Raw genomic sequence first — 57671 nt, 5'->3', positions numbered from 1 at the left:
ACGAATTCATGCTCAATGAACAGGGCACGATCCCCGCGCCGCTGAATTATCAGCCGCCCGGCTATCCGCCGTACCCGAAAGCTACCTGCATCTCGGTCAACGACGTGATCTGCCATGGCATTCCGGGCGAGAAGGTGCTGAAGAACGGCGACGCGCTGAACATCGACATCACCGTGATCAAGAACGGCTATTTCGGCGACACCAGCCGGATGTTCATCGTCGGCGAGGGTTCGATCCTCGCGAAGCGCCTCGTGCAGACCACCTACGAATGCATGTGGCTGGGCATCGACCAGGTCAAGCCCGGCGCGCACCTCGGCGACATCGGCTACGCGATCCAGAAGCACGCGGAAGCGCAGGGCTACAGCGTCGTGCGCGAATACTGCGGCCACGGCATCGGCACGGTGTTCCACGAGGATCCGCAGGTCGTCCACTACGGCCGCCCGGGCACCGGCATCGAGCTGAAGGCCGGGATGATCTTCACGATCGAGCCGATGATCAACGCCGGCAAGCGCGACATCCGCACGATGCCCGACCAGTGGACGGTCAAGACGCGCGACCGCAGCCTGTCCGCGCAGTGGGAGCACACGGTGCTCGTCACCGACACCGGCTACGAAGTGCTGACCGTGTCGGCCGGCACGCCGGCGCGCCCCGTGTTCGCGCAACCGGCCGCCGCCGTCTGAGCGCCGTCGCGCCCGCCCCACTCCCGCACCCGAACGGCCGCCCATGAGCGCTCACGCTGCCCCCTCGCCCGAAGCGCTGTCGCGGCGCGCCGAATTCAAGGCCGCCAAGACGGAGATGCTCGAGCGCTTTCGCCGCGCGGCGAACGTCGCGTCGCTGATGCACGCGCTGTCGAAACTCACGGACGACGCATTGAAGCGCGTGTGGGACGAATGCGCGCTGCCCGCGACGCTCGCGCTCGTCGCCGTCGGCGGCTACGGGCGCGGCGAGCTCGCACCCTATTCCGACGTCGACATCCTCGTGCTGCTGCCCGATGCGCACGACCCGGCGCTCGACGCGCGCATCGAGCGCTTCATCGGGATGGCGTGGGATCTCGGCCTCGAGATCGGCAGCAGCGTACGGACGGTCGCGCAGTGCATCGAGGAGGCGTCGCAGGACGTCACGGTGCAGACCTCGCTGCTGGAAGCGCGCCGCATCGTCGGCAGCACCGCGCTGTTCGAGCGCTTCACCGTGCGCTATCACGAAGCGCTCGACGCTCGCGCGTTCTTCACCGCGAAGGTGCTCGAGATGCGTCAGCGCCACGCGAAGTTCCAGGACACGCCGTACAGCCTCGAACCGAACGTGAAGGAAAGCCCCGGCGGGCTGCGCGACCTGCAGACCATCCTGTGGATCGCGCGCGCGGCCGGCTTCGGCAGCAGCTGGCGCGAGCTCGACACGCGCGGCCTCATCACCGACCGCGAAGCGCGCGAGCTGCGCCGCAACGAAGGCTTCCTGAAGACGCTGCGCGCGCGGCTGCACGTGATCGCCGGGCGCCGTCAGGACATGCTCGTGTTCGACCTGCAGACGCAAGCCGCCGAAAGCTTCGGCTACCAGCCGACGCAGGCCAAGCGCGCGAGCGAGCAGCTGATGCGCCGCTATTACTGGTCCGCGAAAGCGGTCACGCAGCTCGCGACGATCCTGATCCAGAACATCGAGGCGCAGCTCTTTCCCGCGACGAGCGGCATCACGCGTGTGCTGTCGGCCGATCGCTTCGTCGAGAAACAGGGGATGCTCGAGATCGTCGACGACGGCGTGTTCGAACGCCATCCCGACGCGATCCTCGAAGCGTTCCTGCTGTACGAAACGACGCGCGGCGTGAAGGGCCTGTCCGCCCGCACGCTGCGTGCGCTGTACAACTCGCGCGAAATCATGAACAACGCGTGGCGCCGCGATCCGCGGAACCGCGACACGTTCATGCGGATCCTGCAGCAACCCGAAGGGATCACGCACGCGTTCCGACTGATGAACCAGACGAGCGTGCTCGGCCGCTACCTGCTGAATTTCCGCCGCATCGTCGGGCAGATGCAGCACGACCTGTACCACGTGTACACGGTCGACCAGCACATCCTGATGGTGCTGCGCAACATCCGCCGCTTCGCGGTGGCCGAGCACGCGCACGAATATCCGTTCTGCAGCCAGCTGATCGGCAACTTCGAGCGCCCGTGGGTGCTGTATGTCGCGGCGCTGTTCCACGACATCGCGAAGGGCCGCGGCGGCGATCACTCGACGCTCGGCATGGCCGACGCGCGGCGCTTCTGCCGCGAGCACGGCATCGCCGGCGACGATGCCGCGCTGATCGTGTGGCTCGTCCAGCATCACCTGACGATGAGCCAGGTCGCGCAAAAGCAGGACACGAGCGACCCCGACGTCATCAAGCGCTTCGCCGAGGTCGTCGGCAACGAACGGTATCTCACCGCGCTCTACCTGCTGACCGTCGCCGATATCCGCGGCACGAGCCCGAAGGTGTGGAACACGTGGAAGGGCAAGCTGCTCGAGGATCTCTACCGCATCACGCTCGCGGTACTCGGCGGCGCGAACCCCGACGCGCATTCGGAGCTGAAGTCGCGGCAGGAGCAGGCACTCGCGCTGCTGCGCCTGGAAACCGTGCCCGACGATGCGCACCGCGCCTTGTGGGATCAGCTCGACGTCGGTTTCTTCCTGCGTCACGACGCGGCCGACATCGCATGGCAGACGCGCGTGCTGTACCGGCATGTGAACGCCGAAACCGCGATCGTCCGCGCGCGGCCGTCGCCGATCGGCGACGCGCTGCAGGTGCTCGTGTACGTGAAGGACCGCCCCGACCTGTTCGCGGGCATTTGCGCGTATTTCGACCGCAACGGGCTGTCGGTGCTCGATGCGCGCGTCAGCACGACGCGGCACGGCTATGCGCTCGACAACTTCATCGTCACACAGACCGAACGCGACGTGCGCTACCGCGACATCGCGAATCTCGTCGAACAGCAGCTCGCGACGCGGCTCGCCGAAACCGCACCGCTGCCGGAGCCGTCGAAGGGCCGCCTGTCGAGACTGTCCCGGACGTTTCCGATCACGCCGCGCGTCGACCTGCGGGCCGATGAGCGCGGTCAGTACTACATCCTGTCCGTGTCGGCCAACGACCGGCCGGGCCTTCTCTATTCGATCGCGCGCGTACTCGCCGAACATCGGATCGGCGTCCATGCGGCGCGGATCAATACGCTCGGCGAGCGCGTCGAAGACATCTTCCTGCTCGCGGGCGCCGGCCTGTCCGACAATCGCCTGCAGATCCAGCTCGAAACCGAATTGCTGCGCGCGATCGCAGTCTGAATGAATCCCAGCGTTTATGCGCACCAAATTAACCGTCAAGAATCCGAAGCCGGCGTCGCCGACTCGCGCCCCTGTCCGCTCCGGCAGCCTCGTCGCCCGCAAGGCGGTGCGCCCCGCTGCGCCGCCCGCCGCAGACAAGCCGGCCCACCCGAAGAAGGCGTCTGCGGCAGCCGCCGGCGAACGCCCGTTCAAGCCGCGCGGCGCCGCAGGCGTCGAGCGCGCGGGTGCGGATCGCGCACCGGCCCAGCGTGCGCCGCGTGACGGCGGTGCCGAACGCGGCCCGCGTGCCCCGTATCGCGACAACGCGACCGGCGAAGGCGCGAAGCGCAGCTATGGCGATCGCCGCACATCGTCGGATCGCCCACCGCGCCGCAGCGACGACGATGCGCGCCCGCGTCGTGCTGCCGACGAAGGCAAGCGCCCGTCCTACCGCGACAACGCAGCCGGCGAAGGCGCGAAGCGCAGCTTCGGTGATCGCCGCACGTCGTCCGATCGCCCGCCGCGCCGCAGCGACGACGATGCACGGCCGCGTCGTGCGGGTGCCGACGAAGGCAAGCGCCCGTCCTATCGCGACAAGACAGCCGGCGAAGGCACGAAGCGCAGCTATGGCGATCGCCGCACGTCGTCCGATCGCCCGCCGCGTCGCAGCGACGACGATGCGCGTCCCCGCCGCACAGCAGGTACTGACGACAGCAAGCGCCCGTCCTATCGCGACAAGACAGCCGGCGAAGGCGCGAAGCGCAGCTTCGGCGACCGCCCGACCCGCCCCGCGCGCGACGGCGAGCGCCGTTCGTTCGGCGCGGTGAAGACCGCGCAACCCGTCAAGCGCGCGGCGGCCGACGTCGGCTACGGCGACGAAACGGGCCTGATGCGCCTGTCGAAGCGGATGTCCGAACTCGGCATGTGCTCGCGCCGCGAAGCCGACGAATGGATCGAAAAGGGCTGGGTGCTCGTCGACGGCGAACGCATCGACACGCTCGGCACCAAGGTGCGCGCCGACCAGAAGATCGAGATCGACGAGCGCGCGAGCGCGGCACAGGCCGCGCAAGTGACGATCCTGCTGCACAAGCCGGTCGGCTACGTGTCGGGCCAGGCGGAAGACGGCTACGAGCCGGCCGCCGTGCTGATCACGCGCGCGAACCGCTGGAGCGGCGATCATTCGCCAGTGCGGTTCTCGCCGCAGCACCTGCATGCGCTCGCACCGGCCGGCCGTCTCGACATCGACTCCACCGGCCTGCTCGTGCTGACGCAGAACGGCGTGATCGCGAAGCAGCTGATCGGCGAGCAGTCGGACATCGACAAGGAATACCTGGTGCGCGTGCGCTTCGGCGAACGACTGATCGACATCGACCAGCACTTCCCCGCGGAATCGCTCGCGAAGCTGCGCCACGGCCTCGAGCTCGACGGCGTGGCGCTGAAGCCCGCGCTGGTGAGCTGGCAGAACGGCGAGCAGTTGCGGTTCGTGCTGCGCGAAGGCAAGAAGCGCCAGATTCGCCGCATGTGCGAACTGGTCGGCCTCGACGTGATCGGCCTGAAGCGTGTGCGGATGGGCCGCGTGATGCTCGGCGCACTGCCGCAAGGCCAATGGCGCTACCTGTCCGCCGACGAGACGTTCTGAGCTCGCGCACGTAACGTGCGCCCGCCATGAAAAAAACCCGCGCAAGCGGGTTTTTTCTTTTCCGCGGGAGCGCGGCCGATCAGTCGTCGTCGGCCGGATCGAGCCCCGGGAACAACACCTCGGTAAAGCCGAAGCGCGTGAAGTCGGTAATCCGCATCGGATACAGCTTGCCGATCAGGTGATCGTATTCGTGCTGGACCACGCGCGCGTGGAACCCTTCGGCGACACGATCGATCTTCTCGCCGAACTGGTCGAAGCCGCTGTAGCGCACCTTCGCGTAGCGACTGACGACGCCGCGCATGCCCGGCACCGACAGGCAGCCTTCCCAGCCCTCTTCCATGTCCGGCGGCATGTACTCGATCTTCGGGTTGATCAGCACGGTCTCGGGCACCGGCGGCGCATCCGGGTAGCGGTTGTTGTTGCCGAAGCCAAAGATGATGATCTGCAGCCCGATGCCGATCTGCGGCGCGGCCAACCCGGCGCCGTTCGCATGGTGCATCGTCTCGAACATGTCCGCGACGATCTCGTGCAGCTCGGCCGTATCGAACCGCTCGACCGGCTGGGCGATTTCGAGCAGGCGCGGATCGCCCATCTTCAGGATCTCGCGAATCATGGCGTATTGCCCTCCAGGAGTTGGTGCAGACCGTCTTCGTCCAGCACGGGGATGCCGAGTTCCTCGGCCTTCGCGAGCTTGCTGCCGGCTTCGGCGCCCGCGACCACGTAGTCCGTCTTCTTCGATACCGAACCGGCCACCTTGGCGCCCGCCGCTTCGAGCATCTCCTTCGCCGCATCGCGCGTGAGATTCGGCAGCGTGCCCGTCAGCACGACGGTCTTGCCGGCGAGCACGCCCTGCGGCGCCTTCGGCGCGGGCGGCCCTTCCGGCCACGTGACCTTGCCCGGTGCGCGCAACTGCTCGATCACGGTCCGGTTGTGCTCCTCCGCGAAGAACTGGTGGAGCGACTCGGCGACGATCGGCCCGACGTCGTTGACTTCGAGCAGTTCCTCGATCGAGGCGTCCATGATCGGCGTCAGCGAGCCGAAATGCTTCGCGAGATCCTTCGCGGTCGATTCGCCGACATGGCGGATGCCGAGCCCGTAGATGAAGCGCGCGAGCGTCGTATGCTTCGCCTTCTCGAGCGAGTCGAGCAGATTCTGCGCGGACTTCTCCGCGAACCGGTCGAGTTCGGCCAGCGTCGCGAAGCCGAGATTGAACAGGTCTGCCGGCGTACGTACCAGATTCAGCTCGACGAGCTGGTCGATGATCTTCTCGCCGAGGCCGTCGATATCGAGCGCGCGGCGCTGCGCGAAATGCCACAGCGCCTGCTTGCGCTGCGCCGGGCAGAACAGCCCGCCCGTGCAGCGCGCGATCGCCTCGTCCGGCAGGCGCTCGATCTTCGAGCCGCACACCGGGCATTCGGTCGGCATCACGAATTCGGCCGCATCCGCCGGGCGCCGGTCGAGCAGCGCGCCGACGACTTCCGGAATCACGTCGCCCGCGCGGCGCACGATCACAGTGTCGCCGATCCGGATGTCCTTGCGGCGCACTTCGTCCTCGTTGTGCAGCGTCGCGTTGGTCACGGTCGCGCCGCCGACGAACACCGGCTCGAGACGCGCGACCGGCGTGATCGCGCCGGTACGGCCGACCTGCACGTCGATCGCGACGAGCTTCGTCAGCGCTTCCTGCGCGGGAAACTTGTGCGCGAGCGCGAAGCGCGGCGCACGCGACACGAAGCCGAGCCGCTCCTGCTCGTCGCGCCGGTTGACCTTGTAGACGACGCCGTCGATGTCGTACGGCAGCGCATCGCGCTTCTCGCCGACCTTGCGGAAGAACCCGAGCAGGCCGTCGGCGCCGTGCACGACCGCGCGCTCGCGGTTCACCGGCAGGCCGAACGCCTCGTACCAGTCGAGCAGCGCGCTGTGCGTGTCGGGCATCGGCATGCCGTCGAGCACGCCGATCCCGTATGCGAAGAACGACAGCGGACGCTGCGCGGTGATCTTCGGGTCGAGCTGGCGCAGGCTGCCCGCCGCCGCGTTGCGCGGGTTCGCGAATTCGCGCTGCCCGGCCGCGCGTTGACGTTCGTTCAGGCGTGCGAAATCGCGCTTGAACATCAGCACCTCGCCGCGCACGTCGAGCACGGCCGGCACGTGCTTGCCCTTCAGTTTCAGCGGAATCGAGCGGATCGTGCGCACGTTCTCGGTCACGTCCTCGCCCGTCGTCCCGTCGCCGCGCGTCGATGCCTGCACGAACACGCCGCGCTCGTAGCGCAGCGAAATCGCGAGGCCGTCGAACTTCAGTTCGCACGCGTATTCGACGGGGTCCGTCACCGAACCGGCGAGATCGGTCGTCTTGGCCAGCGCGTCGGCGACGCGCTTGTCGAACGCGACGATGTCCTCGTCGGCGAAGCCGTTGTTCAGCGACAGCATCGGCGCATCGTGGACGACCGGCGTGAAGCCGCCGGCCGCTTCGCCGCCGACGCGCTGCGTCGGCGAATCGGGCGTCACGAGTTCGGGATGGTCGGTTTCGAGCTGCTGCAGCTCACGGAACAGCCGATCGTATTCGGCGTCCGGCAGATCCGGCTGGTCGAGCACGTAATAGGCGTAGTTCGCCCGCTCGAGTTGGTCGCGCAGCCACGCGGCGCGCGCGTCGGGCTGGCTGGCTGGCGGTTCGGCTTGGGTTCGGGCCATGCTGGCGGCAGATTCGTTCTGAAAAAATCGGATACCCGATTATCTCAGTTTGACGCCGCGGCGGGGCGCGCAATGCGGGCCTGATGACGTGCTGCGGCGCACACGAAACGGTGTGCGCCGCAGCGGCGAACGACGGCGCCGCCGACCGCCGTCCGCGCCGTCGCGTTACTGGCTGAAGAGGCGCCGCGTGACCGGCGAACCGGCCGGGATGCCGGCTTCCTCGAGCTTCGCGTACAGCTTCATCAGTTGCTGCTCGATCGCGAGCAGCGTCGACTCCGGCAGCGGCCGGCGCGAATCGTCGACGACGCGTGCGCCGATCCGCTCGGACAGCGATTTCGCGTAATCGCACATCAGCCGGAACGGCAGGATGTCCTCTTCGGCCACCGGCACGTCGAGCACCAGCGTGATCATGTTGCCGCCCTTGTACGTCAGGTCGTCGCGCAGGAAGTTCGTATCGCCGAACTGCAGCATGAACACCGGGTTCTGCTTCGCGTCGAGCTTCACGAAGCGCGTGCCGTCGCGCGACAGCAGCAGCCCGTCCTGGGAAGCGACCGCCTGCACGTAGTTCGCGGACCACGGCGCGCCGTCCGACATCACGTTGATCGACAGCTGGGCATCGCATTGCGCGGCAAACGCGTCGAGCTCGCGCGCCATCGCGACCGTTTCCATCATGTCCGGGAATTCCGGCGCGCCGTCGATCGCGTCGGCGAACTGCTGGACGCCCGTCACGAATTCGGAGAATTCGAGCTCGTTCAGCGCGCCGCTGCGGTTCGCGAGCTGCGCGGCCGCGCGCAGCTCTTCATAGCGCACGCCGTTCTGCAACAGCTCCCACTGGCCGCCTTCCGGCTTGCCTTCGATATGCACGGGCTTGCTGCCCGCACGGCGCAGCCGCTGCGCGGCCGGCAGGATCTTGTCGCCCGGCAGCGGACCGGTGAGGCGGATCGGTACGATGCAGTCGATCCGGCGGTCGACGATCGCGGGCGGCGCCGACGAGACCGTCGTCGCGGCCGGCATCACCGGTTCGGTCGGCTCGGCCGATTCGGCCGCCGCTTCGCGTGCGGCGGCGGGCACGGCTTCTTCACCGGCAGCCGGTTCGGTCGATTCGGACGACGTGTCGACGCCCGTCGCCTCGGCCTGCAGGTCGGCCGGCATATCGGCCGGCGCCGCACCGCCGGCGGCCCCACCGAACGTCGGCTCGACGCGCGCGGCGTCGGCCGCAGTCGCCGTCGCGGTCGGTGTCGCGGGCTCGCGGCGCACCGGCTGACGCACCGGCTCGATGAACGGCAACTCTTCGTCGCGCTCCGGGCGGTTCATCGCCTCGGTCGCTTCCTCCGGCATCGGACGCGGCATCCTGCGCCGCACCTTCGCGCCCTGCCATGCGTTGTAGACCACGACGCCGCCCACCACGACGGCGCCCGCGCCGATCAAACCGAGTGTCAACTCGTCCATGCACGCTCCATCAGCAATTCTTTTTCGTCGGGACCGCGAACGGGCGCCCATGCGCCGCGCGAACGCGGTCCGGTTTCGTCAAACGTCAATTCTGGGCAAAACCCGCGGCGGTTTCCATGTCCACCGCAACGATCCGCGACACGCCCTGCTCCTGCATCGTCACGCCGATCAGTTGCTGCGCCATTTCCATCGCGATCTTGTTGTGCGAGATGAACAGGAACTGCGTCTTGTCGGACATCGCGCGCACGAGATTCGCGAAACGCTCGGTGTTCGCGTCGTCCAGCGGCGCGTCGACCTCGTCGAGCAGACAGAACGGCGCAGGGTTCAGCTGGAACATCGCGAACACCAGCGCGGTCGCGGTCAACGCCTTCTCGCCGCCCGACAACAGGTGAATCGTCGCGTTCTTCTTGCCGGGCGGCTGCGCCATCACCTGCACGCCGGCATCGAGAATTTCGTCGCCCGTCATGATCAGCTTCGCCTGGCCGCCGCCGAACAGGCGCGGGAACAGGTCGCTGAAATGACGGTTGACCTCGTCGAAGGTGCCCTGCAGCAGCGTGCGGGTTTCCTGGTCGATCTTGTGGATCGCGTCCTCGAGCGTCGTGATCGCGTCGATCAGGTCGGCCGATTGCGCATCGAGGAACACCTTGCGCTCGCTCGCGGCCTTCAGCTCGTCGAGCGCGGCCATGTTGACCGGGCCGAGCGCATTGATCGCGTTGTTCAGGCGCGTGACTTCGCCCTGCAGGTACGACGGCTTCAGATCCGGCGTCAGCTTCGCGGCCAGCGCGGCCTCGTCGACCTCGGCGGCCGCGAGCTGCTCGGCGAATTGCTCGACGGACAGGCGCGCGGCCTGCTCCTTCAGCTGCAGCTCGGTGATGCGGTCGCGCAGCGGCTGCAGCGAACGCTCGGCGACGAGCCGCTGCTCGTCCGACGCGCGCAGCTTCGCGGTCAGGTCGTCGAGCTCGATCCGCGCGGCCTGCAGCGCCTCTTCCTTCACCGCGCGAATCTCGAGCGCGTCCTGCAGGCCGGTGTGCGCGGTCTGCTCGTTGATCGTCTCGAGTTCGGCGCGCGCGTCTTCCAGCGACGCGGCGACGCGCTCGCTCTGCTCGTGCGCCACCTGGATCGTGCGCTTGAGCTCGTCGATCCGCGTCACCGCGTTGCGTGCGGCGAAGCGCGCGTCGTTGGCGCCGCGCTCCAGGTCGCGCGCTTCCTGACGCGCCTGCGTCAGCGATTCGTCGAGCGACTCGAACGCGAGCTGATTGTCCTCGAAGCGGGCCTGCAGTTCCGCGAGCTCGCCGTCGAAGCGCTCGAAATTCGCTTCCGACTCCGCGCGCAGCGCACGCTGCTCCTCGATCTGCGCGCCGATTTCCTCGAGTTCCTCGCGGATCTGCGTGCTGCGCTGCGTATAGCGTTCGTGCGCCTGTGCGAGCTTCAGCACATCCATCTGCAGCGCATGCACGCGCTGCGTCGCGCGTTCGGCCTGCGCGCGCACGTCGCCGAGCGCCTGCGTGGCCTGGGTGTGCGCGGCTTCCGCACGCACGGCAGCCGTGCGCGCCTCGTCGGCGAGCAGCGCCTGCGCACGCACCTGGCGCGCCAGGTTTTCGATTTCCTGCTGGCGGGCCAGCATCCCGGCCTGCTCCGAATCGGCGGCGTACAACTGCACGCCGACGCGCGTGACGATATGGCCGGCCTTGACGACGAACGCGCCGCCTGCCGGCAGCTGCGTGCGCGTCGCGAGCGCCTGCGCGACGTCGTCGGCGACATAGACGTTGCCGAGCCAGTCGTTCAGCACCGCGCGGATGCCCGCGTCGTCGATGCGCACGAGCGACAGCACCGGCCGCAGCCCGGCCACCGCGGCGGGCGGCTCGCCGGCCGCGGGCGGCGCGTAGAACGCGAGCTTCGCGGGCGGCGCATCGGTCGCGAACGCCTTCACCCAGTCGAGATTCGATACTTCGAGCGCGGCGAGACGCTCGCGCAGCACGGCCTCGAGCGCCGCTTCCCAGCCGGCCTCGACGTGCAGCTTCTTCCACAGACGCGGCAGCGCGCCGAGCTCGTGCTTGTCGAGCCACGGCTGGATCTTGCCTTCGGTCTGCACGTTCTCCTGCAGCTGCTTGAGTGCGGCGAGCCGCGCCTCGAGCTGGTGGATCTGCGCGCTTTCGGCCTGCACGCGCTCCTGCGCGGCACGGCGTTCGCCGTCGAGGCGCGGCAGCGCCTCCTGCGCATCGCTCAGACGTGCCTGCGCTTGCGCGAGGGTCTCTTCCTGCTCGGCGAGCTGCATGCGCAACTCCTCGAGCTGCGCTTCATCGGGCGCATCCAGCCCGCCCGCCTCCGCCTTCAGGCGCTCGTGGCGCTGCTGAAGCTGCTGGAGCTGCTGGTCGGCGTTGCGCTGGTGCGCGGCTTCGAGCTTCAGCGACTGCTCGGTCTGCGCGATCCGCGCGCGCTCGTCGTTGAGCTGCGCCTGCGCGTCGCGCCACTTCGCTTCGAGCGCCGGCAGCGCATCGTGCTTCGCGGCCGCGTTGTCTTCGGCGAGCGCGGCCTTCTCGTCGGCCATCGCGCGCGCCTCTTCGGCTTCCTCGAGCTCGTCCTGCGACTTCTCGGCCTGCGCACGCCACTGTTCGCGCTGCGCATTCAGCGCAGCGATCTGCGCCTGCACGCGATTGCGCGATTCGACGATGAACTTGATCTCGGCTTCGAGGCGGCTCACCTCGGCGTTCGCCTCGTAGAGCGCGCCCTGCGCGCCCTGCATCGCGTCGCTCGCCGAGTAGTGCGCGACGCGCAGCGTCTCGAGCTGCGCCTCGACTTCGCGCAGCTTCGCCGTCTGCGCTTCGAGGTCGATCTGCGCCTGCTCGATCGCACGCTGCTGCTTCTGCTGCTCGCCGGCGGCCTCGTTCTTGCGCAGCAGCCACAGCAGGCGCTGCTTCTCCTCGCCGTCGGCGACGAGTTCCTTGTACTTGGTCGCGACCACAGCCTGCGCCTCGAGCTTCTCGAGGTTCGCGCCGAGTTCGCGCACGATGTCCTCGACGCGCGTCAGGTTCTCGCGCGTGTCGTGCAGACGGTTCTCGGTTTCGCGGCGGCGTTCCTTGTACTTCGACACGCCGGCGGCTTCCTCGAGGAACACGCGCAGCTCTTCCGGCTTCGCCTCGATGATCCGCGCGATCATGCCCTGCCCGATGATCGCGTACGCACGCGGCCCGAGGCCGGTGCCGAGGAAGATGTCCTGGATGTCGCGGCGGCGCGCCGGCAGGTTGTTGATGTAGTAGCTCGACGTGCCGTCGCGCGTCAGCACGCGCTTGACGGCGATCTCGCCGTACTGGCCCCACTGCCCGGCCGCGCGGCCGTCGGAGTTGTCGAAGATCAGTTCGACGCTGGCCCGGCTGCCGGGCTTGCGGGCGGTCGAACCGTTGAAGATCACGTCCTGCATCGATTCGCCGCGCAGCTCGGACGCGCGCGACTCGCCGAGCACCCAGCGCACGGCATCGATGATGTTGGATTTGCCGCATCCGTTCGGGCCGACCACGCCGACGAGCTGGCCCGGAACCTGGAAATGCGTGGGATCGACGAAGGATTTGAAGCCAGCGAGTTTGATCGAGCTCAGACGCACGGCGGTATCGGATGTGAAGAAGGTGTGAAACGGACGGGGACGCACGGCGCGGGGCCGGAGAGCCCCTGCGCGCCACGCGCCCCGGAATTCAAAAACGGGGCCGCGCGCATCCAGCGTTGGGCCCCGCAAACGGCTTCCATCATACCATCGCGCGTGCGCCGTCCCGACCGTCGCCGGGTTTGTCCGGTGCCGGCGCGGCACGATGGACCCGGCTCGACAGCAGCGTCGCCAGCACGATGCACACGCCGCCCGCCCACTCGCGCGCGCTCGGCAGCTCGTTCGCGAACACCCACGCCGACAGCGCGGTGATCACGATCTCGAACAGCATGATGATCGACGCACGGTTCGCCGGCACGCGCGCGAGGCCGTACTGGACGAGCAGGTTGTTCGACGCCATCGTCACGCCGATCGCCGCGACGATCAGCGCGGCGACGCCCAACTGACCGCTCGCCGGCGCGGCCGGCAACCCTTCGAACAGCGACGCGATCGCGCCGAACACGGCCGCGCCGCCGAACAGCGTCGCGGTGCGCATTTCGGCGCGCATGTCGGGCAGCTCGCGGCTCGCCTTGATCACCAGCACGTTGCTCATCGCGAAGCTCAGCCCGGCCGCGAGGCCCGCCCATTCGGCCGGGTTGGCCGGCAGCGGCAAGCCGAGCGCCGGCGACCACAGCATCAGCATCGCACCGCCGATCGACAGCGCGGCCAGCCCCGCGCCCGCCCAGGTCAGCCGCTCGCGCAGCAGGAAGTGCGCGTAGATCGCGGTCCAGGCCGGCGTCAGGTAGAACAGCAGCATCACGCGCAGCACCTCGCCGTGGATCGTGCCCCATACGAACCCGAGGTTCGTCACGCCGGCCGTCACCGCGATGCCCGGCAGCACCCAGTGCCAGCGCAGCGTCGCGATCGTGCGGTGCCGCGCGACGATCACGAACAGGAACGCGACGAGGCTCGTCAGCGCGCTCGCGAGCGTGCCCGTCACGCCGAGCGATGCGAGGATCCGCAGCGGATACCAGATCAGGCCCCATACCGACGCGCCGATCAGGATGGCCAGCGTCGGCAGGCTGCCGCGTACCGCGTTGTTCATTTGGTTCGATACCCTTTATTCGACCGGCACGGCCGCCGCGCCGGCAGGCCGTGACCGCATTTCGTCACGTTATAATCGTCCGCTGCGACCCGCGCGCCCGCCGCGCCCGTTCGCAGCCGCGCGGCGCGCCCGCCGCTTCTTTCGCTCCAACCGGCCGCGATGGCCGCTTCGCCCGTGAACCCTCGACTCGACTCGCTTCAGCCCTATCCCTTCGAAAAGCTGCGCGCCCTGTTCAAGGACGTGACGCCTTCCGGCGACCTCAAACCGATCAGCTTCGGCATCGGCGAGCCCAAACACGCGACGCCGGCGCTGATCCGCGACGCCGTGGTGGCCGCGCTCGACGGCCTCGCGTCGTACCCGGCCACGGCCGGCTCCGACGCGCTGCGCACGTCGATCGCGCACTGGCTCGAGCGCCGCTACGGGCTGCCGGCGATCGATCCGGCCACGCAGGTGCTGCCGGTGTCGGGCTCGCGCGAGGCGCTGTTCTCGCTCGCGCAGACCGTGATCGACGCACGGCCGTCCGCGCACGGCGAGAAGGCGATCGTACTCTGTCCGAATCCCTTCTATCAAATTTACGAAGGCGCGGCCCTCCTGGCCGGTGCCGAACCCTATTTCGCGAACAGCGACCCGGCGCGCAACTTCGCGTGCGACTATGCGGCCGTGCCCGACGAAGTGTGGGCGCGTACGCAGCTCCTGTATGTGTGCTCGCCCGGCAACCCGACGGGCGCCGTGCTGACGCTCGACGACTGGCGCGAGCTGTTCGCGCTGTCGGACCGCCACGGTTTCGTGATCGCGTCCGACGAGTGCTATTCGGAAATCTATTTCGACGAAGCGGCGCCGCCGCTCGGCGGCCTCGAGGCCGCGCACCGACTCGGCCGCGGCTTCGAGCGGCTCGTGATGCTGTCGAGCCTGTCGAAGCGCTCGAACGTGCCGGGCATGCGCTCGGGCTTCGTCGCAGGCGACGCCGCGCTGCTGAAGAAATTCCTGCTGTACCGCACGTACCACGGCGCCGCGCTGTCGCCGGTCTGGCAGCACGCGAGCATCGCCGCGTGGAACGACGAGGCGCACGTGCGCGAGAATCGCGCGATGTACGTGCAGAAGTTCGATACGGTCACGCCGATGCTCGCCGACGTGATCGACGTGAAACTGCCCGACGCCGCGTTCTACCTGTGGGCCGACGTGTCGCGCACAGGCCTGTCGGACACCGAGTTCGCCCGCCGCCTGTACGCCGACTATAATGTGACGGTTCTGCCCGGCTCGTACCTGGCGCGCGATGCGCACGGCACCAACCCGGGCCGCGATTTCATCCGGATCGCGCTCGTCGCGGGCACCCCCGAATGCGTCGAGGGCGCGCAACGCATCGTCGATTTCTGCCGCGCTCTCGCGCGGTAATCGTCCATCCCGATCAATTCCATCCATCTCCTGCGAAAACGAACATGTCGCAACAACTTCAGCAAATCATCGATACCGCCTGGGAAAACCGCGCCGAGCTGTCGCCGAAGGCCGCGCCCGCCGACGTCCGCGAAGCCGTCGCTCACGCGATCGAGCAGCTCGACCGCGGCGCACTGCGCGTCGCCGAGAAAATCGACGGCAACTGGACCGTGCACCAGTGGCTGAAGAAGGCCGTGCTGCTGTCGTTCCGCCTGGAGGACAACGCGCCGATGCCGGCCGGCGGCTACTCGCAGTTCTACGACAAGGTGCCGTCGAAGTTCGCGAACTACACGGCCGAAGACTTCGCCGCGGGCGGCTTCCGCGTCGTCCCGCCGGCCATCGCGCGCCGCGGCTCGTTCATCGCGAAGAACGTCGTGCTGATGCCGTCGTACACCAACATCGGCGCATACGTCGACGAAGGCACGATGGTCGACACGTGGGCGACGGTCGGTTCGTGCGCGCAGATCGGCAAGAACGTGCACCTGTCGGGCGGCGTCGGCATCGGCGGCGTGCTCGAGCCGCTGCAGGCGAACCCGGTCATCATCGAAGACAACTGCTTCATCGGCGCGCGCTCGGAAGTCGTCGAAGGCGTGATCGTCGAGGAAAACTCGGTGATCTCGATGGGCGTGTACCTCGGCCAGAGCACGAAGATCTACGACCGCGAGACGGGCGAAGTGAGCTACGGCCGCATCCCGGCCGGCTCGGTCGTCGTCGCAGGCAACCTGCCGTCGAAGGACGGCTCGCACAGCCTGTACTGCGCGGTGATCGTGAAGAAGGTCGACGCGAAGACGCGTGCGAAGGTCGGCCTGAACGAGCTGCTGCGAGGCGACTGATGGCGAAGCCGCACACCGTGGTCGTCTACGGCATCCCGAACTGCGACACCGTGAAGAAGGCCCGTGTGTGGCTCGACGATCACGGCGTCGAATTCGAGTTCCACGATTTCAAGAAGCTCGGCGTCAGCGCGCCGCTGATCGAAGACTGGCTGAAGGACGTGTCGCTCGACGCGCTCGTGAACAAGCGCGGCACCACGTGGCGCGGCCTGGACGACGCGATGAAGGCCGCCGCCGAAACGAAGACCGGCGCGGTCGCGCTGATGATCCACAAGCCGTCGGTCATCAAACGCCCCGTGCTCGTCGTCAACGGTCGCGTGAAATCGCTCGGCTTCGTGGCCGATCAATACGCGGCGCTGTTTGCCGCATAAGGCCGCCCGCGCGGCGCCTGCAGGCGCCGCCCGACGCCCTGTCGCTGCCGGCCACCGCGCCGGCATTTTTTATCGAAAGTGGTCCGAACCATGTCCGCCACCCTAGCCCTTACCGAACAACTGATCGCCCGCGCGTCCGTGACGCCCGACGACCAGCATTGCCAGCAGATCATGACCGAGCGCCTCGCCGCGCTCGGCTTCGCATGCGAGACCATCGCGTCGCACGGCGTGACCAACCTGTGGGCCGTCAAGCGCGGCACCGACGGCCGCGACGGCAAGCTGCTCGCATTCGCGGGCCACACCGACGTCGTGCCGACCGGCCCGCTCGAACAATGGACCTCGCCGCCGTTCATCCCCGCCCATCGCGACGGCAAGCTGTACGGCCGCGGCGCGGCCGACATGAAGACGTCGCTCGCGGCGTTCGTCGTCGCATCCGAGGAATTCGTCGCGGCCCATCCCGGCCACCGCGGCGCGATCGCGTTCCTGATCACGAGCGACGAGGAAGGGCCAGCCACCGACGGCACCGTGAAGGTCGTCGAACTGCTGCAGGCACGCGGCGAGCGGCTCGACTACTGCATCGTCGGCGAGCCGACGTCGAGCGCCGAGCTCGGCGACGTCGTCAAGAACGGCCGCCGCGGATCGATGTCCGGCGAACTCGTCGTCAAGGGCGTGCAAGGCCACATCGCATATCCGCACCTCGCGAAGAACCCGATCCACCTGCTCGCGCCGGCGCTCGCCGAGCTCGCGGCCGAACAGTGGGACGAAGGCAACGAATACTTCCCGCCGACCACCTTGCAGGTGTCGAACCTGCATGCCGGCACCGGCGCGACCAACGTGATCCCCGGCCACGCCGACCTGCTGTTCAACTTCCGCTTCTCGACCGCGAGCACGGTCGAGGGCCTGCAGGCCCGCGTGCACGCGATCCTCGACAAGCACGGCCTCGAATACACGCTGAAGTGGTCGGTGAGCGGCCTGCCGTTCCTCACGCCGCGCGGCGAACTGTCGGGCGCGCTGGAAAACGCGATCCGCGCCGAGACCGGCATCACGACCGAGCTGTCGACGACGGGCGGCACGTCGGACGGCCGCTTCATCGCGCGCATCTGCCCGCAGGTGATCGAGTTCGGCCCGCCGAACGGCAGTATCCACAAGATCGACGAGCACATCGAGGTGCGCTTCGTCGACCCGCTGAAGAACGTGTACCGACGCGTGCTCGAACAACTGATCGCCTGACGGAGCCTCGCATGACGACACCTTTCGCCACAATTCGCGACCTGCTGCGCTACGCGGTCACGCGCTTCTCGAAAGCGAAGCTCGCGTTCGGCCACGGCTCCGACAACGCGTACGACGAAGCGGCCTACCTCGTGCTGCATACGCTCGACCTGCCGCTCGACACGCTCGAGCCGTTCCTCGACGCGCGCCTGCTGCCCGACGAAATCGCGGCCGTGCTCGCGGTGATCGAACGACGCGCGACCGACCGCGTGCCGGCCGCCTATCTCACGCATGAAGCGTGGATGCACGGCCACCGTTTCTACGTCGACGAACGCGTGATCGTGCCGCGCTCGTTCATCGGCGAGCTGCTCGACGACGGACTGCAGCCGTACGTCGCCGATCCCGAGCAGGTCGGCGCGGTGCTCGAACTGTGCACCGGCTCCGGCTGCCTCGCGATCCTCGCGGCGAGCGCGTTCCCGAACGCCGAGATCGACGCGGTCGACCTGTCGGACAAGGCGCTCGAAGTCGCGGAGATCAACGTGCGCGACTACGGTCTGAAAGACCGCATCGGGCTGCACCGCGGCGACCTCTACGCCCCGCTGCCCGCGTTCCGCACCGATCCCGACTCGCGCTACGACGTGATCCTGACGAATCCGCCGTACGTGAACGCCGCGTCGATGGCCGCGCTACCGCCCGAATACCGGCACGAGCCGGAGATGGCGCTCGCCGGCGGCGACGACGGGATGGACATCGTGCGGCGCATCGTCGCCGAAGCGCACCGCTGGCTGCATGACGACGGCGTGCTCGTCGTCGAGATCGGCAACGAGCGCGAGCACGTCGAAGCGGCGTTCGGCGGCCTCGAGCTCACGTGGCTGCCCACCAGCGCGGGCGACGACGCCGTGTTCCTGATCCAGGCGTCGGACCTGCCGCGCAAGGCCTGAGCGTTTCCGGACCGCCCGCCGTGCGACGCACCGTTGCGCCGCACGGTTGGGTAAGATGCGCGGAGGCGGCCACCCGGCCGCACGACCTCCGGAATCTCCTCCGGAGTCCCCTGCGGGAGTCCTTGACGCGCCCATGACCCTCGACTGGCTACATCTCGGCACCCTGATCCTGACCATTCACGTGCTCGGGATCGTCGCGGCCTGCCACGCAATCATGAACACGCGCACGTCGCAAGGCGCGATCGCATGGGCCGTCTCGCTCACGGCCATGCCGTACCTGACGCTCGTTCCGTACCTGTTCCTCGGCCGCAGCAAATTCTCCGGCTACGTCGACGCCCGGCGCCACGAGCTGGACATGTTGCGCACGCACACACCGCGCGCGCCGTGGCGCACCGCCGACGCGACCGACGGGCCGGCCGCCGACGCGCTGGGCCAGGCCGCCGTGCTCGCGCTCACGCGGCTCGGCGGCATGCCGTTCCTCGGCGGCAATTCGGTGCGCACGCTCGTGAACGGCGACGCGACGTTCTCGGCCATCCTGTCGGCGATCGACGCCGCGCGCGACTACGTGCTCGTCCAGTTCTTCATCGTGCGCGACGATGCGCTCGGCCGGATGCTGCGCGACTCGTTGCTCGCGCGCGCGGCCGCCGGCGTACGCTGCTGCCTGCTGTACGACAGCATCGGCAGCTTCGACCTGCCGCACGGCTACGTCGACGCATTGCGCCGGGGCGGCGTCGAGGTCCATCCGTTCGCGACCAACCGGAAATTCGTCAACCGCTTCCAGCTGAACTTCCGCAACCATCGCAAGATCGTCGTCGTCGACGGCAATCGCGCGTTCGTCGGCGGCCACAACGTCGGCGTCGAATATCTCGGCGCGAAGCCACGCCTGTCGCCATGGCGCGACACCCACATCGAGATACGCGGCCCCGTGGTGGCGAGCATCCAGTACGTGTTCGCCGAAGACTGGCACTGGGCGACGCAGAAGCTGCCGCCCATCGCGTTGCCGCCGCCCGCGCAGCCCGGCGACGCCATGCATTGCCTCGCGGTGCCGATGGGGCCGGCCGACAAGCAGGAAACCGGCTCGCTGTTCTTCGTCGAATCGATCAATGCCGCGCGCGAGCGGGTCTGGATCACCACGCCGTACCTGGTTCCCGACGAAGCCGTGCTGTGCGCGCTGAAGCTCGCCGTGATGCGCGGCGTCGACGTACGCATCCTGATCCCGAGCCGGCGCGACCACTACGTCGTGTTCGAAGCGTCGAAGCTTTACGCGCGCGATCTCGTCGATGCGGGCGTGAAGGTGTTCCGCTACCGGCCCGGCTTCCTGCACCAGAAGGTCGTGCTGATCGACCGCATCGCGGCGGCGATCGGCAGCGCGAATCTCGACAACCGCTCGTTCCGCCTCAATTTCGAGGTCATGGTGCTGACCGTCGACCCGGCGTTCGCCGACGAGGTCGAGACGATGCTCGATGCCGACTTCGCGCTGGCGTACCAGGTCGATGCGGACGAATACCGGCAGTCGCCCGCCTGGCGGCGCATCGCGATGCACGTCGCGCGGCTGTTCGCGCCGATCCTGTAGCGGCCCTGACGAGCGCCGCGCCCGCTGCACCGGCGCGGCGCACGCCGCGCTGCGCCGTCACAGCAGCTTGTCGATGTCCGCGGCGATTTCGTCGGGCTTGGTGGACGGCGCGTAGCGCTTGACGATGCGCCCTTCGCGGTCGATCAGGAATTTCGTGAAATTCCACTTGATCGCCTTGAGGCCGAGGATGCCGGGCGCCTCGTCGGTCAGGTAGCGATACAGCGGATGCGCATGGTCGCCCTTCACGTCGATCTTCGCGAACATCGGGAACGTGACGCCGTAGTTGCGCTCGCAGAACGCACCGATCTGCGCGGCATCGCCCGGCTCCTGCTTGCCGAACTGGTTGCACGGGAAGCCGAGCACGAAGAAGCCGCGCGCCGCGTACTGGTCGTACAGCTTCTGCAGACCCGCGTACTGCGGCGTGAAACCGCACTCGCTCGCGGTATTGACGATCAGCAGCACCTTGCCGCGATACGCATCGAGCGATACCGGCGCACCGGCGAGCGTCTCTGCGCTGAACGAATACAGGGTGGACATCGGGTACTCCTTATACGAAACCGGATCGACGTGGAGTCTAGGCGAAATTGCGCCGTTGCGGCATCGGCCGAGCGGCCGATGCCCGGCACGACCGGTGCGCGGTCTAGAATAGCGGTTTTGGCCAGTCATTTCCGCCGTGATCCGTTTCAATCAGTTCAGCCTTGCGCGCGGCACCAAGCCGCTGTTCGAGTCGACCTCGTTCGTGCTCAATCCCGGCGAGAAAGCCGGCCTGATCGGCGCGAACGGCGCCGGCAAGTCGACGCTGTTTTCCGTCCTGCGCGGCGAGCTGCATTCCGACGGAGGCGATTTCTCGATGCCGCCGTCGTGGCGGATCGCCCACGTGTCGCAGGAAACGCCCGCAGTCGACCGCTCGGCGCTCGACTACACGCTCGACGGCGATGTCGCGCTGCGCGAGATCGAGGCCCGCATCGCCGCCGCTTCGGCCGCGCATGACGGCGCCGCCGAAGCCGACGCGCACGCGGCGTTCGCCGATGCCGACGGATACACCGCGCCGGCCCGCGCCGAAGCGCTGCTGCTCGGCCTCGGCTTCACGCTCGCGCAAACCCGCGAATCCGTCGCGAGCTTCTCCGGCGGCTGGCGCATGCGGCTGAACCTCGCGCAGGCGCTGATGTGCCGCTCCGACCTGCTGCTGCTCGACGAACCGACGAACCACCTCGACCTCGATGCGATCGTGTGGCTCGAAGACTGGTTGCACCGCTACCCCGGCACGCTCGTCGTGATCTCGCACGACCGCGAATTCCTCGATTCGATCTGCAACGTCACGCTGCATCTGGAAAACCGCCAGGTGAAGCGCTACGGCGGCAACTACTCGCAGTTCGAAGTGCTGCGCGCGCAGCAACTGGCGCTGCAGCAAAGCGCATACGAAAAGCAGCAGAAGACGATCGAGCACCTGCAGAGCTTCGTCGACCGCTTCAAGGCCAAGGCGACGAAGGCCAAGCAGGCGCAAAGCCGAATGAAGGCGCTCGAGAAGATGGAACTGATCGCGCCCGCGCACATCGCGTCGCCGTTCACGTTCGAATTCCGCACGCCCGATGCCGCACCGAACCCGATGATGGTGATGGAGGACGTCCGTTGCGGCTACCACGCCGACGACGGAGCGGACATCCCGATCGTCGAGCGCGTCGCACTGTCGATCCAGAACGGCCAGCGCATCGGCCTGTTGGGCGCGAACGGTCAGGGCAAGTCGACGCTGATCAAGACACTGGCCGGCACGCTCGCACCCCTGTCGGGGCAGGTGCGCGACGGCAAGGGGCTGACGATCGGCTATTTCGCGCAGCACCAGCTCGAAACGCTGCGCGAAGACGATTCGCCGCTCGCGCACCTGGCGCGGCTCGCGCCCGACACGCGCGAGCAGGAATTGCGCGACTTCCTCGGCGGCTTCAATTTCTCGGGCGACATGGCGACCAGCCCGGTCGGGCCGTTCTCGGGCGGCGAAAAAGCGCGCCTCGCACTAGCCCTGATCATCTGGCAGAAGCCGAACCTGCTGCTGCTCGACGAACCGACGAACCACCTCGACCTCGAGACGCGCCACGCGCTGACGATGGCGCTCGCGCAGTTCGAAGGCACGCTGATCCTCGTGTCGCACGACCGTCACCTGCTGCGCGCGACGACCGACCAGTTCATGCTGGTCGCGAAGCACCGGCTGCAGCCGTTCGACGGCGACCTCGACGACTACCGCGACTGGCTGCTGCAGCATGCGGCCGAGCAGCGCGCGGCCGCGAAGGCCAACAGCGCGGCCGCCGCGGGTGCCGATCCGGGCGTCAACCGCAAGGACCAGAAGCGCCAGGCGGCCGAGGAACGCCAGCGGTTGTCGCAGTTGAAGAAGCCGCTGCAGAACCGCATCACGAAGCTCGAAAAGGAAATGGAAGCGCTGCACGCGGAGAAGGCGCGCCTCGATGCGTTCGTCGCCGATCCGGCGAGCTACGAGGCCGCGCGCAAGACGGAACTGACCGACGCGATCCGCAAGCTAGGCGAGGTCAACACGCGGCTCGAGACGGTCGAGGCCGACTGGCTCGCCGCGCAGGAAGAACTCGAGCAGATCGGCTGACCGCGGCCGCCGGGCCGTCAGCCGACGATCGCGTCATCGGCGGCGCGGTGCGTCGGAGCGTCCATGCCCGACGAAACGGCCCGGCCGCGAAAACGACGAAGCCGGGCACCTGGCCCGGCCTCGTCGGTCACTGCCGCGTCGGCCCGCCGCGCGATCCGCTCAGCGACGCGGCAGCGTGTCGCGCGGCATCTGCTCGTCGTCGCCCATCAGGTATCGGCGCCCTTTGGTCGGCCGGCGAATCGCCGCGACGACTTCCGCTTCCGTCACATCCTCGGACACGACCTTGCGCGCCAGGCGCCCTTCTTCGTCGATCCATTCGACGATCCGGCATCCGCCGCCCCACGGCTGGCGAATCGGCTCCGACACGCGGCAGCCGCGCAGGTTGTAAAGGCGTCCGCCAGGCGCTTCCCCATACGATTTCAACATAGGTTCCCTTCGCATTGCGCGGTTCGACAATCCGGCAAAGGATAGGGAAAAGCGATGTCCGGCGGGTTACAGCAGCCTACATATTCTTTACAGTGAATTACGCGACAGATCGTCCGGCGACGCCCGGCCCGCACGCGCCGGCTCGCTCATTCGAGATCGCGCACGCGGTCGATCGCCTGCTCGAGCCGCTCGACGGCCATCACGTTCAGCCCTTCGATCGCCTGTTTCGGCGCATTCGCCTTCGGAATCAGCGCGGACGTGAAGCCGAGCTTCGCCGCTTCGCGCAGTCGTTCCTGCCCGCGCGGAGACGGCCGGATCTCGCCTGCCAACCCCACCTCGCCGAACACGATCAGCCCTTTCGGCAGCGCCTTGTTGCGCATCGACGAGTGAATCGCGAGCAGCACCGCGAGGTCGGCGGCCGGTTCGGTGATCTTCACGCCGCCCACCGCATTCAGGAACACGTCCTGGTCGAAGCACGCGATGCCCGCGTGCCGGTGCAGCACCGCGAGCAGCATCGCGAGCCGGTTTTGCTCGAGGCCGACCGCGAGCCGGCGCGGGTTCGGCACGTGCGCCGTATCGACGAGCGCCTGGATTTCGACGAGCAGCGGCCGCGTGCCTTCCTGCGTGACGAGCACGCACGAACCGGGCACGACCTGTTCGTGCTGCGACAGGAACAGCGCGGACGGGTTGGCTACGCCGCGCAGCCCGCGCTCGGTCATTGCGAACACGCCGAGCTCGTTGACTGCGCCGAAGCGGTTCTTGAACGCACGCACGAGCCGGAACGACGAATGCGTGTCGCCCTCGAAATACAGCACCGTGTCGACGATGTGCTCGAGCACGCGCGGGCCGGCCAGGTTGCCTTCTTTCGTCACGTGCCCGACCATGATGATCGCGGTGCCCGACTGTTTCGCGATGCGCGTGAGCTGCGCCGCGCATTCGCGCACCTGCGCGACCGAGCCGGGCGCCGACGTGAGCGCGTCCGAATAGACGGTCTGGATCGAGTCGATGACGGCCACGTCCGGCCGCTCCGCATCGATCGCGGCCTGGATCTTCTCGAGCTGGATCTCGGCGAGCAGCTTCAGTTCGGCCGCCGGCGCGCCGCCGTCCAGCAGCGCGAGCCGTTGCGCACGCAACGCGATCTGCGCGGCCGATTCCTCGCCGCTGATATAGAGCGCGCGCCGCTCGCTCGCGATATCCGCGAGCGACTGCAGCAGCAGCGTCGACTTGCCGATGCCCGGATCGCCGCCGATCAGCACGACGCCGCCGGGGACCAGCCCGCCGCCCAGCACGCGGTCGAATTCGCCGATGCCGGTCGAGAAGCGCGGTACGTCGGCGGCCTCGATGTCGACGAGACGCTGCACCGGCGCCCGCTTCGCGAGCGACTGGAAACGATGGGCCGCCGGCGATTCGGCGACCGATTCGACGAGAGTGTTCCAGGCCTGGCACGACGGGCACTGGCCCTGCCACTTGGGGGTCTGTCCGCCGCACTCGCTGCAGACGTAAACGGTTTTCTGTTTGGCCACGCGCGACGCCCTTATTCCGCTCGCACCGGCACGCGCGCGGCGACCGCGCACATCAGCTCGTAGCCGATCGTGCCGCAATGGCGCGCGACGTCGTCGATCGGCAGCGCGTTGCCCCACAGCTCGACGCGCGCGCCGACGCCGGCCTGCGGGCACGGCGTCAGGTCGACGGTGATCATGTCCATCGACACGCGACCGACGATCCGCGTGCGGATGCCGTCGACGATCACCGGCGTGCCTTCCGGCGCGACGCGCGGATAGCCGTCCGCGTAACCGCACGCGACGACGCCGATCCGCATCCGCGCCTGCGCGGAGAACGTCGAGCCATAGCCGATCGCCTGGCCCTTCTCGATCGTCTGCACCGCGATCAGCTCGGACGCGAGCGTCATCGCGGGCTTCAACCCCGTGTCGGCGATATCGGACGACAGCCCGGACGGCGACGCCCCGTACAGCACGATCCCCGGCCGCACCCAGTCGAAGTGCGTGTCCGGATGCCACAGCACGGCCGCCGAATTCGCGAGACTGCGCGCGCCGGCGATGTTTTCCGCACCGCGCTCGAACGTCGCGAGCTGCTCGGCGACGCCGCGCTCGTTGTCCGCGTCCGAAAAATGGGTCATCAACGTGATCTGGCCGATGCCCGGGCACGCGCGGGCGCGCTCCCACGCGGCACGGTACTTCTCCGGCACGTAACCGAGCCGGTTCATCCCGCTGTTCATCTTGAGCTGCACGTTGACGGGCTTCGACAGCCGCGCCGTCTCCAGCATCCGCATCTGCTCGTCGTTGTGGACGGTCGTCGTCAGGCTGTAGCGGTCGATCACGTCGATGTCGGTCGAGCGGAAGAAGCCTTCGAGCAGCAGGATCGGGCCGGCCCAGCCGAGCTCGCGCAGCTTGACGGCTTCGTCGAGGTCGAGCAGCCCGAACCCGTCGGTACCGCGCAGGCCGGGGAACACGCGCGCGAGCCCGTGGCCGTATGCGTTCGCCTTGACGACCGCCCAGACCTTGGACGGGCCGGCATAGCGGCGGACGACGGAGAGATTGTTCGCCAGAGCGGCGGTGTGGATGGTGGCGGAGATCGGGCGCGGCATGGGAAATTTACGTAAAGACGCTTGCGAATCATCAGCTTACCGCGCCTTTTGAGCACCGAAGCCGACAATTGGCGGAACGATCGGGGAATCTTGCTAGTCCGAATTGCCGTATTTTCGTGTTATAAAGCCGTGCGCACAACCCATTTCGAACGGAATAAGCCGATCGCATACCAGGCGGCCTACGCGGCCCTGCCGCAGCGACGAAAGCATCGCATCAGATGAAAAAAGGTTTTTACACCATCATGGCCGCGCAGTTTTTCTCGTCGCTGGCCGACAATGCGCTTCTCATCGCCGCCATCGCCCTGCTGAAAGACCTCCACGCCCCCAACTGGATGACACCGCTGCTGAAGCTGTTCTTCGTGTTGTCGTATGTGGTGTTGGCGGCGTATGTCGGTGCGTTCGCGGATTCGCGCCCGAAGGGCCGCGTGATGTTCATCACCAACTCGATCAAGGTGGTCGGCTGCATGATCATGCTGTTCGGCGCCCACCCGCTGATTGCGTACGGGATCGTCGGTTTCGGCGCGGCGGCCTACTCGCCCGCCAAGTACGGGATTCTCACCGAACTGCTGCCGGCCGACCGGCTGGTCGCCGCGAACGGCTGGATCGAAGGCACGACCGTCAGCTCGATCATCCTCGGCACCGTGCTCGGCGGCGCGCTGATCAGCCCGCACATCGCGTCGCACGTGATCGCGCACACGCCCGCCTGGATCGGCACGCCCGCCGAAGCCGCGATGGCGATCATCATGGCGATCTACGTGGTCGCCGCGCTGTTCAACCTGCGCATTCCCGACACGGGCGCCCGCTATCCGAAGCAGGAACGCGGCCCGGTCAAGCTGCTCACCGATTTCGCCGACTGCTTCATGGTGCTCTGGCGCGACAAGCTCGGCCAGATTTCGCTCGCGGTCACCACGCTGTTCTGGGGGGCCGGCGCGACGCTGCAGTTCATCGTGCTGAAATGGGCCGAGGTATCGCTCAACATGTCGCTGTCCGAAGGCGCGATCCTGCAGGCCGTGGTCGCGGTCGGCGTCGCGGCCGGCGCGATCGCCGCCGCCGCCCGGATTCCGCTGAAGAAGTCGCTGACCGTGCTGCCCGTCGGCATCGTCATGGGCATCGCGGTGATGCTGATGGCGTTCTACACGCGCGACCTGTTCCCGTCGCACTGGGCCGTGCACTTCGGCCATCTGCGCCTGCCGTTCTACCTGATCGTCGCCTACATCTTCCTGATCGGCGTCGGCGCGCTGTCCGGCTACTTCGTCGTGCCGATGAACGCACTGCTGCAGCATCGCGGCCACGTGCTGCTGTCGGCCGGCCATTCGATCGCGGTGCAGAACTTCAACGAGAACCTGTCGGTGCTCGTGATGCTGTGCCTGTATGCGGTGCTCGTGTGGCTCGACGTGCCGGTCGGCGTCGTGATCGTGCTGTTCGGCACGTTCGTCTGCCTGACGATGTGGCTCGTGATGCGCCGCCACCAGGCGAACCAGCGTCAGTTCGACTCGGTTGCGCTGATCGGCGAATCGCGGCACTGACGCTACACTTTCCGTTTTCGTCCGCCGGCGCCGGTCGTCGAACCGGCACGTTGCCCTCATGACGCACCCGATACCCAACATCCTGACGATCGCCGGCTCCGATTCGGGCGGCGGCGCAGGCATCCAGGCCGACCTGAAGACGTTTTCCGCGCTCGGCGCGTATGGCGCGAGCGTGATCACCGCGCTGACCGCGCAAAACACGCGCGGCGTGACGGGCGTGCATGCGCCGGACGCCGCATTCGTCACCGCGCAACTCGACGCGGTGTTCGACGACATCCGCATCGATGCGGTCAAGATCGGGATGCTCGCCAACGCGGCGATCGTGCACGCGGTCGCCGACGCGCTGCGCCGTCACGCGCCGCGCTTCGTCGTGCTCGACACGGTGATGATCTCGAAGAGCGCCCACGCGCTGCTCGCGCCCGATGCCGTCGACGCGCTGCGCGACACGCTGCTGCCGCTCGCGACGGTCGTCACGCCGAACCTGCCCGAAGCGGCCGCCTTGCTGAACGATGCGCCCGCGTCCACCGAAGACGACATGGTCCGGCAAGGCCAGACCTTGCTGCAGACGGGCGCGCGCGCCGTGTTGATGAAGGGCGGCCACCTGCCCGACGCGTCCGCGAGCCCCGACTGGCTCGTCGACGCGACACGCACCGTGCGGCTCGACGGCGCGCGCCTGCCGGTCGGCAACACGCACGGCACCGGCTGCACGCTGTCGTCGGCGATCGCCGCGCTGCTGCCGCAGCGGCCCGACCTGGAAAGCGCGGTACGCGACGCCAAGACCTACCTGACCGGCGCGATCGCCGCGAGCGGCCAGCTCGACGTCGGCCACGGCGTCGGCCCGGTCCATCACTTTCATCGCTGGTGGTGAGCGCCGGCTGACGCAGCGTCAGCGATCCTGCGCCGCGAACGCCTGCGCGCGCGCCGGCCAGTCGTCGGGCACGACGAAACCGCGCGCCGTCTCGTGCCACGTGCCGTCGCTGCCCTTTTCATGGATGCCGATCAGGTCGGGCGCCTGGCGCATCGCCAGCACGGGCGGCAGTTCCGGTGCGCTCGCCAGCGGCTCGGGCTCGACACCTGCGCCGGCGGCGGCTCGCCGCGGCGCCAGCCACGCCAGCCTCGGCAACACGCTCCATGCCGCGCCGTCACGCTGCGCGGCCGCCCACGCCGGCCACTGCGCGTGCGTCAACCAGAAACCGCGCGGGTGGTCCGGCGCGATTTCGGCGGACACCGGCGATACCGGTGTGCCGTACGGATGGAACAGCCAGCCCTTGATGAACATCTGCGCGTCGGACGGCGCGCCGTAGCCAAGCCGGGCAAAGCCGTCGTGTTCGCCGAGCCGCAACTGGTGGTCGAGCAGCCGGCTGCGCTTGCGATCGAACCGATCGACGAGATTGGGGCCGACGAAGTCGGCGAGCGACGCGCCGTCGCGGACCGGCGCGCACAGATAGCACTTCACCGCGAGTTCCCAATGCAGGCGCCGGCCGTCCGGCGCATCGACGAGAAAATCGACTTCGCCGAGCGTGCGGCCGTTGCTGCGCAGCGGCAGATTGGCCGCGACGAGCCGCAGCGACGGCCCGTGCGTCAGAAAATACTCGAGCAGGCATTCGGCGTAGCGTCCGAGCCGGGTGGGCCGAAACCCGTCGAGCGCGCGATGCAGCGGCTCCGGCCGTGCATCGAGCGCGGCGAGCCACGCTTGCCCGGCCGCTTGCCCGGCCGCGTCCGGCCAGGGGCGGGCGAGCGGTGCGCCCGGCACCGCGGTGAGCAGGCTCGGGCTGGCCAGTAGCCAGCCCAGGTCGCGCACCGCGACGTCATGCAGCGTATCGACGAACGCGCACGCCGCGCCAGTCGTCATTGCCCGGTCGGGCCGTTCGCGTCGGCGCCTTCCGCACGCCGGAACGTGTCGCGCGCGAGGCACAGGTCGGCCCACGCCTTCGACTTGTCCTGCAGGCTGCGCAGCAGGTAGGCCGGGTGGTAAGTGACGATCACCGGCACGCCCTCGTACGCATGCACGCGGCCGCGCAGCGACGCGATGCTCGCGTCCGTCTTCAGCAGCGTCTGCGCGGCAAAACGGCCGAGCGCGACGATCAGCTTCGGCTTCACGAGCGCGACCTGGCGCTGCAGATAAGGCTCGCAGCTCGCGACCTCGTCCGGCTCCGGGTTGCGGTTGCCGGGCGGACGGCACTTGATCACGTTCGCGATGTACACGTTGTCGCCGCGCTTGAGCGACAGCGACTGCAGCATGTTGTCGAGCAGCTTGCCGGCCTGGCCGACGAACGGCTCGCCCTGCTTGTCCTCGTTCTCGCCCGGCGCTTCGCCGATCAGCATCCAGTCCGCTTCGCGGTCGCCTACCCCGAACACGGTGTTGGTCCGCTTCTCGCACAGACGGCACAGCGTGCAGTCCGCCACGCGCGCGGCCAGCGCATCCCAGTCGAGCGCGGCGACCGGTGTGCCGGCGGGACGCAATGCAGCGGCCGGCACGGAATCGTCCTGCGGCGCCGCGTCGAACCATGCGAAATCGTCGTCCGCAGCGGGCGACGCATCAGCCTTCGGCGGCATCGTATCGGGCGATGCGGCCGACGCGGACGATACGGCCTGCGCGGGCGGGCGATCGCCATCGACGACACCGTGCGCCGGCGCCCGCGACTCGCGAGCCGGCAAGCCGTCGGCAGCGCCACGCTCGACGGCCGCTGGCGCGTCGTCCTGCCCCGGTGCACGCGCCGCACGCGTCGGCCGATCGGCCGCGACGACGGGACCGTCGTCGGCCGCCGCGGTTGGCGCGACGGCACGCGCGTCGGCTGCCGCGCCCTCGCCCGCGCGTTGCCCGCGCCGTACCCAGATCTGCGCGAGGCCCAGTTCCTCGAGCGCCGCTTCAGACCACGCCATGCGCATCCCCCTCGTCCTTGTTCAGCGTCAGACGCATCACGATCGCGTCCTCCCGGCTGCGATGCTTCGCCGGATAGTAGTTCTTGCGCCGGCCGATCGTCACGAAGCCGAAGCGCTCGTACAGATGAATCGCGCGCGGATTGGACGGCCGCACCTCGAGCAGCACGCCGTCGAGCCGCTCCGCGCGCGAAATGCGCACCGCCTCGCGCAGCAGCGCGAGGCCCGCGCCCGCATGCTGCGCGGCCGGCGCGACGCACAGGTTCAGCAAATGCATCTCGTCGATCACGGGCATCAGCACGCAATAGCCGACGAGCGACCCGGTCACGTGCCGCAGGCACACGCCCAGATAGCCGTTGCGCAACGAATCCTCGAAGTTGCCGCGGCTCCACGGGAATTCGTACGCGACCTGCTCGATCGCGACGACCTCGTCGAGATCGGCGTCCGTCATCGGCGCCAGATAGCGGTCGCTCAGCAGGACGCCCGTCATCCCTTCGCTCCGCCCGTCTGCGCGGCCCGTGCCGCGATGCGCTCGGCCGTGGTCTGCGCGACCTTGTCGCGCACGTATTCGGGCGCGGCCCGGTCGGCCGGCACCGCACGCCCCGCGCGGAACGCGCGCAGCGCGGCATGCGCGACCGCCAGCGCATGCGGCAGCGCGTCGCCGTCGATCGCGGCGGCCCGCGCGGCGGCCGGCAATTGCGCGCCGAATGCCGCGGCCGCATTGCCGGCGAGCGTGAACGGCGCGTCGGGTACGCCGACCGCACCCGGTGCGTCGAGCGACGCCGGATGCACCGTGCGCCAGTCGCCGGCGCCGTCGTCCCACGCGAAATCCGCCCAGTAGGCTTCGTCCATCCGCGCGTCGAGCGCGGCGAGCACACGGGCCGTGCCGGGTGCGCGCAGCCGCGCGTGCTCGGCGCATGCGAGCAGCGTGCCGATCGGCACGACCGGCAGCCCGCTCCCGAACGCGAGGCCCTGGGTAATGCCCGTCGCGGTACGCAGGCCCGTGAACGAGCCGGGGCCCGCGCCGAACGCGATCGCGTCGCAATCGGCGAGCGTCAGCCCCGATTCGGCGAAGAGTTCCTGGATCGCCGGCAGCACGCGCGTGCTCGACACGGCGCCCGTCGGCTCGTGACGAACCCAGGTTTGCGGGGTGGAAACGGCGTCATCGGCCTGGGCCGAGCGCAGCAGCGCGACCGAGCAGTATTCGGTCGACGTATCGATGGCGAGGAGCACTGTTTGCGTCATGGCCGACATTGTAATGCGCCGCCCCGCTCCCACGGGCGATCGGGTTCGATCTGTGCGCACGCGCGGCGCCGGCCGCGGTTTGGAAGGATCGCTCGACCCCGCGCGACGGCTCGCTTGTTAAGATCGGCCGATCTGAAACCCTTACGGAGACACCCGATGAGCGACCTCACCGCCCGATTCGACCAGGCCCAGATCGACGTCAAGCAACTGACGGAGCGGCCGGGCAACCTGACCCTGCTGCGCCTGTACGCGCTCTTCAAGCAGGCGACCGACGGCGATGCGCACGGCGACAAGCCCGGCTTCACCGACATCGTGGGCAAATACAAGTACGATGCGTGGGACGCACTGAAGGGCACGTCGCAGGATGCGGCGAAGCAGCAGTACATCGAACTCGTCGAATCGCTGAAAAACGGCACGGCGTCCTGACCGGATCGCCCTCGCCGCAATCGGCAATCAAATCAGTGGCGCAGCGCAGCAAATTTCTCTATAATGCGGCCTGCGTCACCTCCCGCGCTCGGCTCGCAAGCCGTTCCGGCCGACGCCTCGTAGCGTTAAGCTCCAATCCGGTTTAGAACCTGTCCCCTCCTGCTTCGACCCTCGCGGTCGTCAACTAGGCTGGCGGTCCCGCTCCTGAAGCGCGCCGCACCCAAAACAGCTTCTAATGCCTCATCCGCCGACGGTTCGGCGGATTGCACCCGTTTCCCGATTTGCTCGCTGAATCCGACGACTTGGGTATGCGCGATTGGCGCCGACGTTTCACCCACTGTGTTGTTTCAAGGATTGTTATGACTTCGAGCATCAACTCCAGCCCGCTCAACGCGATCGCCGACCAGGCGCTCGGTCTCGACGCCGCCGCCGCACCGGCCGCAGTCGAACCGGCGTCGGACGAGCCGAGCTTCGCGTCGCTCGGGTTGTCGCCGGAGATCGTCTCCGCGCTGCAGGCCGCCGGCTACGTGAAGCCGACGCCGGTCCAGCAGCGCGCGATTCCGGCCGGCATCGCCGGCCGCGACCTGCTGGTGTCGAGCCCGACCGGTTCGGGCAAGACGGCCGCATTCATGCTGCCCGCGATCGAACGTTTCGCGCAGCTCCAGAAGACGCAGGCGCAGCAGCCGCGCGCGCCGCGTGAACCGAACCAGGGCGACCGCCGCGTGCGCCGCCCGCAACCCGTCGCGCGCCCGGGCCTGCTCGTGCTGACACCGACCCGCGAACTCGCGATGCAGGTCACGACGGCCGCATCGACGTACGGCAAGCATCTGAAGCGCCTGCGCACGGTCAGCATTCTCGGCGGCGTCGCCTACGGCCAGCAGCTGATGCTGCTCGCGAAGAACCCGGAAATCCTGGTCGCCACGCCGGGCCGCCTGCTCGATCACCTCGAGCGCGGCCGCATCGACCTGTCGGAACTGAAGATGCTCGTGCTCGACGAAGCCGACCGCATGCTCGACATGGGCTTCATCGAAGACATCGAAACGATCGTCGCCGCCACGCCGGAATCTCGCCAGACGATGCTGTTCTCGGCCACGCTCGACGGCAAGATCGGTTCGCTGACGAGCCGCCTGCTGAAGGACCCGGAGCGCATCGAGATCCAGCAGCGCCTCGAGTCGCGCGCAAATATCGCGCAGACCGTCCATTACGTCGACGATCGCGACCACAAGGATCGCCTGCTCGATCACCTGCTGCGCGACGACGCGCTCGACCAGGCGATCATCTTCACGGCGACCAAGATCGACGCCGATCAGCTCGCCGGCCGTCTCGCCGACGCAGGCTTCGAATCGGCCGCGCTGCACGGCGACCTGCCGCAAGGCGCGCGTAACCGCACGATTCGTGCGCTGCGCGAGCGCCGCGTGCGCGTGCTGGTGGCCACCGACGTCGCGGCCCGCGGCATCGACATCCCGGGCATCACGCACGTGTTCAACTACGATCTGCCGAAGTTCGCGGAAGACTACGTGCACCGTATCGGCCGTACCGGTCGCGCAGGCCGTTCGGGTATCGCGGTGAGCCTCGTGCATCATGCCGAGCAAGGCGCGCTCAAGCGCATCGAGCGCTTCGTGCGCTCGCCGCTGCCGGTCAACGTGATCGAAGGTTTCGAGCCACGCAAGGCTCCCCCGCGCAACGGCGGCAACGGCGGCCGCGGCCGCCCGGGTGGCGGTAACGGCGGTCGTCGTTTCGGCGGCAAGCCGGGCGGCGGTTATGCGGGCAACGGCAACGGCGCCGGCCGCAGCTACGGCGGCGGCAATGGCGGCGGCTGGAGCGGCAAGCCCGGCGGCAGCCGTGACGGCGGCCCGCGTCGCGACGGTCAGCGCAGCGGCGGCCCGCGCCGCGGCAATTCGGCATCGTAAGGTAAGCACACACGGGCGGCCCGCGGCCGCCCTGCGGATCGGCAACCCCGGCCATCCAGCCCACCGGCGCATCCGCGCCGGTTTTTTTTGCCTCGCCGCCAATTTCACGATGCGGAAAATTTTTTTGCGTCGTAAAAAATCATGCTGCAAGGCACAAGCCGCGCGATTGCGGGATAGGAAAACGCATTTCTTATCTCGAAATTAATTCGGCAAGACATTGATTCAAAACAACTAAAAAATTCACCGCCTCCCGAAATAGCCCCTGTTTCGCTCCCGCCGATTTGCCTAGACTCTTATACAAGACTTCGCGAAACGGAATGCACCGCTTCCCCGCTTCGCGAACGGCATCACCACCGTCAGACTCGGCCGTCACGCCTACACCGCATCAAGGAGCTCATCATGTCGCGTCAGCAACAGGCACAGGAACTGCAGCAGCAATGGGAAACCGATCCGCGCTGGAAGGGCATCAAGCGCAACTACTTGGCTGAGGACGTGGTCCGCCTGCGCGGCTCGATCCCGATCGAGCACACGCTGGCCAAGCGCGGCGCGGAAAAACTGTGGAGCCTCATCAACAACGAGCCGTTCGTCAACGCACTCGGCGCGCTGACCGGCAATCAGGCGATGCAGCAGGTGAAGGCCGGCCTGAAGGCCATCTACCTGTCCGGCTGGCAAGTGGCCGGCGACGCGAACGTCGCGGGCGAAATGTACCCGGACCAGTCGCTGTACCCGGCCAACTCGGTGCCGCTCGTCGTGAAGCGCATCAACAACACGCTGACGCGCGCCGACCAGATCCAGTGGTCGGAAGGCAAGAACCCGGGCGACGAAGGCTACGTCGATTTCTTCGCGCCGATCGTCGCCGATGCGGAAGCCGGCTTCGGCGGCGTGCTGAATGCATTCGAACTGATGAAGGCGATGATCGAGGCAGGCGCATCGGGCGTTCACTTCGAAGACCAGCTCGCATCGGTGAAGAAATGCGGCCACATGGGCGGCAAGGTCCTCGTGCCGACACGCGAAGCCGTCGCGAAGCTGTCGGCCGCGCGTCTCGCGGCCGACGTGATGGGCACGCCGACCGTGCTGGTAGCCCGCACCGACGCGGAAGCGGCCGACCTGATCACGTCCGACATCGACGACAACGACAAGCCGTTCCTGACGGGCGAGCGCACGGTGGAAGGCTTCTTCCGCACGAAGCCGGGCCTCGAACAGGCCATCTCGCGCGGCCTCGCGTACGCGCCGTACGCGGACCTGATCTGGTGCGAAACCGGCAAGCCCGATCTCGAGTACGCGAAGAAGTTCGCGGAAGCGATCCACAAGCAGTTCCCGGGCAAGCTGCTGTCGTACAACTGCTCGCCGTCGTTCAACTGGAAGAAGAACCTCGACGACGCGACGATCGCGAAGTTCCAGAAGGAGCTCGGCGCGATGGGCTACAAGTTCCAGTTCATCACGCTGGCCGGCTTCCATGCGCTGAACTACTCGATGTTCAACCTCGCGCACGGCTACGCACGCACGCAGATGAGCGCGTTCGTCGAACTGCAGCAGGCGGAGTTCGCGGCAGCCGACAAGGGCTTCACGGCCGTCAAGCACCAGCGCGAGGTCGGCACCGGCTACTTCGACGCGGTGACGCAGACGGTCGAACGCGAAGCGTCGACGACCGCGCTGCATGGCTCGACCGAGGACGAACAGTTCTTCGACGGCAAGAAGGTCGCGTAACACGCGCGAGCGTGACGCCGATGCCGCCGCGTCTCGCGACGCCGCGGCATCGGCCACCGGACAACAATCAGGGAGGAGACGGCAGGCGCGCGAGTCCCATTGCGCGACCGGCCGCGCGGCGGCCTGCGGGCCGCCAGCAACGATGCGCGCCGGCTTCGTCCGGCGCGCCCTTTTTCGACGGCGCAGCCCGCCCGGCCACGGCCGGCGCCGCCCTAACGATAGACGATCACCGGAATTTTCGTATGGGTCAGCACGCGCTGCGTCTCGCTGCCGATCAGCAGGCTGCCGAGCCCGCGGCGTCCGTGGGACGCCATGAAGATCACGTCGCAGCCGCCGCGCTCGGCCGCCTCGATGATGCCGAGATACGGCGACGGATGCACGCTCGTCCACGTGTCGCACGCGACCCCGGCCGCCTTCGCGGCCGCTTCCACCTCGTCGAGATGCGCACGCGCCTCGCGCTCGCTGCGTGCGCGGAAATCGGCGGGCGGCTCGATGATCACTTCGGAAAACGGCGAGTACGGGTATTGCGGCAAGCACGCGTAGGCCGTCACGCGCGCGCCGACCGCACGAGCCAGGTCGATCGCACCGTCGATCGCCTTCTTCGACAGTTCGGAACCGTCGGTTGGAACGAGGATGTGCCGGAACATCGCGCCCTCCTTCGTCAATCGCACGCGCGCCGCGAATCCAGCCGAGCCGGCCGCGACACGGCGCGCATGCCTCTTACGATTGTAGTGTGCGAAATCGCGCTCACCGCCTCGCCAGCGGGTTCGCCCTCATATCGGAAACACGCGGGCGGGTGTCGCCTACTCGCCCCAATAGCCGGGCCGCTCGTACGTGTGCTTCAGGTAGTCGAGAAACAGGCGCACCCGCAGCGGCAGATGCCGGCGCTGCGGAAACACCGCATGGATGCCGATCGGCGGCGCGGCGAACGCGTCGAGCACGCTGACGAGCCGGCCGGCCGCGATGTCCTCGCCGACTTCCCACCACGAGCGCCACGCGAGCCCGTGGCCTTCGAGGCACCACTCGTGCAGCACCGCGCCGTCCGAGCATTCCATCGTGCCGTTCACGCGGATCGACACGACCTTGCCGTCCTCCTGGAACGACCAGCCGCGCTGCTGGTTCGCATTCGCCGCGAGCGCGAGGCAGTTGTGACGAGCGAGTTCCGGGAGCGTGGCGGGCGTGCCGCGCCGCGCGAGATACGCAGGGGACGCGACGCACACGCGGCGGTTCTCGCCGAGCTTGAGCGACACCAGCGACGAATCGGGCAGCTCGCCGAGCCGCACCGCGCAATCGAACCCTTCGTTGACGAGGTCGACCATCCGGTCGGACAGGTCGAGCGTGACCGACACGTCCGGGTGCCCGACGCTGAATTCGGGCACGAGCGGCGCGACGTGCCGCCGGCCGAAGCCGCCCGGCGCGGAAATCCGCAGGTGGCCGCTCGCCTTGACGCCGCCGGCGGACACGCTCGCCTCCGCGTTCTGCATGTCGTTGATGATGCGCTGGCAGTCCTCCAGGAACGCCGACCCCTCGAACGTCAGCGTGAGCTTGCGCGTCGTGCGCACCAGGAGCTTCACGCCGAGCCGCTCCTCGAGCGCGTCGAGGCGGCGGCCGATGATCGCCGGCGCGACGCCTTCCGCGTGCGCAGCCGCCGACAGGCTGCCTTTCGCCGCGACCGCGGCGAACGTTTCGATCTGTTTGAACCGGTCCATGACTCTCGCAAGAACGGCGTCGCCGCCCTTCAAATGGCTTGAGCCGCCAAGATTAGGTATATGAAAGTAAAAGATCAAGTGATGATTAGCGTCTTTTTTAGCATCTTCGATCACGAATAGAATCGATCCGACCTCTGAAACTGGAGCGCAAGGCTATGTCGGCCACAACGACACTCTCCTCTCCCGACGCCATCCTCTTCGACGCATTCGGCACGTTGTTCGACGTGCGCGCCGTGCTGGCCGCGGCAGAGCAGATGTTTCCCGGTCACGGGGAACGGCTGTCGCAGTTGTGGCGCCGCAAGCAGATCGAATACTCGCAGTTGCGCACGCTCGCCGACCCGGCCGGCGCCCGCTATCGCCCGTTCCGGGACATCACGCTCGATGCGCTGCGGTTCGCCGCGCGCCGGCTCGGGCTCGCGCTGAACAGCGCGGCCGAGAAGCGGCTGATGGACGAATACGCGTGCCTGTCCACCTATCCCGACACGGTGCCCGCGCTGCGCAGGCTGCGCGCGCTCGACCCGCGCCCGCCGCTCGCGATCCTGTCGAACGGCACCCCGCAAATGCTCGACATCGCGATCAAGAGCGCCGGCATGTCCGGACTGTTCGATCGCGTGCTGTCGGCCGACACCGTACGCGCGTACAAGCCGAGCCCGGCCGCCTACGCGCTCGGCACCGCCGCGTTCGGGCCGAACCCGCGCGACATCGTGTTCGTGTCGTCGAACGCGTGGGACGTCGCCGGCGCCACCTGGTTCGGCTATACGACGTTCTGGCTCAACCGCACGGGCGCGCCCGCCGAGGAACTCGGCGCGCCGCCCGACGGCACGGGCACCGGCATGGCCGACCTGCTCGCCTTCCTCGCCACCCCGGCTCCGTCCGGCAGATCCGCAAACCGCACGCGCCCCGGCCCGGGTGCATGACGTTCGCCGCTGCCGCCTTCCCCCTTCACCGAAACCGCAACTGACCGACCAAGGAGATGAGACTCATGAGCACCCCGATCACGCTGCCGCAAGGCATGACGATCACCGGCGAAATCAAGCCGGGTTACGAAGCCATCCTGACGCCCGACGCGCTGGCACTCGTCGCGGCGCTGCACCGCACGTTCGAATCGCGCCGCCGGGCGCTGCTGCAGGCGCGCGTCGAGCGCACGAAACGCCTCGACGCGGGCGAGCGCCCGGACTTCCTGGCCGAGACGAAGGCGATTCGCGAAGGCGACTGGACGGTCGCGCCGCTGCCGGCCGACCTGCAATGCCGGCGGGTCGAGATCACGGGCCCCGTCGAGCGCAAGATGATCATCAACGCGCTGAACTCGGGCGCCGATTCGTACATGACGGACTTCGAGGATTCGAACGCGCCGAGCTGGACGAACCAGATCGACGGCCAGATCAACCTGAAGGACGCGGTGCGCCGCACGATCTCGCTCGAGCAGAACGGCAAGTCGTACAAGCTGAACGACAAGGTCGCGACGCTGATCGTGCGCCCGCGCGGCTGGCACCTCGACGAGAAACACGTGACGGTCGACGGCCAGCGCGTGTCCGGCGGCATCTTCGATTTCGCGCTGTTCCTGTTCCACAACGCGAAGGAACTGATCGCGCGCGGCTCGGGCCCGTACTTCTACCTGCCGAAGATGGAAAGCCATCTCGAGGCGCGCCTCTGGAACGACATCTTCGTTGCCGCGCAGGAAGCGATCGGCGTGCCGCGCGGCACGATCCGCGCGACGGTGCTGATCGAGACGATCCTCGCCGCGTTCGAGATGGACGAGATCCTGTACGAACTGCGCGAACACAGCTCGGGCCTGAACGCCGGCCGCTGGGACTACATCTTCTCGGCGATCAAGAAGTTCAAGAACGATCGCGACTTCTGCCTGGCCGACCGTTCGAAGATCACGATGACGGTGCCGTTCATGCGTGCGTATGCGCTGCTGCTGCTGAAGACCTGCCACAAGCGCAATGCGCCGGCGATCGGCGGGATGAGTGCGCTGATCCCGATCAAGAACGATCCGGAAGCGAACGACAAGGCGATGGGCGGCGTGCGCTCGGACAAGCAGCGCGACGCGACCGACGGCTACGACGGCGGCTGGGTCGCGCACCCGGGCCTCGTGCCGATCGCGATGGAAGAGTTCGTCAAGGTGCTCGGCGACAAGCCGAACCAGATCGCGAAGCAGCGCGACGACGTGCAGGTCGAAGGCGGGAACCTGCTCGACTTCCAGCCGGAAGCGCCGATCACCGAAGCCGGCCTGCGCAACAACATCAACGTCGGGATCCATTACCTCGGCGCGTGGCTCGACGGCAACGGCTGCGTGCCGATCCACAACCTGATGGAAGACGCGGCCACGGCCGAGATTTCCCGCTCGCAGGTATGGCAATGGATCCGCTCGCCGAAGGGCGTGCTCGACGACGGCCGCAAGGTCACGGCCGAACTCGTGCGTGAATTCGCGAAAATCGAGCTCGACAACGTGAAGCGCTCGGTCGGCGGCAACACGCAGCCGTACGAACGCGCAGCGGCGATCTTCGAGCAGATGTCGACGTCGGAAGGCTTCACCGAATTCCTGACGCTGCCGCTGTACGAGGAAATCTGACGACGACGCCGTTGCGTCGCCGGCGGCCACGCCGTACCGGCGGTCGCATGCGACGGCAGCACGAAAAAAGCGCCCCGCGGGGCGCTTTCTTTTTTACGGCGATTCCAGCCGCCGTCCGCAAGCAAGCTCAGGCGGTTTCCTGCTCGCGCCGGTACTGAACCCAGTCGCCGGACGGGATGCGCGGGCGCCCCACTGCCGCATGCGCGGCAACCGGATAATACAGGCACGCGTACTGCCGGCCGCCGAGTTCGACGGTCACCTCTTCCGGTTTGAACAGCGAGTCGACGCCCGGATAGACGCGCTCGATCTCGTCGAGTACCGGGACGAGCCGCTCGTCGATCTCGTAGACGTCGCCCCAGACCAGCGACTTGCCGGCCGGCCCGGCGAGCATGCCCGGGTACGGGCCGAAATCGTACAGCTCGCCCGGCAGCGCGGCCGCGCCCAGCAGCGTCGGCGCGGCGATTCCGTGACGGGCGGCCGCCTCGCCGATGTCGTTGGCCTGTCCGGCTCTCAAGGTGCCATAGACGAATACGTGGCGCATCGTGGTTCTCCTCTTCGATTCGTATGTTGCCGTGTTCGCGGGTGATCGGCGTGCGATCGGCGTGCAATTGCGCACGCATCGATAGACCGCGATACCGCCCCGATGGTTCGAACCGCCGGGGGCGGGCGACTGCGGGCGGTCGCCCCGGATTCGCCGATGCCCACACAAAGTTCATTTGAACCCGGCATGATGGCCCGAAAAACCGCCGCATGCGCTTATGCGGCGCCTTCTAAAATAACGGCATCGCCGCCGCGCTGCCCGAACCGTTCATGAATCCGCCCGCCCAAGCCGACGTATCGAACCCGTACGACGTCATCGACATTCCGCCGGAATTCGCGCCGACGGCCGTCCATCCGATGCGGGTACGCGCACGGCAGGTCGATGCCGGCCGCCGCATTCCGCTGCACACGCATGCATGGGCGCAGCTCGCGTACGCGTCGCGCGGCGTGCTGCGCGTCGCGACGACCGGCACGACCTGGATGGTGCCGCCGTCCCGTGCGATCTGGGTGCCGCCGCGCGTGACGCACGAGGTCGTGATCGTCGAAGAGGCCTATTTGCGCACGCTGTATATCGACGAGTCGATCGTGCCGGGCGGGCTCGATGCATGTCGCGTCGTCGAGGTGACGGGGCTGCTGCGCGAGCTGATCGTCGCACTCGATGCGCGCGACCTGAGCGCCGCGCGCGAGCGCCTGCTGTGCGGGCTCGTGCTCGACGAGCTGAGTCATGCCGAACCGTTGCCGCTCGCGGTGCCGATGCCCGACGAGAAACGGCTGCGCCTGCTGTGCGAATCGGTACTCGCGCACCCCGCGCACGCGGAGTCGCTCGAGCACTGGGCGAGCGAGGTCGGCGCGAGCACGCGCACGATATCGCGGCTCTTCAAGCAGGAACTGGGCGTGAGCTTTTCGCAGTGGCGCCAGCAGGCGCTGCTCGCGCGGGCGATCCCGCTGCTGAACCAGGGGCGCCCGCTGTCGCATATCGCGCGTGAGCTCGGCTACCAGAGCCAGAGCGCGTTCTCGGCCATGTTCCGTCGTGCGTTCGGCGAAAGCCCGCGCGCGTTCATGCTGCGCGGCTACGAGCATCGAGGCCCGGACGGTGCCGCCGCAGACAGCGAAACGCCAGACGACGACGCGATCGACACGGCCCGCTGATCACTCGCTCCGGCGCGCCGGACCGTCAGACCGGCCGCACCATGTGGCGGATCGAGCCGAGTTGCGCGAGTCGCGGCCCGGTGACCCGGTAGCCCATGCGCAGGTACAAATGCGCGGCGGGATTGTCGACGAACACGCGCAACTGCAGTTCGTGCAGCCCGCGCGCACGCGCCCAACGATGCGACATCTCGAGCAGGTAGGTGCCGGCGCCCTGGCCGCGATGGCCGGCCGCGATCTGCACGTCGCGGATATGCAGCGAATCGCCCTCCTCGGTCACGCGCAGCACGCCGATGCGCTCGCCGTCGGCCTCGAGGATGAAGTTCTCGGATTCGCGCCAGCTCGCATAGAACAGATCGCTGCGCCACACGAGCCCATGGCGCTTGTAGTAGCCGCCCATGTTGCCGTGCGTCAACGCTTCGGCATACGGAAAATCGCCGGGCTCCGCGGGCCGGAGCTGATACAGGAGTCGCAGGTCGGTCGGATCGAGCATCGCGCAGGAGTCGGAAACACATCCCGCCACGATAGCGCAGTCGCATGCGGATGCAATCGCGAATTTCTCGTAGGGTCGCGACATCCGATGCAGCACGCGGTATGGATGGCACGCGCACCCGGAAGTGCAAACGAAAAAGCCCGCGCGAGGCGGGCTTCTTCATTTTTTGGCGGAGCGGACGGGACTCGCCTACGTCCCGCAGGCCGCGGCTGCGCTTGCAAGCAACAGCCCTTCGAGTCCCGCCGGAAGCCGCGCAGGCGGCTTCCTCCGCCCCGCAGTCACGTGCCCGCAAGCGGGCACGATGAGCGATACCAATGAAAAAGCCCGCACGAGGCGGGCTTCTTCATTTTCTGGCGGAGCGGACGGGACTCGAACCCGCGACCCCCGGCGTGACAGGCCGGTATTCTAACCGACTGAACTACCGCTCCAGTCTTGCTGCTTGCCGGGCAGGCGTCGGTTACTTCCTGCCGGCGCGTCGTTTGTTCGAACGACGCCGAAATCTGGCGTCCCCTAGGGGATTCGAACCCCTGTACTCACCGTGAAAGGGTGATGTCCTAGGCCTCTAGACGAAGGGGACAACGTACTGCTTACATCCTTAACGAGAAAGCCCGTTCAAAACGCTCTTGAACGGGCTTCGTTCTGGCGGAGCGGACGGGGCTCGAACCCGCGACCCCCGGCGTGACAGGCCGGTATTCTAACCAACTGAACTACCGCTCCAGCTTTTCTGCACCACCGCCCGCAGGACTTCGTCACGTTCCTGCACGCGTTGCGGCACTTCTACGAAACGCCGCTGAATCTGGCGTCCCCTAGGGGATTCGAACCCCTGTACTCACCGTGAAAGGGTGATGTCCTAGGCCTCTAGACGAAGGGGACTACGTACTGCTTACATCTTTAATACAAAAGCCCGCTCAAAAACGTCTTGAACGGGCTTCGTTCTGGCGGAGCGGACGGGACTCGAACCCGCGACCCCCGGCGTGACAGGCCGGTATTCTAACCGACTGAACTACCGCTCCAGCTTTCTTACCCAACCTGCAGGACGTCGGTTACGATCCTGCAAGTCTGCGACACTTCTACGAAACGCCGCTGAATTTGGCGTCCCCTAGGGGATTCGAACCCCTGTACTCACCGTGAAAGGGTGATGTCCTAGGCCTCTAGACGAAGGGGACAGAATCTTTTCAGATTCGTCTGACTTTCGCTATTTACTTTCATTCAACAGCGAAGGCCGAAATTCTAACTGCTTTGAATCATTTTGTGAAGCATTTATTACTACCGCCGCTTCGCAAATCAATCCAGCTTGTTCTGTTGGTGGAGGTAAGCGGGATCGAACCGCTGACCTCTTGCATGCCATGCAAGCGCTCTCCCAGCTGAGCTATACCCCCTTGCAGAACAGAAATGAGATTATATGGACCGATTTCGAACTTGTAAATACCCTTTTTACGATTCGCGCGAAATTTTTTGCGAAGCGGTCCGCTCGCTCATGCGCGGACCGCTTCGCGCGCGCCAACGTCAGCCCAGCGCGGCCTCGATGCGCGACACCACGACGTCGCGGCCGAACAGCACGAGCACCGCGTCGATCGACGGCGTGTGCGTCGTGCCCGCCACCAGCAGACGCACCGGCATCGCGAGCTGCGGCATCTTCAGCTTGTGCGCGGCAAGCGTCGCCTTCAACGCGGCGGACACCGCTTCCTTCGTCCAGTCGGCCGCCTTCAGCGCGGCGACGAGATCGGCCAGCGCCGGCCGCACCGCATCGGTCACGTGCTGCGCGAGCGCATCGGCGTCGGGCGCCGGCACGCGGTAGAACATCGTCGCGCCTTCCGCGATTTCCTTGACCGTCGTCGCACGATCCTTCATCAGGCCGACCACCGCGTCGAGCGCGGGGCCCGTCGCAATCACCGCGTCGTCGATGCCGAGCGCGTCGAGGAACGGCTTCGCGAGTTCGGCGAGGCGCGCGTTGTCGGCTTCCTTGATGTAATGCGCGTTCAGCCAGCTCAGCTTGCTGTGGTCGTACTGCGCGGGCGACTTGCCGAGATGCTCGAGATCGAACCATTCGACGAACTGCTCGCGCGAGAAGATCTCGGCGTCGCCGTGCGACCAGCCGAGCCGCGCGAGATAGTTGACGACGGCCTCCGGCAGGAAGCCCGCGTCGCGGTACGCCATCACGCTCATCGCGCCATGCCGCTTGCTCATCTTCTCGCCCTGCTCGTTCAGCACGGTCGGCAAGTGCGCATAGACGGGCGGCTCGCCGCCGAGCGCATTCAGGATGTTGATCTGGCGCGGCGTGTTGTTCACGTGGTCGTCGCCACGGATCACGTGCGTGATGCCCATGTCCATGTCGTCCACCACCACGCAGAAGTTGTAGATCGGCGTGCCGTCCGGGCGCGCGATCACGAGGTCGTCGAGCTCCTCGTTCGAGATCTCGACACGCCCCTTCACAGCGTCGTCCCACACGACCGTGCCCGTCAGCGGATTGCGAAAGCGCAGCACCGGCTTCACGCCGGCCGGCGGCTCCGGCAGCACCTTGCCGGGCTCCGGACGCCATGTGCCGTCGTAGCGCGGCTTCAGGCCGGCTTCGCGCTGGCGTTCGCGCAGCGCGTCGAGTTCCTCGGCCGACATGTAGCACGGGTACGCGAGGCCCTTCTCGAGCATCTGCGCGAGCACTTCGCGATAGCGGTCCATCCGCTGCATCTGGTAGATCGGGCCTTCGTCGAAATCCAGCCCGAGCCATTGCATCCCCTCGAGGATCGCATCGACCGCTTCCTGCGACGAACGCTCGACGTCGGTATCCTCGATGCGCAGCACGAACGTGCCTTTCATCTTGCGGGCGAACGCCCACGGATAGAGTGCGGAGCGGATGTTGCCGAGGTGGATGAAGCCGGTGGGACTCGGCGCGAAGCGGGTACGGACAGGACGGGTCATAAACGGTAACTCGAACGCCTGGGGCGCATGAATGATTCGACGCGGGACGACGACGGCTGCCCCGACAGCAACGGAGCCGGCGACGCCCGGAACGGGAAAGAAGCCGGAATTATACCCGTGCCGGACATCGCGCCAAGCGCACCGCTTGCTTTATGATGTGCGCGCCGCGGCCGCCAGCCGGCGCGGCGCCGGCCGCACGGAACCCGCTGCGCGGCCGCTCGCAACCTATCGCCGCCGCGGGCCGTGTAACCCGCCGCCAAGCCGCCGGAGAACCATTCGATGTCGTCCCCTCGCCTGTCGCGCCGCCACTTCACGATCGCGTGCGCGTCCGCCAGCCTCGCCGCCTGCACGTCCTTCGGCGACAAGTCCCGCCCCGGCACGGCCCTGCCGCAGGAGAAGCCCGTCAAGATCGGCATCGCGCTCGGCGGCGGCGCCGCGCGCGGCTTCTCGCACATCGGCGTGCTGAAGGCGCTCGAGGCGCGCGGCATTCCGGTCGAAATCGTCGCCGGGACGAGCGCGGGCTCGGTGGTCGGCGCACTCTACGCGTCCGGCATGAGCGCGCTGCAGATCAACAAGATCGCGCTCGACATGGACCAGGCGTCGATCAGCGACTGGGCGCTGCCGTTTCGCTCGCGCGGCCTGCTGCAAGGCGTCGCGCTGCAGAACTTCCTGAACAAGACGCTCAACAACCGGCCGATCGAGAAGATGGCGAAGCCGCTCGGCATCGTCGCGACGGACCTGCAAAGCGGCCAGCCGATCCTGTTCCAGCAAGGCAATACCGGGCTCGCGGTACGTGCATCGTGCAGCGTGCCGTCGGTGTTCGAGCCGGTGAAGATCGGCAATCGCGAATATGTGGACGGCGGCCTGGTGAGCCCGGTGCCGGCGTCGTTCGCACGCAAGATGGGGGCGAGCTTCGTGATCGCGGTCGACATCTCGGCCCGGCCGGACGGCGCGGCGACCAACAATCCGATCGAGATGCTGCTGCAGACCTTCACGATCATGGGCCAGACGATCAAGACCTACGAGCTCGACAAGTATGCGGACGTCGTGATTCGCCCGAACCTCGCGGCGATGGGCGGCAGCGACTTCAACCAGCGCAACGCGGCGATCCTCGCGGGCGAGGAAGCGGTCGCGCGCATCATGCCGGAACTGCAGCGCAAGCTCGCGGCGGCGCGCGGCGTGGCCGCCGTCGCGTAAGCCGCAACTCCGGGAAGCGGCGGCGCACACCGCTTCCCGATAGCCGGCGCAACGACTTGCGCTCGACGTCCGCGCCGGCCCCAAAAACAAAAAACCCCTGCCGCCTTTCGGTGACAGGGGTTTTTATTGTCCGGCCCGACTACCCGGCAAACGTCAGTTGTTGCCGTTCGCCGAATCGTCGCCGATCGTCGCGCGCACGCGCTGACGCAGGTCTTCGGGCTTCATCGGGAATTCCGATTCGATCCGGCGCGCGCCGGTGAAACGCTTTTCCCAGTAGCCGCTGTCGAGATCGTCGACGCGGACGGTGCTGCCCGTCGACGGCGAATGCACGAACTTGTTGTCGCCGATATAGATGCCGACGTGCGAGAACGTGCGGCGCATCGTGTTGAAGAACACGAGATCGCCCGGCTTCAGGTTGCTCATGCTCACCTTCTCGCCGACGCGGCTCATTTCTTCCGCGCGACGCGGCAGCGACATGCCGAGCGTGTCCTGGAACACGTAGCGCACGAAACCGCTGCAGTCGAGGCCCGAATCCGGCGAGTTGCCGCCCCAGCGATACCGCACGCCGATCATGTTCAGCGCGCCGACCACCACGTCGCCCGCCTTGCCTGCCATGCCGGCAAGGAACGACTTCGCGCCGCCGCTCGACGGCTGTGCGCTGGCCTGCTGGAGGGAGGCACCCGACCCGAACTGAGTCGAATTGGTGGCATTCTGGTTAAAACTGCTGACTTCGTCGGCGAACGCGCCGGGAGCTGCTGCGAACAGGGCGCCGACGAATAGCCCGGCGATGGTGCGCGCGCATGCCTGGGTCAGGGATCGATGCTGCATTGGTCGATGGAATATGCTTAAAAATCAGCTGATTGGCGGAAAATTTCGGTCGATACTAGCCAGCGCGTAATCGTTTGTCAAAACAAATTAATAAATACAATCGAGATGGTCAGACCATTGGACGCCTATCACGCTTTCCAGACCGCTTTCAACAGCTTTTGTGTGTAAGGATGTGACGGTCTGGTGAAGATCTCGGACACCTCCCCCGACTCCACGACGGCGCCGTCCTGCATCACCGCGACGCGGTGCGCCATCGCGCCGATCACCTCCAGGTCGTGGCTGATGAACACATAGCCGAGGTTGTATTTCTGTTGCAAATTCGCGAGCAGCTTCAGCACCTGCTGCTGGATCGACACGTCGAGCGCCGACGTCGGCTCGTCGAGGATCAGGATGCGCGGCTCCAGCACGAGCGCGCGCGCGATCGCGATCCGCTGGCGCTGGCCGCCCGAGAATTCGTGCGGATAACGGTGCAGCACCGTACGGTCGAGGCCGACTTCGCGCAGCACCGCGAGCGACTTCGCGCGGCGTGCGTCGGGCGTCATGTCCGGACGATGCAGCGCGAGCCCCTCGCCGACGATCCGCTCGATCGTGTGACGCGGCGAAAGCGAACTGAACGGATCCTGAAAGACCACCTGCATGTTCGAGCGCAGCGCGGCCTGTTCGCGGCCGCGATAGGTCGACAGCGCGCGCCCCTGGAATTCGATCTCGCCGCCGGCCGTTTTCTGCAGCCCGAGCAGCGCCATCGCGAGCGTCGATTTCCCCGATCCCGATTCGCCGACGATGCCGAGCGTTTCGCCCTGACGCACCGACACCGACACGTCCGCAACGGCCGTCACCGGCACCGTGCCGAACCAGCCCGCGAAGCCCGGCCGCTTGCGCGCGAACCGTACGCTCACGTGGCGCGCGTCGAGCACGACGGGCGCGATCGGCATCACCGGCGTGACCGCGCGTTGCGGCCGACTGTTCAGCAGCCGCTGCGTATACGGATGCTCGGGCGCCGCGAAGATCCGCTCGACGGGCCCGCTCTCGACGAGCCGGCCGCGCTCCATCACCGCGACGCGCTGCGCGAAGTGCCGCACGAGATTCAGGTCGTGCGTGATCAGCAGGATCGACATCCCGCGTTTTTCCGCTTCGTCGCGCTGCAGCTCCAGCAGCAGGTCGACGATCTGCGCGCGGATCGTCACGTCGAGCGCGGTAGTCGGCTCGTCGGCCAGCAGCAGGCGCGGCCGGCACGCGAGCGCCATCGCGATCATCGCGCGCTGCCGCTGGCCGCCCGACAACTGATGCGGGTAGCTGTCGACGCGCTTCTCGGGCTCCGCGATGCCGGTGCGCGCGAGCAACGCGATCGCGCGCTTGCGGGCCTCCACCGCCGATACGCCGTCGTGCAGCACGATCGTCTCCCCGATCTGCACGCCGATCGTATACAGCGGGTTAAGCGCCGTCATCGGCTCCTGGAAGATCATCGCGATGTCCGAACCGCGCAGCCCGCGCATCTCGCGCTCGCTCTTGCTTGCCAGATCCTGCCCCGCAAAGCGGATCGCACCGCCGACTTCGGCATCGCGCAGCAACCGCAGGATCGACAACGCGGTCACGCTCTTGCCCGACCCCGACTCGCCGACGAGCGCGACCCGCTCGCCGCGCCCGATCGCGAGCGTCACGTCGTCGACGGCCACCGTGTCGCCGAAGCGCACGTGCAGATGCTCGAGCGACAGCAGCGGTTCGTCCGCGTTCGATACGACCGCATCGCTCATCGCTGGCCTCCCGCGGCGCGCATCGAGTCGGCGATCCGCGTGTCGAGCGCGTTGCGCAGTGCATCGCCCATGAAGGTCAGCAGCAGCAGCGTCGCGACCAGCACGCCGAACGTCGACAGCGAGATCCACCACGCGTCGAGGTTGCCCTTGCCCTGCGCGAGCAGCTCGCCGAGGCTCGGCGTCGGCGGCGGCACGCCGAGCCCGAGGAAGTCGAGGCTCGTCAGCGCGAGGATCGAGCCGCTCATCCTGAACGGCAGGAACGTGATCACCGGCGTGAGACTGTTCGGCAGCACGTGGCGCCAGATGATCTGTCCGTTCGTGAGACCCATCGCGCGGGCCGCGCGCACGTAGTCCTGCGTGCGGTTGCGCAGGAATTCCGCGCGCACGTAATCGGCGAGGCCGATCCAGCCGAACAGCGACAGCAGCACGATCAGCAGCAGGAAGCTCGGCTCGAAGATCGACGCGAAGATGATCAGCAGGTACAGCTCGGGCAGCGAGCTCCAGATCTCGATCAGCCGCTGCCCGACGATGTCGATGCGCCCGCCGAAGAAGCCTTGCACGGCGCCCGCGGCGATGCCGAGCAGCGTGCCGATCACGGTCAGGATCAGCCCGAATTCGACCGACACGCGGAACCCGTACACGAGCCGCGCGAGCAGATCGCGGCCCTGCGCATCGGTGCCGAGCCAGTTCTCGCGCGACGGCGGCGCCGGGTTCGGCACGGTCGAGAAGTAGTTCAGCGTGTCGTAGTAGTAGCGATTCGGCGGGTAGACGACGAAGTTGCCGGGCGCCTCGAGCCGCTTGCGCACATACGGATCGAGATAGTCGGCCGGCGTCGGGAAATCGCCGCCGAAGGTCGTCTCCGGGTACGCATGGAACATCGGGAAATAGGTCTGGCCGTCGTAGCGCACGACGAGCGGCTTGTCGTTCGACCACAGCGGCGCCGCGAGGCTCGCGGCAAAGGCCACGACGAAGATCACGAAGCTCCAGTAGCCGAGGCGCTGCTGCCTGAAGCGCTGCCACACGCGACGGGCGGGCGACGGCGACACGCGCGCCCGCGCGGCGTCGATGCGGGAAGAAGCGACGGCCCGGTTCATCGCGCACCTCGCCCGCCGGCGCCGGGCATGCGAATGGCTCGTTTCATGTCAGCGCTCCAGGTTGTCGAATTGAATGCGCGGATCGACCCACACATAGCAAAGATCGGAGACCAGCTTGGTCGCGAGCCCGATCAGCGTGAACAGGTACAGCGTGCCGAGCACGACCGGGTAGTCGCGCCGCACGACCGACTCGTACGACAGCAGCCCGAGGCCGTCGAGCGAGAACAGCGTCTCGATCAGCAGGCTGCCCGTGAAGAACGCACCGATGAACGCGGCCGGGAAGCCGACGATCAGCGGCAGCATCGCATTGCGGAACACGTGCTTCCACAGCACGCTGCGCTCGGAGAGCCCCTTCGCGCGCGCGGTCAGCACGTATTGCCGGCGGATCTGGTCGAGGAACGCGTTCTTCGTGAGCATCGTGACGACCGCGAAGCTGCCGACGACCGACGCGGTGATCGGCAGCGCGATGTGCCACAGGTAGTCGAGCACCTTGCCGACGAGCGACAACTGCGCGAAGTTGTCCGACGTGAGGCCGCGCAGCGGAAAGAGCTGCCAGAACGAGCCGCCGCCGAACAGCACGAGCAGCAGCACGCCGAGCACGAAGCCCGGGATCGCATAGCCGACGAGCACGACGAGGCTCGTCGCGACGTCGAACGGCGAACCGTTGCGCACCGCCTTCGCGATGCCGAGCGGCACCGAGATCAGGTACGTGAGGAAGAACGTCCACAGCCCGATGCTGATCGACACGGGCAGCTTCTGCACGACCAGCGACCACACGCTCTGGTGGCGAAAATAGCTGTCGCCGAGATCGAAGCGCGCGAAGCGCTTCAGCATCAGCCAGTAGCGTTCGAGCGGCGGCTTGTCGAAACCATACAGCGCCTTGAGCTGCGCGAGCTGCTGCGCGTCGACGCCGGTGTGCGCGCGCATCCCGAACGGCGTCGCGCCCTGCTCCGTCGCGCCCTTGCGCAACTCCTGCACGGCCTGCTCGACCGGGCCGCCCGGCACGAACTGGATCACCGCGAACGTGAGCGTCAGCACGCCGACGAGCGTCGGGATCATCAGCAGCAGGCGTTTGAGGATGTAGCTCCACATAGGGCGTCGACTCGTGATCGGGTGGCGGGGTTGGACGAAGGGCCGGCGCGGGTCAGTGATCGGGCTTCGCCCACCAGGTCGACACGACCCAGCCCTCGGCCGAATAGTACAGCGGCAGCGTCTGCGGATAGGCCAGTGTGCGCTTGTACGCGATGCGGTGCGTCGTGCTGTACCACTGCGGAACCGCGTAGTAGCCGTGCATCAGCACACGGTCGAGCGCGTGCGTCGCGTCGAGCAGTTCCTCGCGCGTCTGCGCGGTGCCGAGCGCATGCAGCAATGCGTCGACGGCCGGCGATTTCAGCCCGATGAAGTTGTCGGAGCCCGGCTCGTCGGCGAACTTGCTCGCGTAACGCGAGTATTGCTCGGCGCCCGGCACCTGCACGCCCGGCAGTCGGATCGTCGTCATGTCGTAGTCGAACGCATCGAGGCGCTTTTGCAGCAGCGCGTAATCGGCCGTGCGAAAGCGCACGTCGATGCCGAGCTTCGCGAGGTTGCGCCGGTAGGCGGTCACGACGCCTTCCATCGCGCCGCCCGCATCGTCGAGGATCTCGAACGCGAACGGCTCGCCCTTCGCATTGCGCAGCGCGCCGTCGCGGTAGGTCCAGCCGGCCTGTTCGAGCAGTGCGCGCGCCTTCAGCAGGTTCGCGCGCAGCGAGCCTGGCGGATTCGTGTCCGGCTGCGTGACCATCGGGCCGAACACGGCCGGATCGAGCTGCGCGCGCAGCGGCTCCAGCAGCTTCAGTTCGCCGGCGCCGGGCGTACCGGTCGCCTGCAGGTCGGTGTCGGCGAAATAGCTGTCGAGACGCGTGTATGCGCTGTAGAACAACTGGCGGTTCAGCCATTCGAAGTCGAACGCGAGATCGAGCGCCTGGCGCACGCGCACGTCGCGGAACAGCGGCCGGCGCAGGTTCATGAAGAAGCCCTGCATGCCGGCGCCGTTATGTTGGCGGAATTCGCGCTTGACGAGCTCGCCGCTGTCGAAGCGCTTGCCGACGTCGCGCCGCGTCCAGTTGCGCGCGACGTACTCGACGAGCACGTCGTATTCGCCGGCCTTGAACGCCTCGAGCCGCGCGACGCCGTCGCCGTACAGCTTGTAGACGATCCGCTCGAAGTTGTTGGTGCCGATCCGTACCGGCAGATCGGCGCCCCAGTACGCGGGATTGCGCCGGTAGGTAATCGTGCGGCCGTTGTCGTAGCGCTCGATCAGGTACGGGCCGCTGCCGATCGGCTGCTCGAACGCGAGCTGGTCGAACGGGACGCGCGAGCCGTCCGCACGCAATCCCCACTTGCGCGAGAACACGGGCACGCCGCCAGCGATCAGCGGCAACTCGCGATTCGCGCTACGGAACTCGAACCGCACGGTCGCCGGATCGACGACGACGGCCTTCGCGATCTCCGCGAAATACGCGCCGAACTGCGGTGCGGCCTGCTTGCTCTTCAGCGTGTCGAACGAAAACTTGACGTCGTCGGCCGTGACGCGATCGCCGTTCGAGAAGCGCGCGCGCGGATTCAGGTGAAACGTGACCGAGCGGCGGTCCGGCGCGACGTCGATGTCGTCGGCCAGCAGCCCGTATGCGGACGCCGGTTCGTCGGAGCTGCCGGTCGCGAGGCTCTCGAACAGCATGTCGATTCCGGGTGCGGAGTTGCCGCGCATCGTGAACGGATTGAACTTGTCGAACGACGTCATCCGGTTCGGATTCGCGAGCACGAGCGTGCCGCCCTTCGGTGCGTCGGGGTTCACGTAGTCGAAATGCTTGAAGCCCGGCGGATACTTCGGCTCGCCGTACTGCGCAATGGCGTAGGCCGCGTGCGCGGACGGCGCGGCGAGCGCCGCGTGCAACGCCAGCACCGCGGCCGCGCGGCCGGCGGCCCGCAGCGCGCCGACGCAGGCGCGCGCGGCGGCGGTCCGGGGCGAACCCTTCGTCATAGAGGCCCTGTCGTCGAATGAGGGTAGTAACGTGGAGCGATTCTACCCATTCAATCCGTCGAGCCAAAAGAAAACCGCCACACGGGCGGTTTTCTCGCGAACAACTGTCGCGCACGCGGCACGCATGCGCGACCGGTCGTCGATCAGCGCCAGCCGTTGTGGCGGCCGTGATCCCAGTGGCCGCGATCGCCGCCCCAGCCGCGCCCATGGTGGCGATACCACTCGTCGCGGCCCCAGTAGCGGCGGCCGTCCCAGTAGCGGTCGCCGTGCCAGCCGATCACGATCGCCGGCGCCGGCGCGTACACGGGCGCCGGTGCATAGACAGGCGCCGGCTGGTAGACCACCGGCGGAGGCGGCGGCGCATACACGGGCGCGGGCGCGACGTAGACCGGTGCCGGCACGCCGACGTTGATCCCGACATTGACTCCCGCCATTGCTGCGCCCGACACGAGCAAGGCCGTCATACCGGTCAGGAGCGAGGCAACACGCAAAGTCTTCATGGATTCCTCTTCTGGTTGTGTCATGTGTGATTCGACTATAACGGCAAGCGCCGTCCCCGCATATTTCAAGTTTGTAAGAACTGATGCGCGGCATCGCAACGGGAAGCCGGCGCTAACGTCTTGTAACAATCGACGCCGATTTGGCCGCCGAGCCCGCGCGCATCGAGTCGAGCTCGCTCCGCAGCTTCGGGGTAGTCAAGATCTTCTTCCAGCCCGGCGGCGATATCCGCAGCCGTCATCCGCCCGTGTCGAACCGGAAGCCGAATCGCGCAACCGTTTCGATCCGCGCGGAAAACGCATGCGCGGCCAGCTTGCGCCGCAACCGGACGACCAGCGCATTGACCGTTTCGGGTTCGATGTCGGCATCGCCCCACGCGTAACGCAGCACGGCGTCGCGCCCGACCGGCCGCCCTGCTTCGCGCAGCAGGCATTCGATCACGCGAAATTCCCGTGCGCTGAGCGCGAGCCGCCGGCCACGCTCGTCGAGTGCGCGCGTCGCCGTGTCGAGCCGGATCGATTCACGTATCGCGACGATGCCCGCGTGGCGCCACAGCGCGTGCAACCGCTCGTGCAATTCGACGAACGAGCACGGATGGGCGAGGCATACGTCGCAGCCGGCCTTGAGGATCTGCGCACGCTCGGCGGACGTCGTGCCGGCGACGATCGCGGCAATCGTCGCGCTGCCGGCCGACGCGGCGAGCGGCGGCAATCCGTCGAGAATCGCCGGCACGGCGGCACCGTCGGTCGCAACGATCACGATCGCGTCGAACCGCTCCTGCGTCGCCGCGAAACAGCCGTCGCGCCAGTCGCCGATGCGCTCGACGCCGTGCATGCTCTCTCGAAACGCCTTGTCGAGCCGCAACGCGTCCGGCGTCGGCGGCGCAATCAGCAGGATGCGCATGGATCGGCCCCCTCCCGCGTCACGCGAGCGAACGCGGCCAGCATTCGACCGTGATCGCCGCACCGGCCGGCTGGGCATCGCCGATCCGCAACGCGAAACCGTGCACGCGCATCACCGCCGACACGATGCTCAACCCGAGCCCCGAGCCGTTCACATGGCGCGTGCGCTCGCCGCGATAGAAGCGTTCGAGCACCGCGTTGCGCTCGCCGGGCGCAATGCCGGGCCCGGTGTCCTCGAACCGGACGAGCGGGCCATGCGGTGTCGTCCGGAGCACGACGCGCACGCGGCCGCCCGGCGGCGTGAACTTGATCGCGTTGTCCGCGAGATTGCTGAACGCCTCGAACAGCAACGCACGATCGCCATGGATGCCGTCGACCGCGGCCGCATCGAGCTCGAACGACACGTCGACGGCCTCGGCCAGCGGCTCGTAAAGTTCGCACACATCGCGCAGCAACGCCGCGACGTCGACCGCGGCAAAACCGCCGCGCCGGCTCAGCGTCCCGATCTCGGAGATGCGCAGCATCGCGCGAAAACGTTCGAGCAGGCGGTCGGTTTCGTCGCGCGCCGACGCCAGCAGCGCCGCCGACGCGGGATCGTGTGCGCAGAACGGCTGGTCGGCGAGCCGCGCCAGCATCGTATGCACGCGTGCGAGCGGCGTGCGCAGGTCGTGCGCGATCCCGTCGCAGGTATGCCGCACCTCGCCCATCAACCGCTCGACTTCGTCAAGCATGTGATTCACGAGATGCGCGAGCAGATCGAGTTCGTCGTAGCGGCCGACCGGCAGCCGCTTGCCGAGATCGCCTTCGGCGATCTGTCGCGTGACGCGCCGGATCGCGGCGACGCGGCGCATCTGCCGCATGCCGAGCATGCTGCCGCCCGCGATGCCCGCAATCAGGATCATCACGCCGCCGACCACGAGCCCGCGGATCGCGACGTCGCGGATCTGGATGAAGTGCGACAGGTCGCGCGCAACGACCAACGTCATCCCGTTGTCGCGGCGCACGGCCATCGCGCGCGCGATCGGCGCCGATTGGCCGTCGAGCAGCGCGAGCGTGCGGTCCAGCGTACGGCCGTGGCGATCCGTGCGCAGCGTGGGCGGCGTCGCGATGTCGCCGGCCACGCGGCGCCCGTTCGCATCGAACAGCCCGTAGAAATTCGTATGCATGTGCTCGTGCTCGAGCCGCCGATGGATCGCAAGCGGCAGCGCGGCATCGGGAATCGAATCGAAATAGATCAGTTGCCACGCGAGCACCTCGTCGGTATCGCTTGTCATCGTGTGCGTCGCGGCCACGCTGATCACGCCCGCGAGCAGCAGCAGCGACACCGAAAAGATCGCCGCGTACGCGCACAGCCAGCGAAACGTCGTCGTATGCCAGCGGCGCGTGAAGTTCGCCGCGCGGGCTGCGTCCATTCGCGCCTCCGTCAAGCGAGCATGTAGCCCGACCCGCGCACCGTCTGAATCATCGGGTCCGCGCCGGGCGGGTCGATCTTCTTGCGCAACCGGCCCATGTGAACGTCGATCAGATTGGTACCGGGATCGAAGTGATAGCCCCACACGGCCTCGAACAGCATCGTGCGCGTGATCGTCTGGCCCGCGTTGCGCATCATGAATTCGAGCACGCGGAACTCGGTCGGCAGCAGCGGAATCTCGTCGGCGCCGCGGCGCGCGCAGCGCGAAATGAGGTCGAGCTCGAGCGCGCCGACCTTCAGCAGCGTCTGCTGCGGCACGCCCGATGCCTGCCGGCGACGCAGCAGCACTTCGATGCGCGCGCTCAGTTCGCCGGAATCGAACGGCTTCGTCAGGTAATCGTCGCCGCCCGCGCGCAATCCGCGGATGCGCTCGTCGACGTCGCCCAGCGCGCTCAGCATCAGCACCGGCGTATCGATGCCGACCGTGCGCATCGCGGTCACGATCGCGAGGCCGTCCGCGCCCGGCAGCATCCGGTCGAGCGTGATCGCGTCGTACGACGCGCTCATCGCACGCATCATCCCTTCGCGGCCGTTGTCGATCCAGTCGACCTCGAACCCGCGTGCGGTCAGTTCGCCGACGATTTCGTTCGCGGTCACCGCATCGTCCTCGACCGTCAGTACTCGCATGGTTGCCCTCGCCATCAATTTCAAGACGGGCGCGCACGATGCGCCCCGCCACTATCGTAAGCGCTGCGGTCGCCGTGCGGCGCCAGATGAAAATAGCTTCATCCTGCATCGCACCGCGCGCGCATGAAACATGTTTCATCCGTGCGTCGGCCGCCCTGCGACAGGGTCCGCCTAAGCTGACCTCATGCGGCATCGGGCCGCGAAACCAGGAGCCATCGGATGAAACTGTCGACCACCGTCGCCTGCATGCTGCTCGCATGAGCCAGCACCGCCGCGTTCGCGGGGCCGCACCTCACGCCGCAGGAATGCAACGCGTACCCGTTCGTGCACACAGGTCGCGGCGTCACGCGTGCGGACCTCGTGCGTGAGCTGACCGAGCTCGAACAGGTCGGCTACGATCCCGCCCATGCGAGCCCGTACTACCCCGACGATCTCGACGGCGCGAAGCATCGGCTCGCCGCCGAGTACCGCGCCGACTGCACGCATGCGCTGACGGCCGACGCGGGCGCGCGGCACTGACTGCACCGTCCGGCGCAACGCAACAGCCGGAAAAACAAAAAGGCGGCACGCACGTGCCGCCTTCGTTTTGCGAATCCGCACGGATATGGATCCGCCGCGCCACGCTGCCGCTCAACGCGACATCATGTTCATGCTGACGTTGTGCATCACCCAAAGCGTGCCGACGATCAGGATCGCCGCGGTCAGCACCGTATAGCTGAACGCCATCACGTTCCAGCGCTGGCCCGACGAGCCGTTCATGTGCAGGAAGTACACGAGGTGCACGACGATCTGCACGAACGCGAGCACGGCCAGCCCGACCAGCGACGCATGCGGCGACAGCACGCCGCCCATCACGAGGCCGAACGACGCGGCCGTGAGCAGCACCGACAGGATGAAACCGGCAACGTAGCCGCCGACACTGCCGTGCCCTTCTTCGAGTTGAGACGAATGCGAATGGGCCATTTAGATCACGCTCGCGAGATAGACAAAGGAAAACACGCAGATCCACACGATGTCGAGGAAGTGCCAGAACAGGCTCAGGCACGTCAGGCGTCGCAGGTCGCGATCGGTCAGGTCGCCGCCGCGCGATACGATCTGCGCGGCCAGCACGATCATCCACAAGAGGCCGGCCGTCACGTGCAGCCCGTGCGTGCCGACCAGCGTGAAGAACGCCGACAGGAACGCGCTGCGCTGCGGGCCGGCGCCCTCCGCGATCAGGTGCGAGAACTCGCGCAGTTCCATCGCGAGAAACGCCGCGCCGAGCACGAACGTCACTGCGAGCCACGCGAGCAGCGCACCGCGCCGCTGCTTGTACGCCGCCAGCATCGCGAAACCGTACGTGATGCTCGACAGCAGCAGCGCGGCGGTTTCGACCGCCACACCCGGAATGTCGAACAGCTCTTTCGCGGTCTGCCCGCCCGCGTACTGGTGGCCGAGCACCGCGAACGTCGCGAACAGCGCCGCGAAGATTACGCAGTCGGTCATCAGG

At 67.6% G+C, this 57671-nt stretch carries 48 protein-coding genes, 7 tRNA genes and 1 pseudogene (2 of these 56 running past the window's edge); 20 read left to right on the top strand and 36 right to left on the bottom strand.

Features of this window, described 5'->3' with window-relative positions; all coding sequences use genetic code 11:
* The 3 genes in view from map to WS61_RS34480 are tightly spaced (at most 43 nt apart) and all read left to right on the top strand, a layout consistent with a single transcriptional unit that may run on beyond the window.
* Positions 1–680, top strand: the 3' portion of a protein-coding gene (gene map, locus WS61_RS29765) for a type I methionyl aminopeptidase (RefSeq protein WP_059505900.1). It extends 136 nt beyond the left edge of the window; 680 of the gene's 816 nt are visible here — the last part of the coding sequence; its start codon lies beyond the left edge, outside the window; its stop codon occupies positions 678–680.
* Positions 681–723: 43 nt separating this feature from the next.
* Entirely contained in the window at positions 724–3300 is a 2577-nt protein-coding gene (locus WS61_RS29760; protein WP_059505898.1) for a [protein-PII] uridylyltransferase, read from the top strand.
* A 16-nt stretch (positions 3301–3316) separates the two neighbouring features.
* Complete coding sequence (locus WS61_RS34480; protein WP_095211860.1) at positions 3317–4918, top strand: pseudouridine synthase; 1602 nt, start codon at positions 3317–3319, stop codon at positions 4916–4918.
* Positions 4919–4997: 79 nt separating this feature from the next.
* Here the strand turns inward: WS61_RS34480 and def are convergent, their stop codons facing one another.
* The 5 genes from def to WS61_RS29730 all read right to left on the bottom strand — a co-directional run bounded on the left by def (position 4998) and on the right by WS61_RS29730 (position 13731).
* Positions 4998–5531, bottom strand: coding sequence for a peptide deformylase (gene def / locus WS61_RS29750; protein WP_034207668.1), 534 nt, complete (start codon positions 5529–5531; stop codon positions 4998–5000).
* Positions 5528–7603: an NAD-dependent DNA ligase LigA gene (gene ligA, locus WS61_RS29745; RefSeq protein WP_059505897.1), complete on the bottom strand. Its 2076-nt coding sequence runs from the start codon at positions 7601–7603 to the stop codon at positions 5528–5530. Before ligA ends, def begins: the two co-directional genes overlap by 4 nt.
* Before the next feature lie 165 nt (positions 7604–7768).
* Entirely contained in the window at positions 7769–9052 is a 1284-nt protein-coding gene (locus WS61_RS29740; RefSeq protein WP_059505895.1) for a cell division protein ZipA C-terminal FtsZ-binding domain-containing protein, read from the bottom strand.
* 85 nt (positions 9053–9137) lie between these two features.
* Complete coding sequence (gene smc, locus WS61_RS29735; protein WP_059505893.1) at positions 9138–12650, bottom strand: chromosome segregation protein SMC; 3513 nt, start codon at positions 12648–12650, stop codon at positions 9138–9140.
* A gap of 139 nt (positions 12651–12789) precedes the next feature.
* Complete coding sequence (locus tag WS61_RS29730; protein WP_059505891.1) at positions 12790–13731, bottom strand: DMT family transporter; 942 nt, start codon at positions 13729–13731, stop codon at positions 12790–12792.
* Positions 13732–13890: 159 nt separating this feature from the next.
* Between WS61_RS29730 and dapC the strand changes: the two genes are divergently transcribed.
* From dapC to cls, 6 genes are all read left to right on the top strand, one after another.
* On the top strand, positions 13891–15123 hold the full coding sequence (dapC, locus tag WS61_RS29725; protein WP_059505886.1) for a succinyldiaminopimelate transaminase: 1233 nt from the start codon (positions 13891–13893) through the stop codon (positions 15121–15123).
* Between the two features lie 44 nt (positions 15124–15167).
* Positions 15168–15995, top strand: coding sequence for a 2,3,4,5-tetrahydropyridine-2,6-dicarboxylate N-succinyltransferase (gene dapD, locus WS61_RS29720; RefSeq protein ID WP_006759623.1), 828 nt, complete (start codon positions 15168–15170; stop codon positions 15993–15995).
* On the top strand, positions 15995–16363 hold the full coding sequence (locus tag WS61_RS29715) for an ArsC family reductase (RefSeq protein ID WP_006478478.1): 369 nt from the start codon (positions 15995–15997) through the stop codon (positions 16361–16363). The genes dapD and WS61_RS29715 overlap by 1 nt, the downstream gene beginning before the upstream one ends.
* Positions 16364–16453: 90 nt before the next feature.
* Positions 16454–17593 carry a succinyl-diaminopimelate desuccinylase gene (dapE, locus tag WS61_RS29710; RefSeq protein WP_059505884.1) on the top strand — a complete coding sequence of 380 codons (1140 nt, stop codon included), beginning with the start codon at positions 16454–16456 and terminating at the stop codon, positions 17591–17593.
* 11 nt (positions 17594–17604) lie between these two features.
* Positions 17605–18513, top strand: a complete 909-nt coding sequence (prmB, locus tag WS61_RS29705; protein WP_059505882.1) for a 50S ribosomal protein L3 N(5)-glutamine methyltransferase — start codon at positions 17605–17607, stop codon at positions 18511–18513.
* Between the two features lie 133 nt (positions 18514–18646).
* Positions 18647–20086: a cardiolipin synthase gene (gene cls, locus WS61_RS29700; protein WP_059505880.1), complete on the top strand. Its 1440-nt coding sequence runs from the start codon at positions 18647–18649 to the stop codon at positions 20084–20086.
* Between the two features lie 57 nt (positions 20087–20143).
* On the opposite strand, the gene WS61_RS29695 is transcribed toward cls, so the two are convergent.
* On the bottom strand, positions 20144–20623 hold the full coding sequence (locus WS61_RS29695; protein WP_011549528.1) for a glutathione peroxidase: 480 nt from the start codon (positions 20621–20623) through the stop codon (positions 20144–20146).
* Positions 20624–20759: 136 nt separating this feature from the next.
* On the opposite strand from WS61_RS29695, the gene WS61_RS29690 reads away from it, so the two are divergent.
* The gene (locus tag WS61_RS29690) at positions 20760–22691 is read left to right on the top strand and encodes an ATP-binding cassette domain-containing protein (RefSeq protein WP_059505878.1); all 1932 of its coding nucleotides are present in this window, start codon (positions 20760–20762) and stop codon (positions 22689–22691) included.
* A gap of 159 nt (positions 22692–22850) precedes the next feature.
* On the opposite strand, the gene WS61_RS29685 is transcribed toward WS61_RS29690, so the two are convergent.
* The 3 genes from WS61_RS29685 to alr form a co-directional block, all read right to left on the bottom strand.
* A complete protein-coding gene (locus WS61_RS29685; RefSeq protein WP_059505876.1) occupies positions 22851–23117 on the bottom strand; it encodes a DUF2866 domain-containing protein in 267 nt (88 codons plus the stop codon).
* A 146-nt stretch (positions 23118–23263) separates the two neighbouring features.
* Positions 23264–24640, bottom strand: a complete 1377-nt coding sequence (gene radA, locus WS61_RS29680; protein WP_034207679.1) for a DNA repair protein RadA — start codon at positions 24638–24640, stop codon at positions 23264–23266.
* An 11-nt stretch (positions 24641–24651) separates the two neighbouring features.
* A complete protein-coding gene (gene alr / locus WS61_RS29675; RefSeq protein WP_059505874.1) occupies positions 24652–25722 on the bottom strand; it encodes an alanine racemase in 1071 nt (356 codons plus the stop codon).
* A gap of 218 nt (positions 25723–25940) precedes the next feature.
* Here alr and lplT point away from each other — a divergent pair, with 218 nt between their 5' ends.
* Both lplT and thiD read left to right on the top strand, forming a co-directional pair.
* The gene (lplT, locus tag WS61_RS29670; protein WP_059505873.1) at positions 25941–27248 is read left to right on the top strand and encodes a lysophospholipid transporter LplT; all 1308 of its coding nucleotides are present in this window, start codon (positions 25941–25943) and stop codon (positions 27246–27248) included.
* 58 nt (positions 27249–27306) lie between these two features.
* Positions 27307–28116 (top strand): bifunctional hydroxymethylpyrimidine kinase/phosphomethylpyrimidine kinase, encoded by an 810-nt coding sequence (gene thiD, locus WS61_RS29665; protein ID WP_059505871.1) that lies wholly within the window; start codon positions 27307–27309, stop codon positions 28114–28116.
* A gap of 18 nt (positions 28117–28134) precedes the next feature.
* On the opposite strand, the gene WS61_RS29660 is transcribed toward thiD, so the two are convergent.
* The 4 genes from WS61_RS29660 to tsaB are packed head-to-tail and all read right to left on the bottom strand — an operon-like array spanning position 28135 to position 31382.
* Positions 28135–29100 carry a DUF1853 family protein gene (locus WS61_RS29660; protein WP_059505868.1) on the bottom strand — a complete coding sequence of 322 codons (966 nt, stop codon included), beginning with the start codon at positions 29098–29100 and terminating at the stop codon, positions 28135–28137.
* Positions 29097–30131 (bottom strand): uracil-DNA glycosylase, encoded by a 1035-nt coding sequence (locus tag WS61_RS29655; RefSeq protein ID WP_059506099.1) that lies wholly within the window; start codon positions 30129–30131, stop codon positions 29097–29099. Before WS61_RS29655 ends, WS61_RS29660 begins: the two co-directional genes overlap by 4 nt.
* Complete coding sequence (gene rimI / locus WS61_RS29650; protein ID WP_059505866.1) at positions 30118–30618, bottom strand: ribosomal protein S18-alanine N-acetyltransferase; 501 nt, start codon at positions 30616–30618, stop codon at positions 30118–30120. Before rimI ends, WS61_RS29655 begins: the two co-directional genes overlap by 14 nt.
* Complete coding sequence (tsaB, locus tag WS61_RS29645; RefSeq protein WP_059505864.1) at positions 30615–31382, bottom strand: tRNA (adenosine(37)-N6)-threonylcarbamoyltransferase complex dimerization subunit type 1 TsaB; 768 nt, start codon at positions 31380–31382, stop codon at positions 30615–30617. The genes rimI and tsaB overlap by 4 nt, the downstream gene beginning before the upstream one ends.
* 147 nt (positions 31383–31529) lie before the next feature.
* Between tsaB and WS61_RS29640 the strand changes: the two genes are divergently transcribed.
* The 3 genes from WS61_RS29640 to aceA all read left to right on the top strand — a co-directional run bounded on the left by WS61_RS29640 (position 31530) and on the right by aceA (position 35416).
* A complete protein-coding gene (locus tag WS61_RS29640; RefSeq protein WP_059505862.1) occupies positions 31530–31799 on the top strand; it encodes an acyl-CoA-binding protein in 270 nt (89 codons plus the stop codon).
* Positions 31800–32158: 359 nt separating this feature from the next.
* A complete protein-coding gene (locus WS61_RS29635; protein WP_059505860.1) occupies positions 32159–33709 on the top strand; it encodes a DEAD/DEAH box helicase in 1551 nt (516 codons plus the stop codon).
* A 399-nt stretch (positions 33710–34108) separates the two neighbouring features.
* Positions 34109–35416 carry an isocitrate lyase gene (gene aceA / locus WS61_RS29630; protein ID WP_059505858.1) on the top strand — a complete coding sequence of 436 codons (1308 nt, stop codon included), beginning with the start codon at positions 34109–34111 and terminating at the stop codon, positions 35414–35416.
* 212 nt (positions 35417–35628) lie between these two features.
* Here the strand turns inward: aceA and WS61_RS29625 are convergent, their stop codons facing one another.
* Together WS61_RS29625 and WS61_RS29620 are read right to left on the bottom strand one after the other, a co-directional pair.
* A complete protein-coding gene (locus tag WS61_RS29625) occupies positions 35629–36063 on the bottom strand; it encodes a universal stress protein (RefSeq protein WP_059506097.1) in 435 nt (144 codons plus the stop codon).
* Positions 36064–36219: 156 nt separating this feature from the next.
* Complete coding sequence (locus tag WS61_RS29620; protein WP_059505856.1) at positions 36220–37125, bottom strand: LysR family transcriptional regulator; 906 nt, start codon at positions 37123–37125, stop codon at positions 36220–36222.
* Between the two features lie 155 nt (positions 37126–37280).
* Between WS61_RS29620 and WS61_RS29615 the strand changes: the two genes are divergently transcribed.
* A complete protein-coding gene (locus WS61_RS29615) occupies positions 37281–38042 on the top strand; it encodes a haloacid dehalogenase type II (protein WP_059505854.1) in 762 nt (253 codons plus the stop codon).
* A gap of 65 nt (positions 38043–38107) precedes the next feature.
* Positions 38108–39700, top strand: coding sequence for a malate synthase A (gene aceB / locus WS61_RS29610; protein WP_059506095.1), 1593 nt, complete (start codon positions 38108–38110; stop codon positions 39698–39700).
* 127 nt (positions 39701–39827) lie between these two features.
* Here aceB and WS61_RS29605 read toward each other — a convergent pair whose 3' ends face one another.
* Positions 39828–40241 (bottom strand): gamma-glutamylcyclotransferase, encoded by a 414-nt coding sequence (locus WS61_RS29605; protein ID WP_059505852.1) that lies wholly within the window; start codon positions 40239–40241, stop codon positions 39828–39830.
* Between the two features lie 269 nt (positions 40242–40510).
* Here WS61_RS29605 and WS61_RS29600 point away from each other — a divergent pair, with 269 nt between their 5' ends.
* Positions 40511–41389, top strand: a complete 879-nt coding sequence (locus tag WS61_RS29600; protein ID WP_059505850.1) for a helix-turn-helix domain-containing protein — start codon at positions 40511–40513, stop codon at positions 41387–41389.
* Positions 41390–41414: 25 nt separating this feature from the next.
* On the opposite strand, the gene WS61_RS29595 is transcribed toward WS61_RS29600, so the two are convergent.
* From WS61_RS29595 to gltX, 9 genes are all read right to left on the bottom strand, one after another.
* A complete protein-coding gene (locus WS61_RS29595; RefSeq protein ID WP_034207694.1) occupies positions 41415–41879 on the bottom strand; it encodes a GNAT family N-acetyltransferase in 465 nt (154 codons plus the stop codon).
* A 351-nt stretch (positions 41880–42230) separates the two neighbouring features.
* A tRNA-Asp gene (locus WS61_RS29590) sits at positions 42231–42307 on the bottom strand.
* A 73-nt stretch (positions 42308–42380) separates the two neighbouring features.
* A tRNA-Glu gene (locus WS61_RS29585) sits at positions 42381–42456 on the bottom strand.
* Positions 42457–42519: 63 nt separating this feature from the next.
* Positions 42520–42596: transfer RNA gene (locus WS61_RS29580), tRNA-Asp, on the bottom strand.
* An 80-nt stretch (positions 42597–42676) separates the two neighbouring features.
* Positions 42677–42752 (bottom strand) — tRNA-Glu (locus WS61_RS29575).
* A 63-nt stretch (positions 42753–42815) separates the two neighbouring features.
* Positions 42816–42892, bottom strand: a tRNA-Asp gene (locus WS61_RS29570).
* 77 nt (positions 42893–42969) lie between these two features.
* Positions 42970–43045, bottom strand: a tRNA-Glu gene (locus tag WS61_RS29565).
* A gap of 137 nt (positions 43046–43182) precedes the next feature.
* A tRNA-Ala gene (locus WS61_RS29560) sits at positions 43183–43258 on the bottom strand.
* A 127-nt stretch (positions 43259–43385) separates the two neighbouring features.
* On the bottom strand, positions 43386–44795 hold the full coding sequence (gltX, locus tag WS61_RS29555) for a glutamate--tRNA ligase (protein WP_059505847.1): 1410 nt from the start codon (positions 44793–44795) through the stop codon (positions 43386–43388).
* Between the two features lie 279 nt (positions 44796–45074).
* Between gltX and WS61_RS29550 the strand changes: the two genes are divergently transcribed.
* Positions 45075–45992 carry a patatin-like phospholipase family protein gene (locus tag WS61_RS29550; RefSeq protein WP_059505844.1) on the top strand — a complete coding sequence of 306 codons (918 nt, stop codon included), beginning with the start codon at positions 45075–45077 and terminating at the stop codon, positions 45990–45992.
* 153 nt (positions 45993–46145) lie between these two features.
* Here the strand turns inward: WS61_RS29550 and WS61_RS29545 are convergent, their stop codons facing one another.
* The 9 genes from WS61_RS29545 to WS61_RS29505 all read right to left on the bottom strand — a co-directional run bounded on the left by WS61_RS29545 (position 46146) and on the right by WS61_RS29505 (position 56182).
* Positions 46146–46820, bottom strand: coding sequence for a C40 family peptidase (locus WS61_RS29545; protein WP_059505842.1), 675 nt, complete (start codon positions 46818–46820; stop codon positions 46146–46148).
* Between the two features lie 128 nt (positions 46821–46948).
* Complete coding sequence (locus WS61_RS29540) at positions 46949–48571, bottom strand: ABC transporter ATP-binding protein (protein ID WP_059505841.1); 1623 nt, start codon at positions 48569–48571, stop codon at positions 46949–46951.
* Positions 48568–49665, bottom strand: a complete 1098-nt coding sequence (locus WS61_RS29535; RefSeq protein WP_059505839.1) for an ABC transporter permease — start codon at positions 49663–49665, stop codon at positions 48568–48570. Before WS61_RS29535 ends, WS61_RS29540 begins: the two co-directional genes overlap by 4 nt.
* A 48-nt stretch (positions 49666–49713) precedes the next feature.
* The gene (locus WS61_RS29530) at positions 49714–50757 is read right to left on the bottom strand and encodes a microcin C ABC transporter permease YejB (RefSeq protein WP_034207700.1); all 1044 of its coding nucleotides are present in this window, start codon (positions 50755–50757) and stop codon (positions 49714–49716) included.
* 52 nt (positions 50758–50809) lie between these two features.
* Positions 50810–52684, bottom strand: coding sequence for an extracellular solute-binding protein (locus WS61_RS29525; RefSeq protein WP_059505837.1), 1875 nt, complete (start codon positions 52682–52684; stop codon positions 50810–50812).
* Positions 52685–52827: 143 nt separating this feature from the next.
* Positions 52828–53184 (bottom strand): hypothetical protein, encoded by a 357-nt coding sequence (locus tag WS61_RS29520; protein ID WP_027808916.1) that lies wholly within the window; start codon positions 53182–53184, stop codon positions 52828–52830.
* A gap of 235 nt (positions 53185–53419) precedes the next feature.
* Complete coding sequence (locus tag WS61_RS29515; protein ID WP_059505835.1) at positions 53420–54085, bottom strand: response regulator transcription factor; 666 nt, start codon at positions 54083–54085, stop codon at positions 53420–53422.
* 19 nt (positions 54086–54104) lie between these two features.
* Complete coding sequence (locus WS61_RS29510; protein WP_059505832.1) at positions 54105–55496, bottom strand: HAMP domain-containing sensor histidine kinase; 1392 nt, start codon at positions 55494–55496, stop codon at positions 54105–54107.
* An 11-nt stretch (positions 55497–55507) separates the two neighbouring features.
* Positions 55508–56182: a response regulator transcription factor gene (locus WS61_RS29505; RefSeq protein ID WP_059505831.1), complete on the bottom strand. Its 675-nt coding sequence runs from the start codon at positions 56180–56182 to the stop codon at positions 55508–55510.
* A gap of 219 nt (positions 56183–56401) precedes the next feature.
* Between WS61_RS29505 and WS61_RS29500 the strand changes: the two are divergent.
* Positions 56402–56701 (top strand): annotated as a pseudogene (locus WS61_RS29500) (DUF4148 domain-containing protein).
* A gap of 111 nt (positions 56702–56812) precedes the next feature.
* Here the strand turns inward: WS61_RS29500 and cyoD are convergent.
* On the bottom strand, positions 56813–57145 hold the full coding sequence (gene cyoD / locus WS61_RS29495; protein ID WP_034207706.1) for a cytochrome o ubiquinol oxidase subunit IV: 333 nt from the start codon (positions 57143–57145) through the stop codon (positions 56813–56815).
* Positions 57146–57671, bottom strand: the 3' portion of a protein-coding gene (gene cyoC, locus WS61_RS29490) for a cytochrome o ubiquinol oxidase subunit III (RefSeq protein ID WP_059505830.1). Its footprint extends 83 nt past the window's final position; the window shows 526 of its 609 coding nt (coding positions 84–609); its start codon lies off the right edge, out of view; it ends in the stop codon at positions 57146–57148.

This window comes from Burkholderia sp. ABCPW 11 (assembly GCF_001523445.1).
Lineage (GTDB): Bacteria > Pseudomonadota > Gammaproteobacteria > Burkholderiales > Burkholderiaceae > Burkholderia.
Note: the sequence above shows the minus strand (reverse complement) of the source record. Positions and strands in the feature narration are given on the sequence as shown.

Bases quoted from the DNA above. Each gene is read 5' to 3' on its own strand.
- WS61_RS29510 (WP_059505832.1), bottom strand. From the start codon at position 55,496: ATGGACGCAGCCCGCGCGGCGAACTTCACGCGCCGCTGGCATACGACG.
- WS61_RS29595 (WP_034207694.1), bottom strand. From the start codon at position 41,879: ATGCTCGATCCGACCGACCTGCGACTCCTGTATCAGCTCCGGCCCGCG.
- def (WP_034207668.1), bottom strand. From the start codon at position 5,531: ATGATTCGCGAGATCCTGAAGATGGGCGATCCGCGCCTGCTCGAAATC.
- WS61_RS29550 (WP_059505844.1), top strand. From the start codon at position 45,075: ATGTCGTCCCCTCGCCTGTCGCGCCGCCACTTCACGATCGCGTGCGCG.
- WS61_RS29715 (WP_006478478.1), top strand. From the start codon at position 15,995: ATGGCGAAGCCGCACACCGTGGTCGTCTACGGCATCCCGAACTGCGAC.
- tsaB (WP_059505864.1), bottom strand. From the start codon at position 31,382: ATGTCGGCCATGACGCAAACAGTGCTCCTCGCCATCGATACGTCGACC.
- WS61_RS29600 (WP_059505850.1), top strand. From the start codon at position 40,511: ATGAATCCGCCCGCCCAAGCCGACGTATCGAACCCGTACGACGTCATC.
- WS61_RS29505 (WP_059505831.1), bottom strand. From the start codon at position 56,182: ATGCGAGTACTGACGGTCGAGGACGATGCGGTGACCGCGAACGAAATC.
- prmB (WP_059505882.1), top strand. From the start codon at position 17,605: ATGACGACACCTTTCGCCACAATTCGCGACCTGCTGCGCTACGCGGTC.
- WS61_RS29520 (WP_027808916.1), bottom strand. From the start codon at position 53,184: ATGAAGACTTTGCGTGTTGCCTCGCTCCTGACCGGTATGACGGCCTTG.
- WS61_RS29695 (WP_011549528.1), bottom strand. From the start codon at position 20,623: ATGTCCACCCTGTATTCGTTCAGCGCAGAGACGCTCGCCGGTGCGCCG.
- WS61_RS29535 (WP_059505839.1), bottom strand. From the start codon at position 49,665: ATGAACCGGGCCGTCGCTTCTTCCCGCATCGACGCCGCGCGGGCGCGC.
- alr (WP_059505874.1), bottom strand. From the start codon at position 25,722: ATGCCGCGCCCGATCTCCGCCACCATCCACACCGCCGCTCTGGCGAAC.
- WS61_RS29640 (WP_059505862.1), top strand. From the start codon at position 31,530: ATGAGCGACCTCACCGCCCGATTCGACCAGGCCCAGATCGACGTCAAG.
- dapD (WP_006759623.1), top strand. From the start codon at position 15,168: ATGTCGCAACAACTTCAGCAAATCATCGATACCGCCTGGGAAAACCGC.
- WS61_RS29655 (WP_059506099.1), bottom strand. From the start codon at position 30,131: ATGGCGTGGTCTGAAGCGGCGCTCGAGGAACTGGGCCTCGCGCAGATC.
- thiD (WP_059505871.1), top strand. From the start codon at position 27,307: ATGACGCACCCGATACCCAACATCCTGACGATCGCCGGCTCCGATTCG.
- WS61_RS29515 (WP_059505835.1), bottom strand. From the start codon at position 54,085: ATGCGCATCCTGCTGATTGCGCCGCCGACGCCGGACGCGTTGCGGCTC.
- cyoD (WP_034207706.1), bottom strand. From the start codon at position 57,145: ATGGCCCATTCGCATTCGTCTCAACTCGAAGAAGGGCACGGCAGTGTC.
- WS61_RS34480 (WP_095211860.1), top strand. From the start codon at position 3,317: ATGCGCACCAAATTAACCGTCAAGAATCCGAAGCCGGCGTCGCCGACT.
- WS61_RS29540 (WP_059505841.1), bottom strand. From the start codon at position 48,571: ATGAGCGATGCGGTCGTATCGAACGCGGACGAACCGCTGCTGTCGCTC.
- lplT (WP_059505873.1), top strand. From the start codon at position 25,941: ATGAAAAAAGGTTTTTACACCATCATGGCCGCGCAGTTTTTCTCGTCG.
- WS61_RS29620 (WP_059505856.1), bottom strand. From the start codon at position 37,125: ATGGACCGGTTCAAACAGATCGAAACGTTCGCCGCGGTCGCGGCGAAA.
- WS61_RS29530 (WP_034207700.1), bottom strand. From the start codon at position 50,757: ATGTGGAGCTACATCCTCAAACGCCTGCTGCTGATGATCCCGACGCTC.
- gltX (WP_059505847.1), bottom strand. From the start codon at position 44,795: ATGACCCGTCCTGTCCGTACCCGCTTCGCGCCGAGTCCCACCGGCTTC.
- dapE (WP_059505884.1), top strand. From the start codon at position 16,454: ATGTCCGCCACCCTAGCCCTTACCGAACAACTGATCGCCCGCGCGTCC.
- WS61_RS29740 (WP_059505895.1), bottom strand. From the start codon at position 9,052: ATGGACGAGTTGACACTCGGTTTGATCGGCGCGGGCGCCGTCGTGGTG.
- ligA (WP_059505897.1), bottom strand. From the start codon at position 7,603: ATGGCCCGAACCCAAGCCGAACCGCCAGCCAGCCAGCCCGACGCGCGC.
- WS61_RS29760 (WP_059505898.1), top strand. From the start codon at position 724: ATGAGCGCTCACGCTGCCCCCTCGCCCGAAGCGCTGTCGCGGCGCGCC.
- WS61_RS29625 (WP_059506097.1), bottom strand. From the start codon at position 36,063: ATGTTCCGGCACATCCTCGTTCCAACCGACGGTTCCGAACTGTCGAAG.
- WS61_RS29605 (WP_059505852.1), bottom strand. From the start codon at position 40,241: ATGCGCCACGTATTCGTCTATGGCACCTTGAGAGCCGGACAGGCCAAC.
- rimI (WP_059505866.1), bottom strand. From the start codon at position 30,618: ATGACGGGCGTCCTGCTGAGCGACCGCTATCTGGCGCCGATGACGGAC.
- dapC (WP_059505886.1), top strand. From the start codon at position 13,891: ATGGCCGCTTCGCCCGTGAACCCTCGACTCGACTCGCTTCAGCCCTAT.
- WS61_RS29635 (WP_059505860.1), top strand. From the start codon at position 32,159: ATGACTTCGAGCATCAACTCCAGCCCGCTCAACGCGATCGCCGACCAG.
- WS61_RS29615 (WP_059505854.1), top strand. From the start codon at position 37,281: ATGTCGGCCACAACGACACTCTCCTCTCCCGACGCCATCCTCTTCGAC.
- WS61_RS29545 (WP_059505842.1), bottom strand. From the start codon at position 46,820: ATGCAGCATCGATCCCTGACCCAGGCATGCGCGCGCACCATCGCCGGG.
- aceA (WP_059505858.1), top strand. From the start codon at position 34,109: ATGTCGCGTCAGCAACAGGCACAGGAACTGCAGCAGCAATGGGAAACC.
- WS61_RS29730 (WP_059505891.1), bottom strand. From the start codon at position 13,731: ATGAACAACGCGGTACGCGGCAGCCTGCCGACGCTGGCCATCCTGATC.
- aceB (WP_059506095.1), top strand. From the start codon at position 38,108: ATGAGCACCCCGATCACGCTGCCGCAAGGCATGACGATCACCGGCGAA.
- cls (WP_059505880.1), top strand. From the start codon at position 18,647: ATGACCCTCGACTGGCTACATCTCGGCACCCTGATCCTGACCATTCAC.
- WS61_RS29685 (WP_059505876.1), bottom strand. From the start codon at position 23,117: ATGTTGAAATCGTATGGGGAAGCGCCTGGCGGACGCCTTTACAACCTG.
- WS61_RS29660 (WP_059505868.1), bottom strand. From the start codon at position 29,100: ATGACGACTGGCGCGGCGTGCGCGTTCGTCGATACGCTGCATGACGTC.
- WS61_RS29525 (WP_059505837.1), bottom strand. From the start codon at position 52,684: ATGACGAAGGGTTCGCCCCGGACCGCCGCCGCGCGCGCCTGCGTCGGC.